Source organism: Mycobacterium aquaticum (assembly GCF_002086485.1).
Classification (GTDB): domain Bacteria; phylum Actinomycetota; class Actinomycetes; order Mycobacteriales; family Mycobacteriaceae; genus Mycobacterium; species Mycobacterium aquaticum.
Genome location: NZ_MVHF01000050.1, coordinates 1 through 57,671 on the forward strand (window position 1 = coordinate 1; position 57,671 = coordinate 57,671).

Here is a 57,671-nt window from a genome sequence, read left to right on the forward strand (position 1 = left end):
ACCGAAATTCTCACTCAATCTGGGGCATCGCAAGTCAGCGGCGTAATCGTGCCCCACATTCAATGAGAATGGACAACATGTTGGGTGACAACTTCATTGAGACCAATCCCCTAGTGTTGGGATCCCAAGAATTATTCTGTTCAGACCAAGCCTCGGCCCCCGGACTAGCCAGCCAACACGGTTGCAGAATCGGTTGTCGACTGCCGTAAGCTGCCACCGGCTACGACAATTCGGTACGTGCCGGTCGCCGCTCGCCGGTTTCCTCAACGCGAGCTCAATTACTCTCGACGATGGCGAGTGCGCCGACCGTCGTCTAACAGTGGTCGGCGCGATCCCACTCGCAGGCTGTGGCGACCAACGAGTTCAGCACTGACACAACGAGTTAAACCGGACCTGATCAACCGGCATTGTCGCGCGTGGCTTCGCGGACCATGATGCCCAGTCTCAACTTGGCATTGGGGTCTGCCATCCGGGCTACGTCCCAGTGCTCAACGATGTATTCAGTTCCGTCGATCCTGACGCGATCGCCGATCTGCATCGTTCGGTTTGCCAGCTGGTCTAGGTCGACCAGCGCGCCGACCACGGCCAGTGATCGTGAACCACGATTCCGACGTGAACTCGATCATTCGGCACTCTCCCATCGAAGGTTGCTCAGATTCTCACCGGCGCCGACAACCATAATGGCATCGCCCGTAGACAACAGCACGTTCATACCCTTCGCTCTACGAGGCCGGCGCAACCACCGATAGACCGCTAGTGTCTGGTAAGGCGGCTCTCCCCCGCTCCGGGCAACCGCGGGGCCGCGCCTAGACATCCCCGTTCTCAGCCCAGATCGAACCCGCTCAAGAGGTCAGCGGGACAATAGAATTCGACGCCGCGGGGCAACTCAATCGGCACGTCGTTCGGCGGGTTCCCTTCCCGTGCCGCGGCGGTGCAGGACGGGCCCGATGGGTTACCGTGCGGGACGCGCGATGGAATCGGTGTCTATTTGCGGTGCAAAGGCGGGAGCTGGACCGAGTACCAGCTCCTCGGCGGGCCATAACACATCCACCTGACCTACCCCGGAGTGACGACGATGCCGGTCATAACCAGCACCCGAGAGGCTGCGCTGACCGCGGCGGGCGTTCTCGCCGTGCTCGTGCTGAGCGGGCTTGTTGGGTGGTTCTGGTACTGGCTGGTACTGGTACATCATCGACAGCAGAAACCCCTACGGTGGCCACGACTCATACGGGATGCGCGACTACACCCCTGAAGTGGAAGAAACGGCTGCCAAGGCAATCGTCGCAGGGTTGAACACCAGAAACCCCGACAACGTCACGCAGCTGATTCGCAACCACAGCGGAGACTCAGAACGTGAGGCCGACAACGCCCGGATTACCCGTGATGAGTAGCTTGCCGCCCACCCGGCGGCGGTGGCTGCCCAGGATTGGTGCCGGGATGCGGGCGATGACGAGCTTCGGGTTGAGGCCCAATGCATGCACGTGATCGGGATGGCTGGGTTTGGGCGATCGCGGCGAGCAGGGTCGTACCGGCATCGCCAGGTTTGGTCCAGCGGGCCAGCGGGCGTAGCCGGGGGATGAACATGGCGATTCCGCCGACGATCTGGATTGTCGGCGGCGGTTGAAAATTGACCCCCTAGCGGCAGGGTGGTTTCTAGGGGTTGTCGCAACACTTCTCTAGGTTCTGGAGGTTGTGTTGACGTCATCTCGTCGGGTTAAAAAGGGGCCGGGTCGCCGACCGCAATCAGCCAAGCGCCAGAGGTTTATGGAGCTTCGAGCCAAAGGCTGGTCGATTTCTGCCGCGGGTCGCGAAGTCGGCGTTTCGCGGACCGCAGCAAACAACTGGGTACGCGGATACAAGACCTACCAGGGCGGCAAGGCCGTCGGGTTTGTGCCGGCGCTGGATCGCTTGGCTGTACGTCAAGTGAGTCCGCGGTATCTCTCTCAGGACGAACGCATCGAGATCGCCGATCTACGTCGGACCGGTCTGAGCATCCGCCAGATCGCCGATAAGGTCGGCAGAGCCCCGTCGACGGTGTCGCGGGAGCTGCGTCGCAACGGCCGCCGCGACGGCGCGTATCGACCGTTCGAGGCCCACCGCAGGGCCGTCATGCGCCGGGCACGTCGACACCCGCGTCGTGTCGAGTCGAATCCGGAACTACTTGAGGCGGTCGCCGAATTGCTCACACAGCGGTGGAGTCCACCGCAGATCGCTCGCCACCTGCGCCGCCAGTTCCCCGACGATCGGTCGATGTGGTTATGTCACGAGAGCATCTACCAAGCCGTCTATCAGCCCGGTTCGCTGATCATCAGACCATCGAAAGTTCCTACCTCGCAACGAGGTCCGCTTCGGACTGGACGTGATCACCGAAAGGCGCACCAACGCTCGAGTTGCAGGCGCCCGCGGTTCGCGCAGCCGATGCTCTCCATCCATCAACGCCCCTTCGAACCTACCGATCGCAGCCAGGCTGGGCATTGGGAAGGTGACCTCGTCGTGGGCAAAAACCAGGGATCGGTGATCGGTACCCTCGTTGAGCGGCAGACCCGGCTCGTCAGACTGCTGCACCTTCCCAGTCGGGACGCCGACAGCCTGCGCGCCGCCATCACCGCGTCGGTGGCCGAGCTACCGCCCTCTCTGGTGCGGTCGATCACCTGGGACCAGGGCATCGAGATGGCACGCCACGTCGACATCACCGCCGATCTCGGAGCGCCGGTCTACTTCTGCGACTCACACTCGCCGTGACAGCGCGGAAGCAACGAGAACAGCAACGGATTGCTGCGCCAGTACTTTCCCAAGGGAACCGGCCTCAGTCACCACTCGGTCGAGCACCTGCGCGCCGTTGAGAACGAGATCAACAACCGACCCCGCCGCGTCCTCGGAGACCGCACTCCCGCCGAGCTTTTCAACGCCCTGCTAGCCTCACCGGATCATCAAACGTTGCGACGATGACTAGAACCCACCTTGCCGCGCCGGGGTCAGAATTCACGTGCCGCTGACACGCAGGATTTGGGATGGTTTGCAGTCTTGTCAGCCGAACGGATGAAAATTAGCCCTACGTAGCTCAGCAATCTTGATTTGATACGAGCTACGGGTGCTAGTTTGACCGGGACCTTGCAGCTGGAACGTCTCCCAGTGCCGTGCGAATCGAGGGGATCGATTGATGAAAATTCTTGTAGCACTGGTCGGAACAAGTGCTGCGGCCGCGGCGTTCGCGTGCATCGGCTTCGTTCCGTCGGCCGCTGCAGAACCGGCGTGCCCCTACGACATGAGCACCCAGGCCGGAAAGGATGCGCTTCAACAGGCGATCGTCGCCTCTTCGCAGCGCGTCGGGGAGCATCAGCAGCAATACGGACCGAACGGCGACCTCGAACTGGCCACACAGGACATCAACGATCAGCGGAATATGAGCAACGTCATTCTCGCTTGTCAGGGCGTTCAGTCAACGCCTTTGGCGCCGGTGGAGTTACCGCAGCAGCCTCAGTTACCACCCGCGGTCGACACAGCTCCATCTGTCGACGGATCATGCCAACAATTGAGTGACGCCTGGTCGAATCTTGATTACATTGTGCCCGCGGCAGATCGATTCGCTGAGTTGAAGAAAGTGCCTGGTCTGGGACTTGTTTCGGCAGCGCAGCTGATCGGTTGCGGAATAAGTGACATACCCACCGCAATTATGAATCCCAGCAGAGAAAATCAGAGCGATGTATTCAGCGGATTTTGCAATGGAGTCAACAACATGATTCCATTCCCCATCGGCGATCCTTGCGGCAATACTCGCGCAGGTTAAATCTCACCAGGGGCTGGGGCGTCTTGGCGGCTCACGCTACACGAATCGGTTGAGTATTGATTGGCTGGTTTAACCCAGTTTGGGCCGACTTAGCGTGCGGGCCCGCGCCGATAGACGCCAGGGGCGGATTGGTGGGTGCTGCGACCTAGCAGCCTGGATTGGTTGCGCTGCTCGCTATGCTGATAGTGGCCGCGTGTATGGAGTCGGCCCGATACATTTGGTCGGAACCATCGGGCACGATAACGTTGCCAGAATAGAGCTTTACGTCAGCCCTCTCCGCCAGACCTGTCCAGTCCGGAACGGCACCGTGTACTGCCGCGGCTAGTGCATTTGATTCGAAAGTCAGGTATTTGCACGATCCTGATCCCCGGAAAAGCGACCAGTCGAGATTGACTTGTTCGACAGAACCGACTTGCTGAATATCGGATGGTAGGAGGCTTGCGGATGTCGCGATTGCGGTGGTGGCGTCAGTCGGTGGCTCGAAATACACGACAGCGTTGATGAGGCGGTCTCCCCAGACACCGACCGTTGGATCTGAAGCGCAGACAAGTGCGCCGTTGGGGAGGCGCCAGCCGCGATCAGCTGCGGCGACACCGCGTTTTCTGTCGCCCTGGCCGATGCAGTCAGAGACGGATACCGTCTGGAACATTTCGTTCCAATAAGACTCTTTGGAAAGAAGTCCGCGCGGCGCAGGTTCGCCCGTATTGTCGACGGGAGGCGCGGAAATCGCCGTCTCGCTGCGAGGCGAAACGGGGGTGCCGGTCTTTGCCAGCGGGCTTGTGACCGTATCTGTTGTCGCTGGAGCTTTATCATTACCGCATCCGGATAGCGCGACGAAGAGTGCTATTGAGGTAACTGCTTTGGTTGATGCCCGCATGTCCCGCAGCTTAACTGGCGCGCTGATAATCCATTTCGCAGGTCCAGTTGGCGATGGTGTACCGGGTGTGGCTATGCGCTGAGTGGATACGTGCGCTGGTTAGAACTGGTTTTGGCTCAGACGAGTTTACCGTTGGCGCGTCGCATTACTTAATCCATCAGTCGAGGTTGTTCATGCCACATACGAGTACACCCCCGCGCCACGGCCCCGGCGAGCCTGTCTGTGCGGGGACCGTACGAAAAAGTCGCTGTCGCAACGGGTTCACCCCTGCGAGTGCGGCATTCGAGAAGAACGTGACTTGTTTTCGGCCTACCTGGGACTGCACGTCCGTCCCCAGGCCGATGGGGTCGATCGGCTGGACTTGCGCACAGCTGTCCATGGTTGGGGGCATCGTCAGGACGTCGACGAGCCGCCGAAGTCCAGCCGTAGTGCATCAGCATGCGAGAGGCGCGCACATCCGCCTTCGTGGAGGTCCGTGGCGCGCACCAAAGGCGGTCACAATCTGGCTACCCCACTTATCAGACACACCCCTTGCCCGTATCAACTTCGCAGTGTCGCGGTGATGAATTCGGCGATCGCGGCATCTTGCCGTCCACCTTGAGCCGTGCACTGTCCCTGACCGCGACGTGTGCGCTGGCCGCTGTCTGGGCCTCACCTTTAGGTCTAGCTCGTCGAATGCTCGGTGTAACGATGACATCTCTTCATGGCTGGACGTGCCGCTGGGCCCCCTCGATATCCCCTTCGTAGCGGCGCGGGCCGTCCGGTAGTGTTCCTGGGCCGGCACCCCTCGCTAGGAGATGTCCCCTCGATGCAAATCGCCGCCATCACCGCCCTGGCCTCGGTCGCGCTGTGTGCGGTCAGTTGCGCGTCTTCCTATAAGGCAGTTACCGCTGAATCAACGACGACGGTGACTACCACCCTTACGACCACCGTGGCAGCCACTACCGTGACCGTTCAGCCCGGCCCACCCAAGACGGTGGATCAGGTAATCGCCGAAGATGGTCCAACGGACTGGCTCAACCGGCTTCATAACGCGGGGTTGGGCGATTGGCCTGTGGCGGTGGCCAACGACAACGCGTGGAAGATTTGCGACCAGCTGTGGGTGGGCGGGGATTACGACAAGATCATCGACAAGATGAGCATGACCACACCGCGCGATCAGATTCTGGCGCTCTACGGGGTGGCCGTCGGCTGGACCTGTAACCAGCCGCCAGGCGCTCCACCGGGATATCCCAAATGATTATCCGCAGTGCGGCGGCAAAATACACACAGCCATATAACTTCGAGCCATCTCGCGCTTGCCCGCCAGTTCGACCGGGGAAAATCGCCGAATCCGATCGTAGGTATGAGTTGTGTGTGTGCGGCGATCTCGACGGCATGTTGGTTGCCTGCTCGCGGTGTTCTGGCGCGGTCGTTGGGCGAGTCCGCCGAGTTCGGTCCCGGCGTCCGGTACGTCCGGGGCGGTTGTGGACGTCAAGCTCTGGTAGGAGGTGTCGGCGACCCGGGCGGTCGCGATCGAAGACGTGACTGACGTGCCATTGGCGCGGGTGTCGCCGCACTCGCGGTTCACCGAGGATCTGGGCGCATCAGGCAGCAGCTACCATTCGCCCATGTCGCTGCGGATCGGTGGGAGCTTCGCTGAGTACCGAATTGAGCGGTTGCTGGGCGCAGGAGGCATGGGTGAGGTTTACCTGGTTCAGCATCCGCGTCTGCCGCGCCGCGATGCTCTCAAGGTTCTGCGGCCTGAGGTTTCCGGCGATATCTCGTTTCACGAGCGATTTATCCGTGAAGCCGACGTGGCCGCCAGCCTGCGCCATCCTCACATTGTTGGGATACACGACCGTGGCGAACAGGATGGTCGGCTGTGGATCGCCATGGACTTCATCGACGGCATCGACATAGCGAAACTGGTCGAACAGCGCTATCCGGCCGGCATGCCCACCGAACTCGTCATCTCCATCGTTACCGCTGTCGCCAATGCATTGGACTATGCCCACAAAAGGGGTCTGCTGCACCGAGATGTGAAGCCCGCCAACATCATTGTCGCTGATTTCGACGGTGATGACCGATCGGTTTTCCTCGCCGACTTCGGTATCGCCCGGCCGATCGATGACACCAGCGGCATCACGGCGACCAACATGACGATCGGGACCGTGGCCTACGCCGCTCCGGAGCAGTTGATGGGCGAGGAGATGGACGGGCGAGCCGACCAGTACGCCTTGGCTGCGACCGCCTACCATCTCCTGGCTGGCGAGCAGTTGTTCGCCCACTCGAACCCGGCTGTAGTCATCAGTCGTCACCTCAACACGGTTGCGCCGGCGCTGGGGACTCGGCGACCGGACTGCGCCGGACTTGATCCGGTGCTCCGGATTGCGTTGTCCAAGAATCCGTCAGACCGATTCGCGTCCTGCGCGGCGTTTGCGCATGCCTTGGCCGAGGAGTCGATCGGGGCAGGAGCGGCGTCTGCGCATGCGTCGACGGAACTGGCACCTCGCGCGCACCGGTTTGAAACCGCCTCTCCTCCGGTACGACGGGCGCAAAACAGGTCACGGGTCACCTGGGCAGCCTTTGGGGGGTAGCCGCCGTGCTGCTCGTCGGCGGGGCTGTGCTGGCCTGGCGGTTCTCGGAGGGCAGCCGGCAAGCGGGCCCGGCCGTCACGCCGACCACCACGAACGCTGCCCCGCCGCCGTCGACGCCAGCAGCGATCCCGCCACCGGCAGTACCGCCTGCTCCGACCGCCGTGACGGCCCCGAGTCCGACCGTTGCCATACCGACGCCCAAACCAGGCCTGGTGAGCGACGCGGCTCACCCGTGCGATTGGTGCGACACATCAGACGTCCAGTTCTTTCAGTCGCCCTCAGGAAACATCAGCTGCGAAATCAACTACCGGCGCGGCGGGATCCCAGACTCGACCTACTGCATGTCGATCAGTCCGCCACAGAACGTTTCGATGAACTCGAATGGTGTGCTCACATCGGTCTGCACAGAAGGCGACAGCTGCCTGAGCAACCCACCGCAAGGCGAACCGACACTGCCCTATAGCCACACGACCGGATTAGGTCCATTCACCTGCTTGTCGGAATCACGTGGTGTCACCTGCACCGTCGGCTCAGGCAGAGGCTTCGCGATATCGAAGTCAGGTATCACTCCCGTCGGCTGACCGCGCAGCGCTGGCGAAACCCGCGCCGGAGCCACTGCCTACACACCACGATTCGACCGCTTAGCAGCTATACGGGCGTCAGACAGCGGTGCCGGGATCGGTGTGAGCACCGGCCTCTCAGCGGTCCACCACGGCCGCCGAAATCCAGATCAGCTCACCACCACGAATCGACCGCCTGCTGTCAATGGCCAGGTTGAAGTATCCGCTGGTGGCCAGACAAAGGTATCCACCCTGTGCGGTAGTTCTTAGGTTGGCTGCGGCGGTGGTGGCGTGTTCGCGGACGAGTCGTTCGACGGCGTCGGTGCTCAGGCGCCGCCCGGTTCGGGTCGGGAACGCGGGTTCGTTGCGTTGTCCTGCACGCTCGGTCATCCAGACCCGCATCACCGACCGGGTGAGGTGGTCAGCGGCACGGCCCGATGTTTACGGCCCTTGCCTAGGCATTGAACGTTGGCTCCGTCGCCGAAAGTGATGTCGCCGCAGTTCAATCCGGTCAGTTCCGAGACGCGTAGCCCGGTCTGCAGCGCAAGTACCAGCAGTGCCCGGTCTCGGCGGCCTTCCCATCGATTCCGATCGGGCGCCGCAATGAGTGCGTTGCGCTCGGTGGCGGTCAGGAACGACACGAGCTGCGTGTCGAAACGTTTGGCCGGGATGGCCAGAACCTGCTGGATGAGCGCCGCATGCTCGGGATGGCGCAGGGCAGCGTAGGTGAACAGCAACCGGATCGCAGTCAATCGTAGGTTGCGTGGCCCGTTGTGACGGGTTGATTCGAGGTCGTCGAGGAACGCGCTGATGGCCTCGACATTCAGATCCACCCAAGTCCAAGGCGCTGGGAGCAGTGCCGGTTCGTTGTTGCAGAAACTCCAGCAGGAGTTTGACCGAGTCGCGGTAGGAGCTGATCGTGCGTTGGCTGACCCGGCGTTGTTTGACCAGCCGTTCGGTGAAGAAACTCTGCAGCGTCGGTGCGATCGCGCTCATCGTGGCACCGCCGTTTTGGCCAGTTCCAGCCGGCGGGCAGCCAGCATCAGCAGCTCGGGCGTTGCCGACAGATACCAGTAGGTCGAGCGAGGGTCGCGGTGCCCGAGGTAGGTCGACAGCGTCGGCAGTTTCGCTTCGACGTCCGCGCCGGTGCGATACCAGTTGAGCAGGGTCCGAACCGCGAACGTGTGCCGCAGGTCGTGAATGCGGGGTGGTGGATCGGCATCGGCGCCGATTCTCGTTGCCGTGCATATCTTTCGGAATACGACGTGGACGGTCGGGTAAACCATGCGGGCACCGCGAACGGAAACGAAGAAGCTTGCTGACGTGGGGTGTGGGCCGTGTTGGTCGCGGGTTCGCTAGCGGCGCAGTGCGTCCACCGCCGTCGGGGCCAACGGCACCAGTCGGGACTTGCCGAACTTCGATTCCCGGATAGTCAGAACACCTTCGACCCAATCAATGTCGCCACGATCGAGCCGGATGGCCTCGCCGACGCGCATACCGGTGACAGCGAGTAGCCCGATGTTTCATGGGTGGTCGACGGCAGCCGCCAACGCAGTCCACGGGCTTCGCCGAGAACGGCCTCGATGTCGTTATCGCTGAAGATGAACGGGGTATGGCGCTGCCGACGGAACGCGAGCAAGCCGGCCGGTGGAACCTCAGTACGCGCATCGATGGCGGCCATGTGCTGGACAAAGCCGCGAGCGATGGTCATTCGCCTCGGTGCGACGGTGCTGGCCGGGTCGACGCCCGTGGACGACGTGACTGGAGCTACATGCACAGACACAACAAGACCTCCGGGGTGTGTCACTAGGTCCACGTGCGTCAACACACAGACCCAAAAGGAATCCACATACAGACCCGTTCCTGACACCTCCGGTGGCGCTTGAGAAGGACTAACTCAACCTATATCTCTATCAGCGGTAGCCCTCCGGCGGTGCGTCCAGGATGACGACTTTGGTCTCCAGATAGGGGCGGAATCCCTCGCGGCCACCTTCACGGCCGAGGCCGGACTGTTTAAAGCCGCCGAAGGCGATTCGGGCATCGAGCCTGAAGTCGTTGTGGCCAACGGTGCCGGAACGCAGCTGGCGTGCAACGTGCCGGGCCCGGTCCACGTCGGGAGTGAACACGCTCGCGTTGAGGCCGTAGATCGTGTCGTTGGCGATCCGTATTGCGTCGGCCTCATCGCGCGCGGGCAGGACGGTGAGAACTGGACCAAAAATCTCGTCTTGCGCGACGACGGAGGAGTTATCTACCTCCGCTAGGACGGTCGGTTCGATGAAGTAACCACGGTCCAGGGCGGCGGGCCGGCCACCACCGACGACTAAACGTGCGCCGGAATCCACACCTTGGTTGATGTATCCCAGGACTCGATCACGTTGACGGGCTGAGACCAATGGGCCCATCTGCGAGGCGGGGTCGAAAGCATTGCCTACCTTCTTAGCTGAGAACGCGGCAGACAATGCCTCAACGAAATGATCGTGCCGGGCGCGCGTGACGATCAGGCGAGTCAGGGAGGCGCAGCTTTGGCCGGTGAGGTGGCATTCGGCCTGCGCAATCGCCGACGCAGCCTGGCCAAGGTCAGCGTCATCGAGGATGACCGCCGGCGACTTACCGCCGAGCTCAAGGGTGACCCGGCCGATCCGCTGACCCATCAGCGACGCGATGCGTCGCCCGGCGACGGTTGAGCCCGTGAAGGCAATCTTATCCACCCGCGGATCGGTGACCAGAGACTCCGATGCCTCTCGGTCGGCTGTGACCACATTCAGTACTCCGGCGGGCAGGCCGATATCTTCGGCACACTCGGCCAGGATGTACACCATCGTCGGCGCTTCGGGCGCAGCCTTGAGGACAATAGTGCAACCTGACAGCAGCGCGGGGGCAATCTTGTGGATCGCCAGCCCCAGCGGGCTGTTCCACGGCACGATGGCGCCTACCACGCCCACCGGCTCCCGCACGATCATGCTGAAGCCGGCTCCCGGCGTTGTCGGCGCTTGCTCCTCCCACGCGAAGTCCGACGCCACATCGGCATAGAAGTCGAGCACGCCCGCGTAGAACTCGCCGGTGCCCTGGGCCACGGAATATAGCGCCCCGGATTCGCGGGGCCACGCATCGGCCAAAAGTGCCGCACGGGATCGCAATCCGTCGGCCAGTCGCCGCACATATTCAGCGCGTCGCGCGTGTGTCATTCGCGGCCACGGCCCCTCGTCGAACGCCGTACGTGCTGCGGTGACAGCCCGAGCCACATCGTCTTTACCTGCCGCTGCGACGGTGAGATAGATCGACTCATCGTTGGAATCGATGACCTCGATGACGTCGTCTCGGGACGGAGCGACCCACTGTCCGTCCACAAAAAGCTCTCGCGGATGCAGGAGCGGGCTATCGGCAGTGGTTCGAGAAGTCATGTTCCCTCCTAGCGGGCATTGCTGGTGCGCGGGTCTGCGCGAGCGGGTTGGCAAGATGCGCGCCGCAGGGCGCGACGACCAACTGGTGATCAGTCGTCGTGGAGGATGACGCCCCGGATGTTGTGTCCCGCCAGCAGATCCGCGTAGCCCTGGTTGATCTGGTCGAGGGTGTAGCGCCGGGTGATGAAGTCGTCCAGCCGCAACTTCCCGCGCTTCGCTAGGCCCAGCAGCCGCGGTATGTCCACGTGGGGATTGCAGTTCCCGTATAGCGTGCCGACCAGTTTCTTCTGGAAGAGGGTGAGCCATGTGCCGGGTAGCTCAATTGTGTTGTCGTCGTAGTAGTCGGACACCCCGGTGAGCACGACCGTCCCGCCCTTGCGGGTGATGTCGAAGGCAGCACGCACGACCTCACTGGTCACCTTGCCGACGGTCACGACGGCGACGTCGGCACCCACCCCGCACGTCAACGCGAGGATGTCGGTGTGGGCATCGGCGGCGTTGTCGTAGGTGCGGTCTGCCCCGAGTTTCTGAGCGAACTCGAGTTTCATTGCGACGGGATCGACTGCCGCGACCGTCTGAGCGCCGGAATTGACGGCGGCCTGCACCGCGCTCGAGCCGATCCCGCCGCAGCCGTAGATGGCGACCACATCGCCTTCGCGTACCTGACCGGCGTTGACGACTGAGCCCCAGCCGGTTGTCACGCCGCAAGTGACTAGCGATACCCATTCCAGCGGAATGTCCTTGTCCACCTTCACCAATGAGCGCTCATCGGCAACGAGGAACTGTGAGAACGTTCCGGTCGCCGCGATGCCGCCGATGGGGACTCCGTCCATGCTGTAGCGCAGGCCACCATTGGCCAGCACACCGGTGGCCAGATTGGCGCCCAGGTCGCACAAATTGCTATGGCCGGTAACGCACCAACGGCACCGACCGCAACTGGGGATCCAGGAAACCCCCACGTGATCACCGACTTCGAGCCGAGTAACCCCCGGCCCGACAGCCTCGACAACGCCAGAACCCTCATGGCCACCGACGATAGGAAGGCTCGTACCACCGCACTTGTTGTGCTCGTCGGAATGGCACAGACCCGACACCTTCATCCGGACCAGGGCCTCGCCCGCACGGGGTTCCGCGACATCAATTTCCCGAACCTGATATTCCTGATGAAGGCCAGTCAGTACAGCTGCCTTGGTTTTCATCTGACACCTCTCTTTGGGCCGGACGTGGGTCCAGCAATGCTCATTGGACGGGGTGGGACTGCTGGTGGTTACATGTGGCGGTGGGCGGCGAGTAAGCATTCATGCCGGTGGGTACTGAAGCTGGGTGATCTCCATCAGCGCCTGGATTCCCTCCACCCCTCCTTCACGGCCCATCCCGGACTGCCCGAAGCCGCCGAGAGGTTCAAGGAAGGTGGCGCCGAAGTTGTTGATGTTCGTCACCCCAGCGTGCAGGCGAGACGCGACCTGCTCGCCGCGCGCGATATCACCGGTGAATACGCCGCCCGCCAAGCCGTAGCCGGTGCCATTGGCGATCTGGATCGCTTGGTCGACATCGTTATAGGGCAGCAACACGATGACCGGACCAAACACCTCCTCCTGGGCGACCCTTGCATCCGGAAGCACACCAGCAACGAGCGTTGGCTCGTACCAGAAGCCCCGATCGAACTGCGGTGGTCGGCGTCCTCCCGTGATCACGGTGCCCTCCTCGCGAGCCAGTGCCACGTAGCGCTCCACCCTGTCTCGCTGCGCTGCTGAGGCCAGCGGCCCAATCATCGTCGCCGCGTTGCCGGGCGGCCCGATGACCAGTGACGAGAAATAGTCACCGAATGCGGTTGTCCAGTCCTCAAGCCGCGACGACGGTACGAGGATTCTGCTGTATGTGGTGCACACCTGGCCGGTCTGGGCCAAGCAACCCGGATAGAACATCGAGACGCCGGTGGGGTCGATGTCATCCAGCACAATTGCAGCGCTCTTGCCCCCGAGCTCCAAGGTCAACCGGGTCATGTTCTGTGCTGCCGCACGCATGATTTCTTTGCCAACCGCAGTGCTTCCAGTAAACGAGATGTGTGCAATGCCTGGATGAGCGACGAGCTGCCGACTGATGTCAACGTCGGCAGGGAAGATACTGATCAGGCCCGGCGGAAGTTCGAGTTCGGTCAGGACCTCGGCGAGCAGGAACGACACCATTGGGGTCAGCACGTCGGCCCGCAAAATGACCGGACAGCCCGCGGCCAGTGCGCTGCTAACCTTGACTGCCGCCAGAAGTAGTGGCCCATTGAAAGGCACGATTGCCAGGACCGGTCCCACCGGGGTGCGGCGGATAGCGACCTTCGCCCCACTTCCGGTGCGCACTTCAGGCTCGTCACTCATCTCGCGAGCCAGGCGGGCCGCGTCGCGGAAAACGGCGATGCTGATGGTGCTCAACATCGGAGCGAAGGTCGCCAGACCGCCCAGATCCTCGATGTAGTAGCGATCGAATTCAGCCTGGCGGCTTTCTATCCCATCGGCGATGGCGTCCAACGCATCGGCGCGTTCGGCAAACGAACGCCTCGCCCAGCCCCCAGATTCGTGCACGGCTACTGCTGCCGAAACTGCTGTGTCAGCGTCGGCGGCCCCGGCCAGGGGCACAGTCGCCAGAAGCTCTTCGGTGGCGGGGTTGATGACATCGACCGTCGCCCGATGGCCGGGTTTCCAGTCGCCGGCGATGTATAGCGTCGAATCGGTGGTCATAGCGGTCATTGCTACTTCCTTGCTATTGAGATTGAGTTATCCAGCTCACGCAGGCTCGTACGGTTACAGTTCGTTGGCATCGCTGCCGGGCGATACCGCTCGTTCAGCCGTCGGCTGCTCGATCGACAGAGCAGCTACCGGGCAGGCGAATACCGCGTCGATAGCACGGGCCTGCAATTCCTCTGGTACGTCCTTGCCGTCATAGTGATGCACGAGGTTGCCGTCATCGTCGAGCTGGAAGACTGCCTCCGCCGCCTGCTCACACAGTCCATGGCCCTCACATCGATCAAAGTCCACCGTAATTCGCACGCTATTTACCTCGGCTGCCCTTAGTCTCGTTGGTTGTATTGGTCTCGATGCGGACCGGCACACTCCTGAACGCGCGGATCGCGTTGTTCACGGCCCGGACCGGCTCTCCGGTGAGCACGAACCTGCTCACTCGTTGAGTGAGTGCCAGCAGAAGCGATTCGATCTCGATTCGCGCCAGGCCCTGTCCGCCGCACGAATGCGCGCCGTATCCAAATCCCAGTTGCCCTGCCGCATTGCGTGTTACGTCGAAGGAATCGGGCCGATCCCATTGGCGTTCATCGCGATTGGCGGACGCGTAGAGTATTAGCAGGTGATCACCCGCGTTGAGGCTCGCGCCGGAGATGTCGACATCTGTCGCGGCTCGCCGTCCAAGGGCGCGTATTGGGGTTTCAAACCGAACGATCTCATTGACTGCAGCCGGCACGAGCGATGGATCCTCGCGCAGGATCTGCCATTGTTCGGGGTTCTGTGCGAAAAGGTATATGGCGCTACCGATCGCGCTAATCGTCGTGTCCAGTGACGGCGCCACATAGGCGAGCATCAGCCGCACCGTTTGATGTTCCGTGATCTCGCCACGCTCGGCCGCCTGCAGGACGCGCTCGGCGAGAGTGCCGGGCAGCACGTCGCCCGCATTGACAATCTCGGCGGCGAAGTCGGTCATTTCGGTGACTTTGGGAAGGGACGCTACACATCGTTCGTTTGCCGGCCCCATGGCGTCAAAGTTGGCGCTGGCCCATTCGAGTAATCGGCCGCGACGATTCATTGGCAGACCAACGAAGTCGGGAACAATCGACAGCGGCAGCGCCTGGGCCAAATCAGTTACAGCGTCGAAGGAACCCAAACCCACTACATGCGAGGACAATTCGGCAGCCCGGGCTTCCACGGTCTCGCGAATGGGGCGCAGCGCTCGAGGCGTCAATCCCCCTGCGACAACCCGCCGCAGATGCGCGTGAACATCGCCATCGCTCGCGATGGTGCCGCCCTGCATCGCGGCGTTTACCGCGTCTGTCATTGCTACGGCGTTACCTGAGCGGAATACTGCGTCGTCGCCGAGCACGGCACGGGCTTCGGCGTACCGCGGCACTGCGTACATCTGATGCCGCTCCAGCCAGACGACCGGCCCCATGTCACGGAGCACCCGGTAGTGCTCGTACGGTTCGACGATGGCCTCGTCTGTGAACAGATCCAGGGCGTACGACGGGATATTGGTGGTCGTCACATGTACTCCATCTGCGGTGCTCGTTGTTGCTTAGCGCGGAGATGCCGTCTGTCAGCAACTCGGCGACCGCTGTCAGATTCGCGGCCAGCGCCGACTGGATCGTCTATAGCCAACATCAGGTGATGCTCATTATTTGAGCATCGATGTCACCTTTTGACATCATTTGTGACATGGTACACCACTAGCGTAGTATGGCAACGTCCAATCCACGGATACAGATACTTCGAATGCACACCAAGAGACGCGTGGCGGTGCCATAACCCGGCGGCGCTGCACGCACAAGCGCCGTGGGATCACTTCGCCAGACGTGCCTCACGGTGAACCTGCTCATTGGAGGTGTGCAGTTCCGCCGCTGAGCAGTCCAAGTTGCGAGCTGCGGCTCGCCTATCGCTGAGAGGTGCGATCGTGCAAGTGACGGCCGCTGTCGCCCGAGTGCCTGGCTCCGAGCTAGAGATTGTCGAGCTCGATCTGGATGAGCCGCGATCGGATGAACTTCTTGTCCGCCTGGTCGCCACCGGCATCTGCCACACCGATCTGATGGCCCGGGACTCGCCGGCACCCATGGAGCTGCCTGCAGTGTTAGGGCACGAGGGCAGCGGCATCGTCGAACAGGTCGGCTCAGCAGTACGTGGTCTCGCGGTCGGCGACAAGGTAGTGCTCACCTGGGACAGCTGTGGGGCATGTCGCCACTGTCTTGCGGGCAGCCCTGCTTACTGCGCCGAATCCACCCTGCTGAACCGCAGCGGGCGCCGGGCCGACTTCAGCACCAGCCTCAGCGAGTCCGGTCGACCAGTATGCGGCCACTTCTTCCAGCAGTCCTCGTTCGCCACTCACGCTCTTGCTCATCCGCGTAATGCAATAAAGCTGCCTGATGACACGTCGTTGGAGCGGTTGCGCTTACTCGGACCTCTAGGGTGCGGGGTGCAGACCGGCGCTGGTGCGATCCTGACCGCCTTCGACGCGCGGCCGGGCTCCTCTGTCGCGGTGTGGGGTGCCGGCAGCGTCGGACTCAGCGCAGTCATGGCCGCGGCCAGCAGAGGCTGCGATCCCATTGTCGCAATGGACATCAAAGCCGAGCGACTGACCAGTGCACGCACGTTCGGCGCCACACATACGCTGGACGCAGATGCCGATGACATCGTGGATCAGGTCGTCGCGATCAGCGGTGGCGTCGACTATGCAGTTGAGACGACCGGGATCGCGCGCGTCGTGTCAGCCGCAACTCGGTCGTTGGGCATCGGCGGGCACCTAGGGTTGCACAGCCGGGCACGGCTGGGACCTGGCGGAATGGATATCGCGCAGATGCCACCGGGCCGCACCGTATCTTTTCTGATCGAAGGCCAGTGTGTGCCGCAGTTGCTGATCCCGGAACTACTGGGGCTGCACCAACGCGGAAGCCTCCCGTTCGACCAAATGATGACGATGTACGCGTTCGAGGACATCAACCAAGCGATCGCCGATATGAGCTCGGGCAAGACTATAAAGCCAATCCTCGTATTCTAGAGAGCCTTGGTTGCTGGTCCGTGCCGAGCCACCGTGGCGATCAGCGTTGCCTCGGATTCCGACGACGCTGCTGCCCGCATCGCTCGCCCTCGACCACAGGAAGCCAATACTGAACGGACGCGACTCAGCCACTGAGATTCTGGCTAGTTTCGCATCCCGTTAGTTTCGTATCCCCGAGATGCGCAACCGGGAAAGTGTCATGTGGCTTGATCGCATGACATCCGCTGCCGTCAGCGCCAGCATCTACACTCCACTCGCCGGTTGGGAGGTAGGCCGCCCGAGCGCGTCGAAGACAGAGGAAGACGTGGTCGCGCCAACGCCCGCTCTTGCCGTCGTGCAAGGTCGCCAATGAAATGTATCTGTTGACATACTGCTTGTTGGCCCCGGAGGGGGCGGCCTGCAGACGCGTCATCCGGTGCAGCGACGATCCTTCTCGGCGTCGTAGCAGACAGCGACGTCCGTAGCCAGCGGTCGAGACGGATCTGTTGCCTCTAGAGCCGACAGAGCTCGGCAAGTTGCTGTCTGCCCTCCACGCTCGGCGGACGGCCTGCGAGGGTCACTGCATGCCCAGTGACCGTGTCCTCAGCAAACAGATCAAAGCGGCGCCCTGCCGTTCGTTAGACCGTGCAGTCCTTCCTCGATGATGCGGAAGAACGGCTCGACGAGGAGCCGCGGAATCACCTGATTTTCGCGATCGGTGGTCATCGTCTTCCGCCACTCTCATGTGGTGACGAAATAGCCTTCAACACTTCTCGGTGTCGCGCAGCTGGCGCGGCGACACGTCCGGGCCTAGTCCTCGGGCGCGATCGTCACGCTGAGCCCGTCGAGCCGTGCAGTGAGTGCCACCTGGCATGAGAGACGCGACCGCGGGGTGACCAGAGACGACGTCTCCAGCAGATCCGACTCATCGCCGGTCGCCGGCCCGACGGCGTCCTGCCAGTCCTCGTCGACAATGACGTGGCAGGTGGCGCAGCTGTTGACGCCTCCGCATAAGGCGAGGATGTCAGGAATTCCGGCATCTCGGATGCTCTCCATCAGCGAGTGCCCTTCAGTGAAGGCAACGCTGTGGACGTTGCCTTCCCGGTCGGTCACGTTGGCGGTTCCGTGACCGACTTCCGCTGTGTCGTCACGCATTCAGATCACTCTGGAGTCCGAGGGAGGAAGCTCGTACGGACATGTCAGGCCACCTTTCAACGCGCGATCTGGGCGAGCAGATCACTTATTGGTCTGGAAGGATCAGCGAGTAACGCAGGGGCGATGTCCGCGCCGGACCGCACAAGGGCTTTGCCTTGCGCAAAGTCCTTCATGGCGTTCACCGCGTCGATTGCCGTAACGCGACCGTCCCTGAGGTAGACCACCGAGAAACTCTTCGAGGCCGGTGTGCCTCGAACGACGACCTCGTCGTAGCCGGTGTTTAGACCGACGGTCTTGAGCTTCAGGTCGTATTGGTCGGACCAGAATGTCGGCACAGGCGGATCGCCTTGAGGTTGGCCGGCAATGTGACGTGCAACGATGACGCCCTGATCGGCTGCATTCTGCAACGACTCCAACCGCACGGTCGCACCCCCGGCGTATCGGTTGGGTGCCGCGACACTGTCGCCGATTGCGAAGATGCCCGGCAAGCTGGTACGGCAAAGGGCGTCGACGAGGAGGCCGTTGCCCGCCGCGGCGCCTGCGGCTATCAGCGGCGCCGTCGTCGGCATCGCTCCGATCCCGATCACCACCACATCGCATGGCAATTCTTCTCCCGTGGCGAGGTGAACGGCGTTGACATGACCATTCCTGGCTTCCAGGTCCGCGACTTGGCGGCCCACCTGGATCTCGACTCCGTGCTCCCGGTGTTGGGCCTCGTAGAACTGCGAGATCGGCTCAGCCGATACTCGGGCTAGCACGCGATCGGCGGCTTCGAGGACGGTCACCGGCTTCCCGAGCTTGCGCAGGACCGCGGCAACCTCCAAGCCCACATACCCACCGCCGACGATGACGGCGCGCGAGCCGTTGAGAACGTCGGTCCGTAAGCGCTGGGTGTCGGAGACGTCTCGCACGACGTGGACACCCGACAGCTTCCGGTCGCGGGCGGGATCCAACCACCGGGGCGAGCTGCCGGCCGCCCAGATCAGCTGCCCGTAGCCGATGCTCTCACCGGTGTCGGTGATGGCGACCTTGGCGGCAGGTTGAACGGCGTCGACTCTCGTACCCTGTATCAGCGTGATCCGATTCTCAGCCCAAAACGATTCGGGGCGTATGAGTATCCGATCGAGTCCTACCTCGCCGGCGAGGAAGGACTTCGACAGCGGGGGTCGTTGATACGGAAGTGTCGACTCGGCGTTGACGATCCCGACCGAGCCGTCAAACCCGTACTGCCGCAACGCCATCGCCGCAGCGGTACCACCATGGCCGCCGCCGACAATGAGGACGTCGAACTGCTCACTCATTTAATCGCTGATCCTTGTCTACCCGGTCCTGTCCCGTGTTCATGCCTGCCGAACCGTGAGCTTTATTGACTGTCCGAGCCTGCAGCGACAGGCTGGTTTGCCGTCGCCGAGGCTGACTGTTCCTTGGTGATGAGCTTGTTGAGAACTCGCCTCATCAGGACCGTCGCGCGATCGGTCTGCAGAACCACTGGATGCAGGCTCATCAGGTCCACATTGCCGATGACCTGTTGCTGGGCTTCGATCATCGGCACGTCTTGCGTCGTGAAGACACGCTCGAGCAGCTCGCTGATCTTCGCGTTCGTCTCTGCGGAGTCCACTTGGTAGTCACGCGTGTTGTGATAGAAGTAGTGCGTCGTGGTCTCGGTCTCCGGCGTGAAGAAGTGCGCCGACATGGCCGAGGCACCTGCGTCGGGGTTCTCGGGCACTCGGCATCCGAACGGATGGATGACTGCTGAGGGCGCATGCCAGTACACATGGCTGTAGAAGTCCACTTTCGTCACCTCAGGCGGTAAGGCCTCCACCCACTGTCCCGGCGGAGCAATACCAGGCTGCTCACGCTCGCAGGCCACCACGTCACCGACAAGCCGGGCTTGCGGCACGAAGTTATCTCGCTGTTCCGCATTGGTGAGAACACCTGCGTGCAAGTACAGCGCATGCGACAGGTCCATGAGGTTGTCGACGGTTAGCAGGTAGTTGGCGTTGACGTGGATGTATCCCTGGATATGGGCGCGTTTATCATCGGCCAGGAACGCGAACTCATCGGGGATGCGTTTCTCGTCAGCGGGCTCGTCGCCCATCCAGATCCAGATCGCGCCGAATCGCTCAGCGAGCTGATAGGTCGGAACTGAGGCCTTTGGCGGATTGGACCCGCTGTCGTGCGGATTCCGGCTGCACAGGCCATTGGTTCCGAACTCAAGGCCGTGGTATCCGCACTGCACGGCGTTTCCGACATGCCTTCCAAGGTGTAGCGGCGCAAACCGATGCGGGCATCGGTTTCCGATCGCCGCTGCCCTGCCGCTCCCATCCCGAAACATCAGCACATCCTCGTTGAGGATGGTGCGGGCCAGCAGCGTGTCAGGGCCGATCTCGTCCTGCCATGCTGCGACGTACCAGGTATTGCGGAGTGCTCGCATCATAACCTTCTCTCGCGGGGGGTGATCGCTGAGCGATTCGTTGACCTTGGGGGTGTGTGTTGGGTGTCGGGGTTGGTCATTGGCTTACGCCACGAACGGTGTTGAGCAGGGCTGTGGCATTGGCGGGGGCGCTGTCTGCGCGCCAGGCGACGTGACCGTCGGGGCGGACCAACACCAACCGACGCTCGTACAACTCTGCGATCTCGGGCTGGTCTATGTCGATGATCTGCAGCGGCATAGCGGCCTGCGCGGCGGCCCGCTCGAGTTCTTCGTCGGTGCCATCGGACTCGGCAAAGCGCAGGACAACGAATCCATGGCCAAATAGATCGAGTGTGGAGCGGCCATCGGCCAGCCAGGCGTGCGGAGCGCGATGTCCGGGCCTGGCGGTCTGCACGTAGTTCGAATATTCATCCGGCGGCATCGGTGTGCCGTCGGGGACAATGACGGGTGAGCCCTCGTAGCGGAAGCCGAGCTCCAGCCCCAGCGAGTACCACTCATTGTTGAGCGCCTCGACTAGACGCTTGCCAATGCGCCGCCGGGCTTCCTCGCCTACCGGACCCGGGTCGAGTACATCGGCACACTCACTACTGTCGACCTGCGCCTGATAGTTGGCCGTGGAGCTTGCCGAGTTGCGCACGGCGACAGGGCGACGCTCGAGGTCGTAGGCCGCCAGCAAGTTTTCGCCACCCCAACCTTCCAGCTGGGCGGTCAGTATCCAGCCCAGGTCCGAGACGTCGCCGATGCCGGTGTTGAGGCCGTGACCACCGGTCGGCGACGTGGTGTGGGCAGCGTCCCCAGCCAGCAGCACCCGTCCTACCCGGTAAGTAGCAGCTGAGCACTGGCTGCGTCGCCACGGCGCCACACGCAGGACTTCGAACGGAATGTTGTGCCCCAACGCACGATGGAGCTGTGCGGTCATGTCGAAGGTCTCCGGGTTTAGGCGCTCCTGTGACCCGACCACGGTCAATCGCCAGATCTGGTCTCCGTCGATGGAGGTGAACGTGCCCCAGGTGCCGTCTGGCCCGAGCAGGATGTACCGCTCGCCACCACGGAGCTCCGGTTCGATCGCCAGGTCGGGAACACGGATCATCGCGCTGAGGGAGAAGTCGAGCATCTTGCCCTCGAAGGGGATTCCGAGCTGCCGGCGTACGGTGCTGCCGGCTCCGTCGCAACCGACCACGTACTTGGCGCGGATCGTGGAGCGTTCACCGGTGCCCACATCGCTAACCTCAACAGTGACACCGTCGGCGTCCTGGATGAGCTCTTCGACGTTGACGCCGTACCGGATCTCGGTAAGGCCCCGGCTCGCTACCGCCCTGGCCAGCAACGGATCGAACTTATACTGCGGGCACCGCAGGCGCTTCTCCGGCGACGAGTCTGGAATCGTCCGCTCCAGCCCCGACGGGATCGCTGAACGCCCAATGTGGTGTCCGACAAGGGAAGTCGCGTACACCGAGTCCCCCGGGAACTCGTCCGGGAAGCCTTCGGCGATAACCCGGTCGACGATCCCCCAGCGCCGACACATCTCGATCGTCCGCTCGTGAAGGCCTGTCGCTTTGGGCAGCAAAACGACACCGGCATCGGTGCCTCGCTCCACCAGCACGCTGCGCTGACCCTGCCAGGCCAGCTCCAACGCCAGCGCCAGACCCACCGGTCCGGCACCGACGATCAGGACCGGTACGACGTCGGCCGTACTGTGCTCGTCAGAAGAGCCATCGCCGCCCGCTTGGGTCGTATTCGGAACACTGCCGCTCATCGGCCGCTCCACCTCTTCGTCGTTGTCGGACTTGTCGTCTGCGCCCCGGCCTTTTAGAGACCTGGCTATGCCATGGACGCACCGCAGCGACTACGGGTATCGCCGCCGGACTTGCCTCAGATTGTCGAATGCATCTATGCTCACTATTTGAACATTTGATTACATATTGTCTCTGACATGAGGATAGTACGCGCTGCGCGGCCCCTGTCAAGTCGTTGCGCACCCGAATCGTTTGCGGGCACACAGGCGATCGCCGACCCACTGCTCGACCCCTTGAGCACCGTCAACGGTGACCGTCCTGCGTCAGACACCCACCTCGCTACACCATCGGCGGACGTCGGCCCATAAAAAGCCCAGCCGGCGATGAACACCAATTTCGACGTCCCTTGTTCGCGAACGTTGGCGTCGGCAAGAACCATGGGTGATTGATTGCTCGTGAATGCCGACACCGGCCCGCAGGAGCGGTCTGACGCTTGAACAACAGGGAACAATCGACATTGGCCGGCCACTCAGCTGGCTGCGGCCTCTAGAACGCTAGTGAACCCGCGACGACATACGACGCCTGTGGGTGAACCAAGCCCGCTTCGGTCAGCCGATTCCATCGTGCGCGGCGGCCATGTCTGTGCCGGTCTCGGCAGTGCCGAAGATAGGCCAGCAGATTTCGGTGCGATCGAAGCCGCTGAAGCGGCCGCAGTCGGCGCCCAGATAGTGCTCGCGGATCGGACCCTGGCCGCTCATGAGGTTGTTGCTGACGTAACTACCTAGGTGGCCGTAGCTTCGGTCGATGCCGGTGTGTGTCGAGCCAACATGGGTGAGCACAGCGAATTCAGCAGCGGGCAGCACGACGGCTCGCACGGGAGCGGGGGGCGGTACGGGTTCGGTCGTACCGATATAAAGTGTTGCCTCACCACGGGATTCGGAGAACAGCTCTCGCGCATACAGCCCGCTCGCCGGGCCGTGCGGCTGAGCGCCCGACCGGCGCAGCGCATCCGTAAGCTGGTGGGCGGTGGTGGCAAACCAAGACCCGATGCTAGCAATATCGATCGTCGAGGTGATCGCCCACGCGAGAGTCCTTGGTTCCTGGCGCGTGTGCACCTCCGGATGACGTTCTGACGGCGAGAGCAATTCGATCAGCTCGCGTACAGCATCCTGGGTGCGTTCCAGCTGTTCCTGCATTTGCGCTAGGTGCGCGGCGATGAGCGCGTTGCGCGCACCTATGTCGGGGGCACTCAACAATGCCTTTATATCGGGAATCGACATCTGCAGTGATCGGAACCTTCGAATGATGTGTGCGTGGTCAACCTGCGCGGTGTCGTAGAAACGGTAGCCAGAGTGCGTGTCGATGTGGGCTGGCACGAGTAGACCAAGATCATGGTAGTGGCGCAACGCCTTTTTGCTGAGCCTGGTCATCACCGAGAAGTCCCCGATCGGCACCTCTGAACCCACAGCCGCTCCCTCGTCTTCGGATCTCGTGATGCGGTACTGGCATCGACCCCATCATGACCGCCGCGACGCGCGCACAGTCAAGCAAGTCCGACGAGTCGGTTTCGCTGCCGTCGTTGGCTGCACTGGGGGCCAGCTGCCACCTCGGCGATCCGGCTGCTGGTGTGCCAGATGGCGCCGTTAGTTGGCCGCGAGACAGTGGGCACATTTGTCCACGGGTCTTGACCTTCCCCCTAGGGCAAGGCCGACGCTACGCGCTATGACCAATACTTTGATAACGACGGCCCGGTGGCCGCGGTGCTGCGTCACCGCCGCGGCCACGATGCCAGCAGGGATCGACCAGTCCACAACGAATCACCGTGATGGATAGTACGGCTTCCCTGATCGGCAAGCGTGCTCTTGTCACCGGTGGCAGCAAGGGAATCGGAGCAGCGATAGTCGGCCGGTTGACGTCGGCGGGAGCCCGCGTCGCAACCACCGCCCGTACTCCGGCATCAACAGCTGCGGAATTGTTCATTCGCGCCGATATCAGTACCGAGAATGGTGTCGCCGAGACCGTCGCGGCGGTTCAGGAGCGGTTTGGCGGTGTTGACATCATCGTGCATAACGCCGGCGGGTACGACTTTCCGCATGATGCCAGTCATCACACGGACGTTCAATGGCTGCAGGTTCTCGACCTGAATTTGCTTGCGCCAGTGCGGATTGACCGTGCGTTGATTCCCGGTCTTGTCGAGCAGCGGTCCGGAGCGATCGTGCACATCACATCGATCGCCAGCGTCGTACCCACGACAGGCCCACTACCGTATGCCGCTGCGAAGAACGCTCTGCGCGCGTACAGCAAGGGGCTGTCGTCCCAGCTGGGGGCCGCCGGTATTCGGGTCAACTCGGTATTGCCCGGCTTCATCCGTACCGATGGCGCTCAGCGGCTGCTCGACACGATGGCCGCGAGTTCCGGCGACACCGTCGACGAGGCCGAGGGCAAACTAATACAGCAACTCGGCGGCATTGATCTCAATCGAGCGGGCCGCCCAGAGGAGGTCGCCGCGCTGGTGGAATTCCTCGTCTCGGAGCGTGCGAGCTATCTCACCGGCGCGGAGTTCCGGATCGATGGGGGCACTATTCGCACCCTATGACCGGCCGACCGTTGCACATCGCTCCTCAAATCAAATCCCTACGAACGAAAGAGAATATGATGCCTTCACGCGACATGACCCCATACGCTGCGATGCAACCCTACTTTGATGTTGTTGCGGCCGGATTGGCGGGTTTGGTCGACGGTAGCGACTTCTTCGAGATGCACGCCGAGGATGCGGTAATCGAATACATCATCACGGTGCCGGACTACCCGCGGCAGATCATTGGCCGCGAAGCCCTAGCCGAGCTGTACTCCGACTACGGAAAATCTATCGTGCAGTCCGGTAGCAGCGACGTTCATCGCTACTACGATCCGGCCGCGTCCGTCGTGGTTCTCGAATACACGATGCACGGCACGGTCGTGAGCACCGGGGCGCCCTATATCAACCGGTTCGTCTCTGTCATTGCGATAAAGGAACGCAAGATCGTGCACTGGAGGGACTACCTCGATCCGCTGGCAGTTTTCGCGGCATTTGGCAGCGGCGACGCCAACTGACAGCATCACGCACGAAAGAGAGTTCGTCAACAGAGCTCGAAGTCCTGTCGAATACGGCCATCGTCGCACTGGCCCGGCGATCTCAGGGCGGGGTGTCGTCAACCTTGAGGTGCGGACACGCTGCTGCCGCCATCTTTCCGGCGGCGCCCCGCTGTCACGCCGGAATGCCGCACTGAACGAACATTGGGGGGCGTAATCGAGCTCCGTTGCGATGCGGATCAGGCTCTTGTCGTTGGTGCGCAACATGTCTCGGGCCAAACAACATCCGCTGATCGGTGACGTACCGCACTGTCAGTTGCCGAGCACGGCGGAACGTTCAGGGGGATACCACGCGGACATGCCGTTGGGCTCGGCGAACTCGTGGATCGTCCATGGGTGCGCTGCGCCGTGAATGGCCACCACAGGGAGCTGCTTGGCCGCGCCGCAGTTCGGCGCGCAGCGCGAGCACCAAGAGGACGTCCAGGAGCTTGTCGAGGACCGTCTGCGGCACGACCCAGCCGGCACTCGGCCGAACACCTTGCGCGCCGTTGAGAGCGAGATCGACAATCGTCCCCGCCGCGTCGGCGGAGACCGCACTCCGGCCGAGCTCGTCGACGCCCCGCGAGCCTCACCAGACCATCAAACGTTGCGACGATGACTAGAACCCAGCTTGCTGCGCCCTGGGCAAATCTTGCTGCTGCCGCCAGCAGCTGCGAATTGCGCGTGGCCCCGGCACAACCCGCGGGTCTTCGGCTGGGCTCTCGAGTCGTCAAGATGGCTGGGGTCGATCTCCATATCTATAAGTGGCTCCGAGCGTCGTGCTCGACGAGTGGACTTCACTCATCAAGCAGCGCTGCGCGAAATCGATTCGTGCTACCACTTTTTCAGATCGCGTCGAGGGCTTTTAGTGTGCGGCGTGCCCACTCCTCGAAGCCTGTCCCGCGGCGGCCCAGCAGCCATTCGAGCGTGTTCGGATTACCAACGAATTCGTGCTGCGAGTACCAGCGCGCAATCGAGCGGAAAACGTCCGATTGGTGCTTGGATTCTGGGGTCGGTGTCTCATCCGCTCCGAAGAACGCCAGCATGTCGTCGGGAGACCAGTAGACCAACGAAATCTCGCGGCCCAGCAGGCGCGAGAGGATACGGGCGGTCTGGTCGGCAGTCAGCCGGTCGGGTCCGCACAGATCGTAATTGGCGTAATAGTGGCGCTCACCCTCGGATAACACTGTGGCGGCTGCTTCGGCAATGTCTTCCACATCGATCAGATTCTCGCGCCAGCCTGGCGGAGTTTGCCGCCACTCCGGCAACTTGCCGGTCTTGAGCACCGGATAAATATGCACCTCGGTCATCATGAAGTTGGTCGGCTTCAGTACCGTCCAGTTGAGGCCGGATTCGGCCAACTTCTCCTCGATGTCACCCTTGTAGCGATGCTGGATGATGTCGACATTCGTGTACAGCGCGGAGCTCAGGACGACGTGCCGTGTGCCGCACCGTCGTGCGGCCTCGATCATCGCGAGGCCGCTGTCTCTTTCGCGTAGAATGCCCCCTGGACCGATGTGGTACACGGCATCGCACCCGTCGAGAGCTTGACAATACGTCTCGACATCCGCGAGGTCGCCAGCGACGACCTCCTCCGCGCCGAGCGCCTCCAGTTCCGCTTCCCTGCCGGGCGATTTGCGCGCCGCCCGTACGCGGTGGCCGGCGGCGGACAGCTTTGGGATGAGTAGTTTGCCCTGATGACCCGCCGCTGCGGTAACAAGAATCTTCATTCGCTTCTGCCTTCTGCTGAGTTGATGGATGTGGTGGCCGATCGCTTGGGTATTGAGCCGCAGTGAGACTCGCGGTACTCCACGTGCTAGCGCGAGGTCTTGTTGGGACGGTCAGGTGGCGAACGTGAGTGGCACATGTACGCCGCCAACTTCTGGCTTGATTGAATTCTCAGGCGCTTAGTGCACGACGCAAGAACTCGTCGCGCGCGGCTACCGCGGCCTGACTCAGCGCCGCCTGCGGCGCGATCAGATAGAAGGCATGGAATCCGCCATCCCACAGATGGCAATCCACTGGCACTCCAGCCTGCGACAGGCGCATTGCATAGATCAGGGCCTCATCGCGGAAGCCATCCACCGATCCGACGTCGATGAAGGTCCGCGGGAGCGCGGCCAGATCTGTAGCCCTCGCCGGCGCAGCGTAGGGGGAAACGTGCGCGGCACCTCGGCGCTCTCCCAGCAGCGACGTCCACCCGAACTCGCTCTCACTGCTGTCCCATAGCCCTTCACTGGCGAGCATGCGCGAGCTCGGCGTCTCGAGACGGTCATCGAGCATTGGTGACAATAGGATCTGGTGGGTGAGAGCGGGAAACCCCCGGTCTCGCGCGATTAACGCTGTCGCAGCGGCCAATCCACCACCTGCACTTGCGCCAGCAATCATGACCCTTGCGGGGTCAGCACCGACCGAGGCCGCATTCTCGGCCAGCCAGCACAACCCGGCGTAGCAGTCCTCGACGGCGGCCGGGTAGGGGTGTTCAGGGGCTAGCCGGTATTCGATCGAGGTGACCACCGCGCCCAAGTCACGGACGTAGGGGACGAATGCATCCAAAGCCATGTGCCGCGTGCCGGCAACCATGCCGCCACCGTGGATGTGATAAATCACCGGCGCCGGCGCGACTCCGCCGGTCGGCCGCAGGACCGTCATGCTCAGGCCAGGTGCGCCCTCTGGCCCAGGCACTGTCAGCTCGTCGACGAGAACCGTGCCACCAGCGGTGAGGTCGGGCTTGGGGGTTTCAGGGGCAAGCCCGGCGAGTATTGCTCGCACCTGTGCCAAGGTATCGGGGCCTGTCCGCGGGACCAGCTCCTGGAGCATAGGCAGCGCCAATGCCAGCTCGTCGTCGAGCGGCGGTCGGGTGGGGCGGGTCTCGGTCATCGCTGTGTCTCCTTTTAGATGAGAGTTCTTGGCGGTGCGGAACAATTGGTTCTCACGCCTGCTATCGGTGACTCGATACCGAGCTGCACCAGGCAACTAGGGCCTTGCGGCTAATCTGTCGGGGCGTCTTCGAGGACCTTGCGACCGCCGCCGCGTCGGCCGCTCCTCTTGTCCGCGAAAAGCCTGCACTATCGCGGGAATACATCATGGCGGTGACCCGGAGCCCCTTTGCGGACTATCGCCGTGAGCAAGCGCGATGCTTGCGTTCGATCCGCAGTGTGATCGGAGTGTGCCGCGACGCCCTGAAGGCATGCGCGGTGCTGGGCCGGCGGATCCCCCTTCACCGAGGGGACCCACCGGATCCAGCTTCAGCAGAACCCGAACGCATTTGCCCCAGTACTCACAGCCATCGGAGGAGTTGCTGCGGCCTGTAGGCAAGCCACAAGCTCAAGAAGAGGGAAGGCTAGATCTGGATCGGGTCGCCATAGATCGCGAACTCCGATCGCTCATCATCGGTGCCGATCCGTAGGTACGCGAATGACCTGATAGTGACCGGTCCACCACAAGCGTCGGCTTTGATGTGGAGATTGGTCACATCGAGCATTCCGGAGCCACCCGGACTCAGTGGCATGCTAGCCATAGGAAGGTCTGTGATCACGCCCGGCTGCAGATTGGTCTGGAGGTAACCGCTGAGTCCGCCGCCAAGTCCAACGTTGACGCCGGGACCTCCGGGCGATAATCCAACCGCCGCTGCCGGTGCGATCGCCCCGCCACCACCGATCTGCAGGCCGCTAGAAACGTCTATCTGGCAACCCAATTGATACCCTGCGGTAAACGAACTATCTGAGAGCGGGGTCTTTCCTCCACTGGCGACCGCCGTAGCTTCGAAAGTGACAAAAGCCTCACGCGAATTGGGGGCAGCCGCGAGGTTCGGTACGGGATTCACGACTTCATTCGCCAATGTGAGGTTCAGGCTCCAGCCGCCTCGCGTAGACTTGGTGTCGTTCTGCGCAGCCATGGGCTTGGGCTCAGCAGTGGCTATGCCGGACGTGAATGCCAATAAAGCGAGCGCCGCACACGCTGCCGGCGCTCGGCCGATCACTCTAAATCCGACTGATTTCATCGCACGTCTCCCATCGCGCCGAGTGGATTCGATGGGCTCGGTGCCAAACCCATCGGCGAGTTGCCCTGCACGCCGGCTGACGGCACCGGAGTCGGCGGGCTGGCGGGTGCAGGCGGACCAGAGGCGACGGCCCCGCTGTCGAGTTCCGCTAGCGTTCCGCCGCGCACCCCGGGAGTGGGACCGAGACCAGGAGCGATCCGCAGGCCGTGGCCTGGGCGAGCATTAGGCATCTGCGCTTGAGGGCCGCCCAAGTCCGACAGGGCGCTCACCCCTACCCCGCGGGCATCCGTCCGGGCGAGAGCCGGGCCATTGGGAAAGCCTGGCGGCCCGTATTCCATAGCGCCATATGGTGCGCTCATGCTGCCAGGCACCAGTGGTTGAACGGGGGGCAAGGGCGGCGGGTCAGCCCTGGCTATCGTCGGCGGGGCCAGGCAGGCACCAGCTGCCGCCACGGCTGCGGCGAGGCACCCTGCGATCACTGCTCTCGCAGGCAGCGCTCGCTGCCGCTTGAAAGCGGTGCAACCGGCCGGCCCGGTCGCGCCGGACTGCACCTCAGCGTAGACGCCGAAGGACGGGTCGAGCGCACGGGAGCCATCCAGTTCCGAAATGTGGCTTGGCATCATAGCCTCTTCTCAATTGTTGTGGTGGAGTTGTCATTTGGAAGCCTGCGTGTGGGGACGCACCGGAGTCCGCGCCATCGGGAGCGAACATCACAGTCAGCCCCGGAGCCGAGCAGCTAGTGGCGGTGGTGGTGCGCCAAATGTGAAGTGTGGTGCTCGCCCGACCCATCGCAAACGAGCTTCCATCAGTGAGTTGGGGGTGTGTGTTGGGTGTCGGGGTTGGTCATTGGCTTACGCCACGAACGGTGTTGAGCAGGGCTGTGGCATTGGCGGGGGCGCTGTCTGCGCGCCAGGCGACGTGACCGTCGGGGCGGACCAACACCAACCGACGCTCGTACAACTCTGCGATCTCGGGCTGGTCTATGTCGATGATCTGCAGCGGCATAGCGGCCTGCGCGGCGGCCCGCTCGAGTTCTTCGTCGGTGCCATCGGACTCGGCAAAGCGCAGGACAACGAATCCATGGCCAAATAGATCGAGTGTGGAGCGGCCATCGGCCAGCCAGGCGTGCGGAGCGCGATGTCCGGGCCTGGCGGTCTGCACGTAGTTCGAATATTCATCCGGCGGCATCGGTGTGCCGTCGGGGACAATGACGGGTGAGCCCTCGTAGCGGAAGCCGAGCTCCAGCCCCAGCGAGTACCACTCATTGTTGAGCGCCTCGACTAGACGCTTGCCAATGCGCCGCCGGGCTTCCTCGCCTACCGGACCCGGGTCGAGTACATCGGCACACTCACTACTGTCGACCTGCGCCTGATAGTTGGCCGTGGAGCTTGCCGAGTTGCGCACGGCGACAGGGCGACGCTCGAGGTCGTAGGCCGCCAGCAAGTTTTCGCCACCCCAACCTTCCAGCTGGGCGGTCAGTATCCAGCCCAGGTCCGAGACGTCGCCGATGCCGGTGTTGAGGCCGTGACCACCGGTCGGCGACGTGGTGTGGGCAGCGTCCCCAGCCAGCAGCACCCGTCCTACCCGGTAAGTAGCAGCTGAGCACTGGCTGCGTCGCCACGGCGCCACACGCAGGACTTCGAACGGAATGTTGTGCCCCAACGCACGATGGAGCTGTGCGGTCATGTCGAAGGTCTCCGGGTTTAGGCGCTCCTGTGACCCGACCACGGTCAATCGCCAGATCTGGTCTCCGTCGATGGAGGTGAACGTGCCCCAGGTGCCGTCTGGCCCGAGCAGGATGTACCGCTCGCCACCACGGAGCTCCGGTTCGATCGCCAGGTCGGGAACACGGATCATCGCGCTGAGGGAGAAGTCGAGCATCTTGCCCTCGAAGGGGATTCCGAGCTGCCGGCGTACGGTGCTGCCGGCTCCGTCGCAACCGACCACGTACTTGGCGCGGATCGTGGAGCGTTCACCGGTGCCCACATCGCTAACCTCAACAGTGACACCGTCGGCGTCCTGGATGAGCTCTTCGACGTTGACGCCGTACCGGATCTCGGTAAGGCCCCGGCTCGCTACCGCCCTGGCCAGCAACGGATCGAACTTATACTGCGGGCACCGCAGGCGCTTCTCCGGCGACGAGTCTGGAATCGTCCGCTCCAGCCCCGACGGGATCGCTGAACGCCCAATGTGGTGTCCGACATGGGAAGTCGCGTACACCGAGTCCCCCGGGAACTCGTCCGGGAAGCCTTCGGCGATAACCCGGTCGACGATCCCCCAGCGCCGACACATCTCGATCGTCCGCTCGTGAAGGCCTGTCGCTTTGGGCAGCAAAACGACACCGGCATCGGTGCCTCGCTCCACCAGCACGCTGCGCTGACCCTGCCAGGCCAGCTCCAACGCCAGCGCCAGACCCACCGGTCCGGCACCGACGATCAGGACCGGTACGACGTCGGCCGTACTGTGCTCGTCAGAAGAGCCATCGCCGCCCGCTTGGGTCGTATTCGGAACACTGCCGCTCATCGGCCGCTCCACCTCTTCGTCGTTGTCGGACTTGTCGTCTGCGCCCCGGCCTTTTAGAGACCTGGCTATGCCATGGACGCACCGCAGCGACTACGGGTATCGCCGCCGGACTTGCCTCAGATTGTCGAATGCATCTATGCTCACTATTTGAACATTTGATTACATATTGTCTCTGACATGAGGATAGTACGCGCTGCGCGGCCCCTGTCAAGTCGTTGCGCACCCGAATCGTTTGCGGGCACACAGGCGATCGCCGACCCACTGCTCGACCCCTTGAGCACCGTCAACGGTGACCGTCCTGCGTCAGACACCCACCTCGCTACACCATCGGCGGACGTCGGCCCATAAAAAGCCCAGCCGGCAGGCAAGCGTGGGGCTCGTCACCACTGCGGATGTCGGCCGGATCGACAGACTTGGCGCGCCCATCGGTCCGTCGATAGCGCCGATGGGCTGGGCCTGCCGCTCGCGCGCCGCGTCGACGGTCGTGTGCTCGATTGCGCAGTCTGGTCGGTAATGCCAGCGAACGGCGCTCTCGACGGGACCGATGGCGCGTGCCAGTCGCATCAGTCGTGATGCAGCGACTCGATGCGGTGGCGCCGGTGCCCCGCACGTCCACAGAGCGGCCCCAAGGGCCCAGCTGCGGGCCTAGTCCGGTCGGTGACCGAGGGTCTTCGACAGCTCGATGCTGGCCGTCAGTATCTCTGGCGCGACGGCAATTTGAGCTTCATGATTCCACCGCGACGCGGGTCCGGAAATAGTCAATGCGCCGACGATGCCGTCGGCGTTGAAGAATGGCGCCGACAGCCCACCCACCCCGGGCGAGCGGTCACCAACAATGGCGAAGTAACCGTCCTGGCGGATCCGTTCGAGCACGTCATACATGACTGCCGGGTCTTCGTTGTGCTGCGCTTCCACTATCGAGGCCATCTCGGCCGGCTCGATAAACGCGAGGATCACCTTGCCCGAGGGGCCGACCTCCAGTGGCAGGGTCTCCCCGATCTCGACCACCCTGGACACGGTGTGACGGCCTGGAACTGTCTCGATGCAGATTCTGGTACGGCCTTGCCGAACGTGAAGACTGATCGTCTCTCCGGTTGCCTGCCCCAGTTGCTCCATGAAAGGCCGGGCCATGCCCCGTAGATCGATGCGTCGTACAACGCGCGCCGAGAGGGCAATCAGGCCGCTGCCGATGGCGTACCGTCCGCTGGCCGGCTCCCGGGTCACAAAGGAGCTGCTTTCCAACTCGCGCAGCAACCGATATACCGCGCTGCGCTCCAGGCCCAGTACACGGGCAATATCAGCAGGACGCTGGGGTTCCTGCGCATCAGCAATGAACGAAAGAACATCGAGACCACGTGCGAGAGTTTGCGCTCCGACGCTTGTTTTCCGTTCGCTCTGCGTAGAATCCGTCATGATATCTCAAATAGTACACGTTTGGTCGGTTTCAAACTCTCCGGCCTGAGTATGGGGGTCTCGGCGGGCGTCCAGTAGGCCGAGACATCGGCCTGTCGGCCACGTACGCGATACGTCCGGGCCCGCTCATTCGGGCAGCGCCCCCAAACTCGCGAAGATGCACCACATACAGCGTGGTGCGCTCCCGTCGTGCGCACATAACGCGGACGCGAGACGGCGACAGGTACGCAAGTCGTCCCACCACCGCCTCAACCCGTGGCCCACCGGCCGCCGATGCACCGGTGCGTCACCTCTGCCACCCGCACATGTAGCAAAGTCAAGGCTGGTCCGCTGCGCAGACACCGCCGAGTCATACTCCGGCTCATGCACCGTCCGGCAGTGGTGGGCCTTCGGCATAATCAGTCACCTCCTAGGTCGCGGTGCTCAATGTCTCGATCGCGTCACCCGATGCGACAATCTCGGCAAAGAGTGGCAGTGTCTTGCCGATCGCGAGGGTGTGAAGCTCAGGTGAGGAGGATGCGCACATATCCTCGATGACCCGCACGCTCATGCCCAGGTCCGATGCATGGCGCGAGGCCGACTCGACAGCGAGATTGGTGGCCACGCCACCAATGAAGAGGTCGGTGATGCCGTTGGCCGCCAAGATCGCGGGCAGCGGTGTCCCGACGAGTGGGTCCACGCACCCCTTGGTCACTAGCACGGCTTCGGCGCTCTGTAGCTCCACCACAATCTGAGCACTTGGAGCCTCCTGCGACAACAGACGCTCGGCTGGATAGCGATCAAAGCGTGTTGTCCGATTGGTGCGAGTGAAATAGCTGGGGTGGAAGGCTAGCCGAGTGTGCACGACTGGGACCCCGGACTGAAGTGCTGCCTTTTGGACTGCCGCAGCGACGCTGATTACCTGACGTCGGGTCGCTTGCTCGGCCAGAGGCGGAGCCAGGCAGTCGTCGCCCTCACAGCAGAAGCCGACTTGCAAATCGGCTACCAGGAGCGCAAATCGCTTGGTCCGCACCATATTTGATCGCAATCTCTCAGGTGCGGTCATCCGGATTTCCCTTCCCCTTCTCTCCACGAGTTTTGAATCGATGCGCTACGCGTGGCGACGAGATTTCCGCGGCGGGAGGCGTGGACGTAGTCGGGGCATGGCGCTGTTCCAGGGCGTCGAACCAGGGCTTACGAACAGCCTCCTGGCGCTCGAGCCAGGTCGCGATCGGAGGTTTTTTGCCGCTGCCCTGTCGCAGGTGGGCGAGCGTCTCACGTGCCGCGCGAATGCTCGCCAGCAATGCCAGGTTGGCGAACAGTGCGATCGAGTATCCAAGTTCTGTGAGGCGCTCCACCGGCACGTGTGGCGTCACACCGCCTTCCACTTGGTTGTGCACGTGCAGACCGGGGACCTCAGTGACAATGGTTTCGACTTCCTCCACACTCTCGGGTGCCTCAACGAAGAGGACGTCGGCGCCGGCCTCGCGGTAGGCGTTGGCCCGGCGACAGGCCTCGGCGAGGCCGTGGACGGCGCGGGCATCTGTGCGGGCGATGATCAGCATGTCGGGATCCGACCGTGACTCCACGGCCATCGCGATCTTGTCGACCATCTCCCCCTCGGAGATGACCGCTTTGCCAGCGAAATGTCCACAGCGCTTGGGGAACGTCTGATCTTCCAGCTGGATCGCGTCCGCGCCTGCTCGCTCCAGGACCCGGACCGTGTGCCAGGTATTGAGCACGTTGCCGAACCCGGTATCGGCGTCGACGATCAACGGTAGCGACACAGACTCCCGCACTGCCGCGAGGTGAGCGGCGACCTCGGTGAGCGAGGTCAGTCCGATGTCGGGCGAACCAAGGAACCAATTGGCGATCGCGGCGCCCGAGAGGTAGGCCGCCTCGAAACCGACGTCCTCGATGATGCGCGCTGTGAGGGCGTTCCCCGCGCCCGGCACGACCAGTGTCTCCGGTCGAGCGAGCAATCCGCGAAGGAGCCGCTTTGTCTCCGTCATGCGTGCAACGGGCCGGAGCCAGTGGCAATCTCGACGATGGGATCAGCCCGGTCATCCCATTCCAGCCGCAACGCCAGCGACATGGTTGCCGACATGATGTAGGTACAGGTGACGTAGGTCAGCTCCAGAATCTCGACATCGGAGAACACGCTGCGCAACTGGGCGAACCGCTCATCGGACACCCGCCCACCGCCGAGCACAAGATCATCGACATAACCCAGCAGCACTCGCTCCTGGTCAGTGAAGTGTTCGGTGCTCGACCAGTTCACCAGGCTGTCGATCTTGGCTTCCTCCACGCCCAGACGCCGCAGCACCTTGCGATGTTGCGAGTACACGAGCTGCGAGCCACGGGCCCAGCCAGTGCGAGTCAGCGCCAACTCTCGATGCAACGTCGAGAGTGCCCGTTCGGAGCTGTACTGCCATTTGTGGCGCTCCTCGATCAAGTGAAAAACGCCCGGCTCATTGGCCATCGTCGTCCACCACGTGCCCGGGGTGCCCTCTTTCGTGCCCGGATCGAGTGCCGGATCCTTGTCCCCAAACAATTGATCGAACCGGCGGTGAATCTCGTCGCTGGTGATCTCACTGCGCTTGGGTTGGTTTAGTCGCGGCATCGTTCGTGCAGCCCTTCCAATTCGTTGGGTGGTTGACGGGTGGCGCTGTGGGCCTCACCTGGGTGTGCGTGGATCAGCCCACGGCTCGGCATCGTTCGGCCATGAATCCCACAGTGGCAGCCACGCATTGAATTCCAGATGCAGACCATCCGGGTCGTCGAAGTAGACGGAGTCCATCAGGCAGCCGTCCTTGGGTGCGGTGTAACCGTTGGTCGTCGTGACCTCGTGCCACGGATCCCCGTATCGCGTAGTGTGCCGATACTCGATACCCGCCTCGCCGAGCAGCCTGCAGAATGCGGGTATCCGCTCCTGCTCCACCCGAAGATTGATGTGGCCGACGACGCCCGGCTTGAAGTTGCGCGCGCGGGGATTTACCCCTTCCGGGAGCGGCTGCTCCGGAATGTTTCCGGCATCGACGTGGTAGCCGTCCTTCCAGTAGAAGAACGCCAAGTGGGCGTTGGGGTTTTCACCGCCCACACCGAAGAAGAAGTGCTGGCCCATCGGGACCTCGTTGCCCTCTGCGTCCGTACCCGTGTATTCGAGGGTGTGCAGGATCGGCATGCCGAGAACGCCGTTATAGAACGCAACCGTGCGCGCCATGTCGCTACATCCCAGCGCGATGTGGTCCAGGCCCAGGAAATCAACCTTGCGATCGGCTGTAGTCATCGTCTCCGTCCTTCGTGCTTGTGCCAGCAGGGGGCTGACCTCACGCTTTTCGGTCATGTGTCATTATTTGAGCTGACTGAGCATATATCGGTGTATGGCTTTATAGTATGCGAAGAGTGCGCAGTGTCAATGTTCCCGTGGTCGCTCACCAGTGGGTGCACGTCGCCTACCGGCGACCGAAGCTGTCCGACCGGCCACAGACGATGACGTACCGATCCACGGGTCTGGCGACGGATCGACTCGCCGATGGTCGGCGCGTACAGACCACTGGGCCGCTGACGGTCCGGCGGCTACCCGGCGATCGATCGAAGAAACGACCACCAACGCGCCGGTCGGAGAGGAAGGCCACACCAGACACATCGCCACATCAGGCTCGGCAGGGCCCGTCACACCGCAGCCAGCTCGCAGGCGCGCCGTTCGTCCGCATCCTGCATCAGTGCCACAACGACATGAGGACACATATAAATGATTGATCACGTATACATCTCGGTCAGTGATGTCGAGAAATCCAGGAAGCTGTACGGAGCTGTACTCAAGCTTCTGGGTTGGCGAGAATTCGGTGAGTACACGGCACCACAAGGTATCGGTGTCCCCGACCTGTATGGCTTTTCCGACAAACACCACATGCGCGGTGAGAAAATCGGCACAAGTGTCTGGCTCCGCCAGAGTTCGGTCGGTGCGAGCATCTATCTCGGTCTCGTCGCAGGCATCCCAAGAGATGTCGACACTGCTTACGCAGCCGCTATCAAGGCTGGCGCTCGGGACGCCGGCGGCCCGGCTCTACGGGATTATTTCGGTCCTGGTTATTACGCAGCCAATATCATCGATTTTGATGGCAACGAAATTGAGATCGTCAACAAGAGCGGGAACCCGAGTCCGTAAGTGACGGTCCACTCACGGAGCCGCCAGCGCGTCGGGCACAGCCACCACGCGCGGGGCGCCAGCGGTATCAACTCAGTACCCCGGGTCATCCAGTCGTCGCAGTAGACGGTTTTGTCGCCGACCGTTGTTTGGTGACACCATGGCCGGTGTAGACGACTGTCTCCCCGGACATCATGCCAAGGTCGATTCGAGATAGAAACCAAGATGGTCGGGAAGTCCGAAGTTCGATCCCGCCCGGAGCGCGAAATCATCGCCGAGACTGTGATATTCGTGATCCGGGTGCACGGACCGCCGTAACATGTCGTCGGCAAAGTACCCGAGATGTTGTCGACATCCCAAATGCCGCCGTCAAGGCTGAACGTGCTCTCCGGTCATCACCCGCCCATAGGTGAAGTAGTGCCCCTGCCCTTGCCGCCCGCGCAGCCCCGCGCGGGCCGGCAAGGCGTGTGGGTGTCACCGGCCGACTGGACGGACCGAAGCTAGGCGGGATGGGGCGCGACGGGCGCCTCGTTACCCTTGGTGATTCGTCGGGATTGAATTCGCCATTCGCCGCTTACACGCACTAATTCGTCATGAAATCGCCCATAGGCCGCCACCGTCAACACCTCCGCTCCGTCTTGAGCGACTTGACGCAGGTACATCCAGTCCGATACCGCGCTCGCGGTATCGCCGGCAATGGTGATCACCGCATTGTCGGATAAATGCTTCGATTTCCCCTTAGTCCCTGAATACCCCTGGAAGAACGCTCGGAGCTGCTCACGGCCCGGGAAGTACACACCCTGCCGCGCGCTGTATAACCAAGCATCGTCGGTGAATAGGGCCAGTAATGCATCGATGTCCTGCGCTCCACCCGTCCCGTCCAGATAGTGACAGTATTGACCACATAAACGTCGTATTGCTTCTTCGTCCGTGGTGGTCACGATCATCTCCTCACCGGTCGGTCGGGCCAGGCATCGGTTGAGTAATGCGTGCAGTCGTTCCCAATGCCGGTCCGCCCCGCGCGCGTGGTAGACGGAGCGCCCGGCAAAGACGAACCCGTGCCTGGTTCCGGGGTAGATCTCGACTTCGGCTCGCGCACCGGCGCGGTCCAGCTCCCGCCTGAAATCGGCGACCATATCCAAGCTCATATATCTGTCCTGCTCGGCGAAGCCGAAGTACAACTCGGCATCCGTCGCCTTGCCCAGCAGATGCCAGCTGTCCGCCTCATCGGTCGTGAACCCGGTGCCGTGAAACGACGCCGCAGCTGCAACCTTGGCCGGGAACCAATGCGCGGCATTGACGGCGTACTGGCCACTCATGCAATACCCGACGGTTCCGTACGGACCCCGCACCGCAGCCTGCGCATCGAGAAAACCCATAACCGCTGCGGTGTCAGCGGCAACGTGTGGCCTACTCAACGTCGCTGCGAGACCGGCGCAATCATCGGCATGGACATCAACGACTCCGGCGCGGTAGTACAGGTTGGGCAGGGCGACGTAGTAGCCACTCGACGCGAGCCTGCGAGCCATGTCCCGCAATTCATCTCGGATGCCGTACGCATCCATGAACATGATCACCGCAGGATGCGGGCCGCCCCGCTCCGGTTGGCACACAAACGTCGCCATCACGCCGTCACTCGTTGCCAGCTCTATTAGCTCTTCATGCATTGCACTCTCCAGCGATCACAATCGAACTCGGCCAGCATGCCCTCATCGGGAAGGCCTGACAGGTCCACCGCGGCAGACTCGAACGAGCAGCTCAACGCCCACAAGGCTGCGCCCGACCACGTGATTGGTGGCGCGCAACAACGGACTGCACTGCGCCGCGCGTGTCCTGGATACAACCATCGGCAACACCAGGACGTATATTGTCTGATGTTTGACATATCGTCAAGCTACTCTGAACAGGCTAGCCAGGCACTGTCTGACAGCGCTGGTCGTGTCGGCGGGTCGCAAGTCGGGTAAAGTACTACCGCTACGCGTTGGCCCCGAGCCGGTCATCAGATGGCTCGGGGGCACGGGTCTGCCCACTTCGAAACCGCCGGATAGCCGCAGGCATCGCCCCTAGTCGAAGAGGATTCACGGATGGCAGCAGGTACGCCAAGTGCCCCCCGAGGCGGCAGCACCCAGGCGTTTACGCCGGCGCCGGTGCTGCGGCCGCGCCAACAGGTCGAGAATCAGCTTCGTTCGGCGATACTCAGCGGCACCTTCGGCAGAGGCGATCGACTTCCCAGCGAGACGCAACTCGCCGAACAACTGCGGGTAAGCCGGGCAACGGTTCGAGAGGCGCTGCGGAGCCTGACCCAGGCCGGGCTGATCAGAAAGGAGGCCGGCGCCAAGGGCGGCTCCTTCGTCGAGGATTTTGATCATCACACGCTCGGCAATCTCCTGGTCGAACGACTGAACAACACGCTTGAACTGGGCAGCATCACCTATGCCGAGGTCGACGCCTTTCGCAACATCCTGGAAGTGCCCGTGGTTCGGCTGGCCGCAGAGCATCGAGACGAGCTTCACCTGGCAGCTCTGCGCGACGTCATCGACCACGAGAAAGCGGCCGCGGTAACCGATCCCGCAATCTCCGAATACAACAGAAACTTTCACACCATCCTCGCCGACGCCTCAGGAAACAGGCTGCTGGCCGCCTTCGTAGCGGCACTACATCGGCTGGCACAGCCCTTGGAATTCATCGAGACCTCTCCGGAACTGGGGCGACGCGCAGTCATCCACCACATCGACATCGTGTCCGCGGTCGCCGCTCACGACGCCGACGCGGCCGCCGAGGCCATGCACAAGCACCTCAACTATCTGCGTGACCACGCCCGCAGCGGCCAGCAGGTCGAGCCACCCTCGAAGACGAGCTGATGCATACGCGACACACCGAGCGCGGACGCGGCCGGCTGCGTGCCGATAGAAGCTGACGAAACCTGTAGTGCCGATTCCGCACCATCTCCTGCTATTGTCTGACTATTGACCGGTCAATAGGTGATCCCTGTATCGCTCTTTGAGCAAATGGGTTCAACTTCCCGACCGTCGTATTCGCTTCGGCACGCCCAACGAGAGGACTCACCGTGGCCTTGAACCCTGCCCGGACCCGCTACGTGTACGTCGTTCGTTCCGTATTCACCTCGCCGGAGCACGAAGCAGCGTGGAACGACTGGTATGACAACGTGCATCTTCCCGACCTGTTGAGCGTGCCGGGTTTCGTGAGCGCGGTGCGTTATCGCCAGCTCGGCACCGAAGGCCATTATCTGGCTATTTACGAGATCGAGAACCCACAGGTCTTTTCTCAGCCCCGGTACGCCGAGATCACCGGCTGGGCCGAGTGGGAGCCGATGATCGCGGAGTGGTCGCGCTCGATACATATGATCGACGGTGAACTCCCGGTGATTAACTACGTCACTTCGTGAGACGTCGGGGCAACGTGCCTCGCATCAGACACGGGAGACCCGCAACAGAGCGCCAGGTAGTCCAGCGGTGTAACAACTCTCAGCTCGCGCCACTCGTCGGCGCCGCGGCGAGGGGCGTCGACGAGTGCGATCGGCTGCCCCCGGGGGCGCGGAGTTTGCGCTTCTCAGCTTCCCCGGGTGGGGTCATTGGCAATTGGTTGAGGATTTCACCGCAGCGGGGCACCGTGAAATCGGGCAGCTGGCCCGTGCAGGAGTCTCGCAACTCCTGCGGCCTGAGGGCCTGAGTGGCCAAGGCGGACTTTGGCACAGCGGCGACCATGACCTCCTCGCCAGCGACTTCGTACGGAATCGCGCAGGCCGCAGCGAATTCCACTCCAGGATGGGAGCGACCGCGTCCTCGACTTCCCTGGACGTGATGAACTCACCGGACTGGCGGACCGTATTGTCGATACGGTCCGCTGAACCTCAGAAGGCCGGAAGCATCCAGACGCCCCCGGTCGCCGCTGTGATACCAGCCACACCATGAACGGCGGGATCCGGGTCGTTGAGGCAAATGTCGAAGCACGCTATCGGGCTCGTCTGTGCGGATACAGATTTCGCCAATCTCGCCAGTGGGCACCGGGCTGTCGTCGACGTCGAGGATCTGTAAGGTCGAACTCGAGCGGGATTCTGTCCGCACGATCCGATCCGACGTGGGCCATGAAGCGATCCCCAGGCAGGAACGGTCAATTCCGGTGAGCCGCAGCCGTCGAGGCGTCTTAAGTCGAGTCGCTCCTCGAATCAACTTGCGCCGGATCCAAGTGAACGTTAGTCAGGCGGCCGTGCATAACAAATCGCCTGTGGCAAAAGGGCTTCCCGAGAGCAATTGTCAAAAGTACGTATTGACGTCGGTGTGAATCCGTGGCCTCTTGATGTCGTGGCGATCAGCTGTTGACGCAGGGGAATGGGCCAGGGTCAGGTAAGGCTGTTTGCCGCCGCATGTTTCCAGCGCCTGGGTGGTTGTCCGTGGTGGCGGTGGAATGCGGTGGTGAACGCGTAGACCGACCCGTAACCGATGTGAGAGGCGATCTGTTCGGGGGTTTCGTCGGAGGTGAGCAGCAGATCGCGGGCCAGGGTCATACGCCAGTCGGTGAGGTAGCGCATGGGTGTTTGTCCGAGCATTTGCTGGAACGCGCGGGCGAAGTTGGCTCGGGACATGTGTGAGGTTCTGGCGAGTTCGACTACAGTCCAGGGCTTTTCCGGCTCGCCATGAATGGCCTGTAGGGCTGGCTCCAGGCGGGGATCCGCTGCCGCGGCACGGAACCACGCTGGTGGATTGGGGCTGCGTCCCAGTCCGGAACGAAGCCCGAGCACCACGAGCACGTCGAGCAACCTGTCGAGGATGGTCTGCCGTCCGGGCTGCTCGTGCGCCATCTCTCGTGATAGCAGCGAAACCACGGCGTGGATGGGATCGTCGATGCTCGCCGGCAGCGAAAGTACTGGGGGAAGAGCGTCGACTAAGCTTCGCCCGATATCACCGGCGAAACGGTAGGCGCCGCAAAGAAACACCGCAACGCTGTTGCCGGCCACGTATTCGTCGGTATCTGGCAGCGACTGGAATTCTTCGTGTGTGACGCATGGCGCACCGGGTTGGTGAGCGATGAAATGGTCGGGGCCGCCGCGCACCAGGGCCAGATCACCGGGGCGTAGTTCGGTCGGGCCGTCGACGCCGTCGACGCCGTCGACCCAGAGCCATGCGGTGCCTTGAATCACTGCGTGGACAGCCAACTGGATCGCACCCGGTAATCGCAGCCCCCACGGGGGCCGCGCTGTAGAGCGTGCGAAGACACCGCCGGACGCGCGGGCACGCATCAGATGCTCTTGAAGAAGATCCATATTTTGAGCGTCTTACATAATCCATGGGGTCTCAATGTCATTAAGACACCCACCATGGCGCGTTCGTATTAACTCATTAACAACATGGAAAGACCCGTCCTGGTTCTCGGCACCACCGGCAAGACCGGGTCGCGGGTGGCCGCCACATCGTCACACCAAGGGGTGGCAATGCGAACCGCGTGACGGCGTGGAACGCAGGTCCGGTTCGACTGGCAGGAAGGTAGGAGCCGACCACCGTTCGGGTCAACGCGTGTAGTGCGGCGAACAGCGTGGTGGCACCGTTTGCGGTTGTAATCATGCCGGTGTAGATCTTGCTGGCATCGCCGTTAGCAGCATTGACGCATCCCGCCACCGCCGCGGCAGATAAGCCCAGCGGCCACGCACCGGCACCGCCCACAAGTGATCAGCGGTGGAAGTGAGCGACCAGCGAGGTGGAGCAGCGCTCGGGCCGGGCCTCGGTGGCGCCGGCGGGCGGTGACGCGCATCTAGCTCGATGCCCCTCGTGGCCGGGCCGGGCGGCGTCGTGGAGTAGGAAGGCTTCAACTGGTCGTCCCGGGTGGGCGCCGCGCATCAAATGCAGTGCTGGATATACCGCGTTGGCGTAGCTTGTACTTCTCGACCTTCCCGGTCGTGGTCAGCGGTAGTTCCTCGACGAGATCGATATACCGCGGGCGCATGTATCGGGGCACAGCGGTGTTGCACCATCCGAATAGTTCCGCGGCACTTAGGTCGTGGCCCGGCCGGGTGATGATCGCGATGGCAATCTCCTCATCCCCGAGGTCCGAGGGCACACCGTAGGCGGCCGCCAGCGACACGGCAGGGTGATTGACGAACAGCTGCTCGATCTCGTAAGCGCTGATGTTCTCGCCCTTGTGCCTGATGACATCACCGATCCGATCGGAGAACCACAGACGATCCTCGTCGTCGAGCCAGCCGCGGTCACCGGTGTGGAACCACAGGTTGCGGGTTGACTCGGCGGTCTTGGCTGGGTCGTTGAGGTAGCCACTGAACATCGCGTACGGCTCGTCGGCCCGAACACAGATCTCGCCGATCTCACCGACAGCGACGGGTAGATCGTTGCCGTCGACAATACGAACGTGGTAGCCATCAAAGATGCGACCCACGGCGTTGCTGGTGTCGTTCTCGTCGGTATTCCACGCCACGATCGAGGCTTCCGTTGAGCCATAGCAGTGCATCAGCTGCAGGCCGAAACGCTCCTCGAACGGTCGTTTGATGCCTGCGGGAATCGGCACGCCGAACCCGACTCGCAGTGTGTTGTCCGCGTCACCGGCGGTCTCCGGGCTTTTTGCGAGCAACACCAGCATGGCCCCTACGAAGGGCAGGATGGTCGCCCCGGAGGTGTTGATGTCGGCCCAGAACGATTCCCTGTTGAACCGGGTGGCTAGATGCACCGTTGCTCCGGATACTAGGGCCGGCATGACGCCATACGCTTGGGCCATGTTGTGGTGCAGCGGTGTCGCGACGTAGATGATGTCGTCGGCTGTTATGCCTGCGCTGACAATCGCCTGGTAGGCGCTCATGTAGTGGTGGCCGTGGCTGATCATCGCCCCTTTTGCCGGGCCCGTCGACCCGGAGGTGTACATCACCACCGCCTGATCCCACATGGCCACCGCGGGCAGTTCGACCTCAGACACGGCTACTGGGCGCTCGTCTACAACGCCCGGTGCCCATTCGTGAAGCTCGAACGGAAAGCCCGCGGGAATCGGCTCGGGCAGACCATCAAGCACGACAATGTGCTCAAGGTGGCTCAGTGCGTGAGCCACCGCCACGAGTTGGTCGAGATCTGAGGCCTGCAGCACCAAGACGCGGCATTGAGAATGATTGAGAATGTGGGCCAGGCGCTCAGCGCTGTTGTTGGGGCTGACCGGGACCTCGACCGCACCGATCGTGGCGACCCCGAACCAGCTGACCACGAACTCCCGGCGATTTGGCAGCATGATGGCTACCCGGTCGCCGCGCTTAACGCCGAGATGAGCTAGCGCGGCGCCCAGGGCGACCGCGTCGTGGTACGCCGCCGCATACGTCATCTCCCCGAATTCGTCGAGCAGCAGTGCGTGTGAGCCTCGCAGTCGGGCATGCAGTGCAAGCAGAGCTGGCACAGACCGTAGCTCAGGTGCGTGAGGGACCATCGTTGCCTGCTACTCGGCGCCGTTGTCGCGCAGCTTAGGTTTAACGCCGGGCGACGCAGGCGACGGCGTCAGGCAGTGACACATGCCAGGCCCATGATCTCGCGGTATTCGGCGGGAGTCGCGACGTCGCGGCCGAGCAAAGTGACGACGTCGCGCGCCGTCTCGAACGCTTGAAGGTTCGATTCGATCTTCTCCTGCCGGTGCGGCCACCGCCAGACCGTGTCCTCCATACCGACACGGATGTGCAGACCCATCATGGCAGCCATGGTGACCAAGTAGGACGAGGCCCTTCCGGCTGAGCACACCAGCATCTTGGCCTCGGGGTCAACGTCGCGGATCGCGCGCGTCACCCGCTGCAAGCCGTCGATCATCTGCAGCGGGTTGTTCATCGGGGAACATCCGGGCAGTGCGGGCAGGATGCACCAGATCTGGCCGGCCTTGAGGAGGCCACTGGCAAACAGGTATCGCTTGGCATTGTCGACATCGGCATCGGCGTACACCGCGATGATCGGGGCGGCGCCCGCCTCGAGGACGAGGCGGGTCTTCTCCAGGATCATCGGGGCAGGCTTGGCGAACAGCGCGTCGCCGTTGTAGACCGCCGCGGTGTTGATCGGAACAGCGTCGAGGATCTTACGGTCCAACGCGATCTTCATCTGCTCCCATTCGCCGGCGAGGGCACACACGTAGCAGCCATCGATGCTGAGGCCCGGGAACTCCTCACGCAGCGGTAGCACAACGTCTTCGAAGCGCTCGACGGAGAGCGTGTTGTAGCCACGGTCGTCGCGGACGTGGAGGTGGATGGCGCTGGCGCCGGCGTGGACGCACTGGCGTGCGGCCTCGAGGATTTCGGCTGTGGTCTGCGGCTGGTTCGGGTTTGCGTGCCGAGTAAAGAACGCACCGGTAATAGCCGACTGGACAACGATCTTCTGCGGAATGTCCCAGGCCGGTTGGATCTCGCCGTCGTGGAAGAGTGAGTGCTCCGGGTCGGTGATCTCAGGCAGCCCGTACGGCCGCCAGATCATCCGATACTGGTCGCGCTCCAAGCCTCTAGCGACCCGATCCCAGTGAACAGTGTCCGACATTGCGACTGACTCCTTCTCAAACATGCACCCGATCAGCCCACCCTGTCGGAGGGCTCGCAACTTGTGAGGCCACCGAACGCGGCCCGCCTCGCCGACCATAGGCCCGCACCAGACTATCGTCAAGTGTCAGACAATTAATTCACCGAGATAGATGGCATGAGAATGAGGGTTGCGCGGAAACTGTAGAAAATGTTAGTCATATCTGGGCACGTGCCGCGACTTCCCCACCCACTTGGCCGCGGCACGTTGCTTGCTACCTCGACGGCCAACCGCCACCGAGCCTTGAATACGTCGCCGCACGTCCATCAAGGTTTGGGGCGCCTCACATGTAAAGGCAGACGATGGCGCATGTACCCGCAGACGAAGCGTCAGCGGATCAGGCTGCGATTCGCGACGCGGTCGACACCTTCGCGCAGCGATACCTGACATCGCAGTACCTCGAGCAGTGCGATCGCGAGGCGGCGTACCCACGCGAGGCAATGGACGCCCTTGCCGCGGGCGGCTGGAGCGCACTCCCGGTGCCGGAGGAGCTGGGCGGCGCGGGCGCCAGCATCACCGCATTGATCACCTTCCACGAGGCGCTGGCCCGCCACAGCCTCGTCGTCGCACAGGCCTATTTCTCGATGTGGGTCCTTGGCGCCGATGCGGTGGCCCGGTTGGGCACACCGATGCAACAGGCGACCTGGCTTCCACAGATCAGCAACGGCAAGGGTTTAATCGCGTTCGCGCTGACCGAACCCGAGTCCGGGTCAGACGCCGCGGCGCTGCGCACGACGGCCACCCGAACCGACCACGGGTTCCGCGTATCTGGGCAGAAGGTGTTCATTACCGGCGCGGCTATAGCCAATGTCATCGTGACAGCCGTGCGAACCGGCGACACCAAGAGCAAGCATGCGGGCATCTCCATGCTGATGATCGACCCTCGCAGCGAAGGCGTGACCATCAGGAAGTTGTCCAAGCTCGGGATTAAGGCCCTGGACCTGTGTGAGGTCTACTTCGACAACGTAGAAGTAGCCGCCGACGACGTCTTGGGAACGGTCGACCGGGGATGGGCTGAGCTGCAACCAGGGCTCGCGCGCGAGCGAATCTTCTTGGCCGCCATCGCTACTGGGGGTCTGCGCGATGTTTTCGAACGCACCCTCAGCTACGCGAAATCACGACAGTCGTTCGGCAAGCCTATCGGCGACCACCAGCTGATCGCCGCCAAGCTCGTGGATATGCACATCGCGCTGGAAGCGTCCAACGGGCTCATCGCCAGGGCAGCACGCCTCATCGAGAGCAACCATCCGGATGCGGTCATGGCGGCCTCGGCCACCAAACTGTTCGCCACCGACGCCTACGTCAGTGCCACCCGCCAAGGGATCCAAATCCACGGCGGCTACGGCTACACCGATGATTACCCGCTAGCCCGCCACTATCGCGACGCCAAGTACCTCGAGATCGGCGGCGGTACCACCGAAATTCAGAAAATCGTCGTCGCCCGCGGTCTGGGACTGCGGCCGTGAGCCCCATGCCCGAAGCGTTCGATCTGAGCGGACAGGTCGCGCTGGTCACCGGTGCCGGCCGTGGCCTAGGGGCCGAAGCTGCTCAATCCCTGGCCCAAGCCGGCGCGCTCGTGGTGGTGACCGGCCGCTCGCTCGACGCCATCAACCACACCTGCTCATTGATCACTGATCGGGGCGGCCGTGCGCTGGCAAAGATCCTCGACGTCAACGACGAGCAGTCCGTCGCACAGGTCATGGCCGAGACCAATACCGAAGCTGGACGGCTAGACATATTGGTCAACAATGCCGGCGTCGAGCACGAGGCCAAGGCACTGGACACGACGGCCGCCGATTGGTCCCGTGTCATCGACACGAACTTGGGCGGCACCTTCCTCTGCACCCAAAAGTTCGCATTAGCCGGCGATTCCACCTCTCCTCGCACAGTGATCAACCTTTCCTCGATCACCGCCACCGCGGCGGTCAAGGGACAGGCCGCCTACTGCGCCAGCAAGGCGGGCGTCGAGGGACTCACCCGAGCCCTCGCGCTCGAATTCGCCCCCCTGAACATCCGGGTGAACGCGTTGGCGCCAGGCTACTTCCTCACCAGCATGTCGTCGCTGGTCGCCGACGATCCCGAACTCGCCAAGCGCGTGGTCCGCAAAATTCCGCTTCGCCGCTTCGGCGCGCCCGCAGAGATCGGCGGGCCCATCGTCTTCCTCGCCAGTAGCGCATCGAGCTACATGACGGGAGCGACGCTTCATTTCGACGGAGGTTATACAGCTCAATGAACGGTGTGAGGAATCCATGAAGAGGTTCACTGAACGGACAGCAATGGTCACCGGCGCAGGCGGTGACATCGGGGGTGCTACGGCGCTTCGGCTGGCGGAAGAAGGCGCGTCACTGATCTTGGTCGACCGCAAGGTGGAGCTGCTCGACGAGATCGCGCAGGCATGCCGCGCCGCTGGAGCACAAGTGTGGACTTCAGCTCTCGACCAGAGCCGGCACCACGAGGTGGCCGACATCGTCAACGGTCTCGCCGAACAAGCCGGCGGCCTCGATGCGCTGTTCGCCAACGCCGGGTACGGCAAGTTCGGCAAGCTGCTCGATTCCGACATGGGCAGTTGGGACCGTCACGTCTCGGTGAACCTGAATGGCACATTCGCCGTCACGCAGGCCGCCGCTCAAGTGATGGCTGCCGCCGGACGCGGCGGATCGATCGTCATCAACGCATCCAGCGGCGCATCGCAGTGGTGCGACCTACTGGGCGCCTACTGCGTCACCAAGGCCGGGCTCAAGATGCTCGCCACCGGACTGGCAGCCGAGCTCGGCGTCTACCGGATCCGCGTGAACGCGGTCATGCCGGGCGTAGTCGAGTCCGGCATGACCGCACCGATGCTCAGCGAGGAATCACTACGCCGGGCACTGCTATCCGAGACGCCCACCGGAAAGCTCGGGCGCCCCGAGAACGTCGCAGCAACGGTCGCGTTCCTGCTCAGTGACGAGGCCGAATACATCAACGGCCACGCAGTCATGATCGACGGCGGTCAGACCATCCACGGCCATCCGCGATGGTTCCAAACCGACTACACCAAAGAGGGCCAGGACGAGTGGGAGCAGGTGAAATGAGCGACGTAGCAACGATTCCCACCAGCACTGGGGATAAGGCCGACCGCCGCCAGGCGCTGATGAGCCCGCAGCGAGCAACCTCGCAGGTGAGCGACGGTATGGTCGTCGGCATCGGCGGGTTCATAAACTCAGGTCATCCAATGACGCTGGTGCGGCAGCTGATTCGCGATGGCAGACGAGAACTGACCGTGGTCGGCGCCGCCTCCGCCGGTCTAGAGATCGACCTGCTCATCGCCGCGGGCTGCGTCCGAAAAGTCATCTCGCCCTATATCGGCGCGGAAGGCCTCGTCGGCATCGGGCCGGCGTACCGACATGCCGCACAGGCCGGAACGATCGAGATCGTCGAGACAGACGAAGCGCTCTACTACGCTGGGCTACGCGCCGCCGCCCAGTGCTTGCCGTTCAACCCGTGGAGCGCGGGCCTCGGAACCTCCATCCCCACGGTCAACCCCTCAATCACCGAGTTCAACGACCCGATCACCGGTCGGCGGATGCTCGCCGTTCCAGCAATCGACATCGACGTCTGCTTCCTGCATGCTGCAGCCAGCGACCCGTACGGCAATGTGCAGCACCACGGAACCAGCTACGGAGATACCGCACTGGCCGCAGCCGCCGACGTGGTAATCGCCTCAGTAGAGTCCGTCGTACCCGTGGAGTCTGTACGCGCCAACCCTGCCGCCACAACCATTCCCGGTGCCGACGGCGTCGTGCGCGCCCCGTTCGGGGCGCACCCGTTCTCCTCCGACGGCTACTACGTGCCCGACCGCACCCACATCGACGAATACCTCAAGGCCGCGAGCGAGCTCTTGCGGTCCGGCACTCGCACACCCGTCGACGCCTATCTCGACCACTACGTCCTCAGCACCACCGACGACGTCGAATACCTCGAGCGGGTCGGCCTGCGCCGACTGTTATCGCTACACGAGTTCTAGGAGCCCATCACATGACGGATCTTCACGAAATCTGTCCCCCAGACGACACTTTGGACCACGACCCGACGCCGCTAGAGATCATGGCGACTGTCATCGCCCACGATCTGCGCGACGGCGAGTGGGTGGAAGTCGGTGCCAACCTGCCCGTTCCGCGGGCAGGCGCGCTCCTCGCCCACCTCACCCGCGGCCCAAACATGACCGTGATGCTGGCCATGACCAAGGCATATCTGCGCAACGAACCCGTGATCCAGGACTTCGAGTACATCACCGACGTGTCCGCGATGCGGTGGGCCGAAGCGTACTACCGACACGACCGACTCCTCGCCGAGCAGCGACGGCGGCGGGCCCGGGGCGTGTTCTACTGCGGTGGCCTGCAGATCGATGCCTACGGCAACGCCAATCTCATTGGCGTTGGCGATAATTACAACTCGCTCGCGCTACGCGGACCGGGAACCATCGGCACCTGCAACGCGACCTTCCAGAGTTCGCGGTGGCACTTGGTGACCACGGCCCATAGCCCCCGGGTCCTAGTCGAACAGTGTGACTTCGTCTCCGCGCTCGGCTACGGCCGGGGCGAGCCGGAGGCGCGGGCCGACTTAGGCTCGGCCAATGGCGGGCCGACATCGATCATCACCCCGATGTGTGTGTTCGGGTTCGACCCGACCACCAGGCGCGCCGTCCTGCACTCCACCCACCCCGGCGTCACGGTCGACGAGGTGCGCGCCAAGACCGGCTTCGCCTTTGACGCGCCGGAGACTGTCCCCGTCACCGCCGGTCCGACCGAGGACGAACTGAGAATCCTGCGTACCCGTATCGACCCGCAGGGCGCGCTCCGCTGACGGATTCATCTGTCCGCCACTACCTACCGCGCCCCAAATCTGATGAAAGGACACTACGCATGGCTGCGTTTTCCACCCGCGTGAGCGAGGTCGGCCCTGGAACCGTGAACCTGCGGGGATACTCACTCGCGGCAGTCATGCGCGAGTTGAGCTACGCCGAAGGCGCCTTCCTCACGCTGGTCGGCCGGCTCCCCTCGGCCGAGGAGACCCGACTGATCGACTGCATCTTAGCCAGCCTTCTGGACCACGGCTTCGTCGCGAGCACCATCACCGCGGCTCGCTACATCGCATCGGGCAATCCGCAGTTCATCCCCGCCGTCGCCGGCGGCGTCCTGGCGGCAGGCAGGAACACACTCGACCCCGAACATTCCTTCCACATGCTCGAGCGGGCCGAGGCGATCCGAGCCGGCGAGAACCTCGACATCGAGGCCGCAGCCGAGCGTGTCGTGCAGGAAGCGCGTGCCGAGGGCCGACGCCTGCCAGGCCTTGGACACCCCACCCACAAGGCCAGCGACTTCCGTTCCGACATCCTGTTTGCGCTGGCAGCCGAGCTGGGGCTGGCGGGCGAATCGATCGCCCAGTTCCATGCTATCCAGATGGCGTTCGCGGCGAGCAGCGGCAAATTCCTGCCCATCAACATCGACGGCGCACTCGCGGCGGTGTGTAAGGACCTCGGGCTCTCGCATCTGCAGACAACCGCGCTTGCGGTGCTGTCCGTGCTGCCCGGCCTCATGGCGCACGTCGTCGAGGAGATCGAGGAGGGGCGGCCGCTGCGCCACATCACAGATGGCGAGTATGTCGGCAACAGCCTGACAGAACTCGACCACGGTCGCGTGTCATGAAGATCGGCATCCACCTGCCGCAGTGGGGTCAGGACGCCACGCGCGACGGCGTGCTGGCAGTCGCACAAGCCGCCGAGGCCTGCGGCTTCGATTCGGTCTGGGTCGCCGACCACGTCGTCATACCTGTGACTTCCGAGACGAAGTATCCCTACATGGACGGCGGCACGCCGTTCGAGCCTAACGATGGCTTCCTCGAAGCCTTCACCACCCTGGCCATTGTTGCCGGTGCGACGCAGCGCATCCGTGTGGGAACCAGCGTCCTGGTGATGCCGATGCGTGACCCGGTCCTCACCGCAAAAGTCACCGCGACATTGGATGTCCTGTCGGGCGGACGATTGGTCCTGGGTATCGGAACCGGTTGGTGGCGAGAGGAATTCGAGGCCCTGTCGGCCACGTTCGAAGGCAGAGGGAGCCGGATGGACGAGCAGATTCAACTCATGCGTGCCCTCTGGACCGGTCGGTCAGTGGAGTTTCACGGCACCCACTACGACGTGAGGCCCGTCTTCTGCCGCCCCGCACCGACCCGCGCCGGCGGGCCACCGATCTTGGTCGGCGGCATGTCGACTGCGGCCATGCGTCGTGCCGCCCACTTGGGCGACGGCTGGCACGCTGTTGGCGCGTCGCCTGAGCGTATCGTTGCTGAGCGGGAGAAACTCGCCAAGTTCGCCGAACAGGCCGGCCGCTCAATCGACCAGATTCCGATCAGTGTCTCAACCGGCGTCAGTCAGGACATCAAACGCACCGTTGCCCGACTTCAGGGGTTGGCAGAGGCCGGAGTCGAACTCGCAGTTATGGCAGTCAGCTCCAACACGACGTCGGCCATCATCGCCGAGGTGGAGCAGATCAGCCAACAGCTCAACCTCGTCGCAGACTCCGCCTAACCCCCAATTGGTCCGAGCCACATGCCACAACCGGTCACCCGCCAACCGAACGCCAACCCTTCAGCGTATGGCGGCCGACGCCTACAGGCTGTCCAGCCGTCTGAATCTTTTTGCCCGGCAACGTGTCACGCGCCCATCCCGTCGTCGCAGAAAGTCGGATAGTCAACTATGCCCCAGACAGTTCGTGGAGTCGTCGCCCTCAGCTCTGACGAGCCGGTCAGGGTGTCCGAGATCATCATTCCCGATCCCGGGCCGGGGAGGTGGTCGTAGCCATTGCAGCTAGCGGCGTCTGCCATACCGACATGGTCTACAGCGAGGGCGGCGTCACCGACGAGTTCCCCTTCCTCCTCGGTCACGAAGCCGCGGGCACCGTTGAAATTGTCGGCGAGGGTGTTGATTCAGTGGCGGTCGGCGATTTCGTCGTCCTGAACTGGCGTGCGGTGTGTGGCCGTTGCCGAGCCTGCAAGCGGGGACGCCCACAGTACTGCTTCGATACATTGAACGCCGCCCAGCCAATGACCCTGCCCGACGGCACAAAACTCACCGCCGCGCTCGGCGTCGGTGCCTTCAGCGAGAAGACCCTGGTTCACGCGGGCCAATGCACCAAGGTCGATCCGAATGCCGATCCAACGGAGGTCGCATTGATCGGTTGTGGTGTCATGGCCGGATTCGGTGCGGCAGTCAATACCGGCGGTGTCGGCCACGGCGATTCGGTGGCCGTGATCGGTTGCGGCGGAGTGGGGAGCGCCGCGATCGCGGGTGCCCGACTGGCCGGTGCCACAAAGATCATCGCCATCGATCGCGACCCCCGCAAGCTGGCATGGGCAACCGAACTCGGTGCTACGCACACCATTGACGCCACACAAGCCGATCTGGTTACCGCCGTCCGAGACCTCACCGACGGCTTCGGAGCCGACGTGGTTGTTGACGCCGTCGGCCGGCCCGAAACCTGGAAGCAAGCCTTCTATGCCCGGGACCTGGCGGGGACGTTGGTCCTGGTCGGCGAGCCCACCCGGGACATGCAGCTCGTCATGCCATTCGTGGACTTCTTTTCGCATGGCGGCGCACTCAAGTCATCGTGGTACGGCGATTGCCTTCCCGCGCGTGACTTCCCGGTACTGGTCGACCTGTACCGGCAGGGCCGATTCCCACTGGAGAGATTCGTCACCGAACGGATCGGGATCGAACAAGTCGAGGAGGCGCTGCGCGCCATACGCAACGGTGACGTCCTACGCTCGGTGATCGTGCTGTGAACCTGGGCCCGTACCCGATCGTGGAATCATCTGCACACCAGCTGATTTCGAAAAGCGCCGCGGGGCACCGCGCCGCGCCTGACGACAACAGCGTAGGGGTCGCAACAAGGTAGGAGGAGATCATGTTCGTTCATCAGTTCCGATTCAGCTTCAAGGACGAGTCCACCGAAGAGCAGCGTGCAGAGGTACTTGCCATCCTGCGGCGGATCGCGTCGGTCGACTCGGTGAGCTTCGGGGCAGTCGGCCAGAACTTGGGCGACCCGGTCGAAGGCTTGACACACGCCTACTTCGCCAGCTTCGAGGATCTCAACGCTTTCGAACGCTACCTTTATGAGCCCGTACATCTGGAGGGCGACCCGCAGATCGTCCCCCACTTCAAGAAGCTGGCGATCGGTCCCGAGATGTCAGATGACATGGACCCGGATCTGAACGCCAAGGTGGCGGCACTGCACGAGCGCAAGATGGCCAAGTACCCGGAATGGGGGGCTCTCATGGCCGTCGTCCCCGAGATGCGATTCGTCTAGGACCCGGTCGCCAGCGGCACGACTCAACGTGAGCCATCCGCTGCCTCACACAAACTGGCCCGGCCGCTATGGCGACGTGGCAACACTCATCCGCCCACCGACATGCCGACGGTGGCCCGACCGCAGAGTCGCCCCGCACCCAGCGTGGGTGTGCGATCAACGAAAGGACGCTCATGTCCCACCTCCTCCACATTGACTCCTCCGTCCGGGGCGACAAATCGGTAAGCCGCCAACTGACCGCACGCGCGGCCGCCCGATGGCAGGCGGCACACGCGCAGGGAACAGTCACCTATCGCGATCTGGCCGTCGACCCGATCCCGCATCTCGACGCCAGCACGGGGCTGGCGCGCATGACACCCGCCGAGCAACGCACCCCGGCCCAGCACACCTCGTTCGCGCTGAGCCAGCAGCTCATCGACGAAATCAAGCTGGCTAACACCGTGCTGCTGGGTATGCCGCTGTACAACTACGGGCCTCCAAGCACCGTCAAAGCGTGGGTGGATCACATTGTGGCCCGTGGTGTGGCCATCGGCGCCGATGGCGCCGGACTCCTCGGTGACACCGAGTTCATCGTCATTCAAACTCGCGGTGGGGGTTACGGTCCCGGCACTCCCCGCCACGGATGGGACCACGCTGAGACCTGGTTACCCCACGGTGTTGCGCCGATCGGCCTACAGCCGCAATTCATTTCAGCAGAGCTGACCAGTGCCGACACCTATCCGCACATGGCCGACTTGAAGCCACAGGCCAAGGAAAGTCTGGATCGCGCCATCTCTCAGATCGATGCGCTATGGGAGTCAGCCGGGAACGTCGCCTAAATCCCGGCAAACGACGGTAGGTGGTCAGGCGTGTCTGTCGCATCCATCTTGCCGACACGGTGAGATGCGCACGCCGCGCGGCTCGCTATCAAGTACCGAGGCGGTCCATCAGTGCCGCAACCAATGGCGGCGCCTGCGTAGGTGCTCCTCGCGGGAAAAGCCTGGCCGCTGCGGGTATGCAGTTAGTCCGCTGGCAGTCGGACCGCTCTGTCCTGAGGGGTTTGGAAGTCTGATATCCATCGCCCGAGCACCAAGGGTTTGGGTCCTGAGTCGTTAATCCGCTGACAGAACCTTCCGACGCCGGAAGGTGTGGTCGGAAGTTTGGTCGAGATGTAGCGGCGAGGATTGTCGCTCCACATGTGGATTCAGCACCCGATGTCAGCGTTGAGTTGGCACAGGATTGCGTGGCTCGGCGTAGCCTCTTGGTCCTCAGTTCAGCGAACCGGCGCTCGAAGAGGTTGAGCCTGCACGAGCTGGTCGGGGCGATGTGCAGCAAGCGTGGTGCCGGCTCCGGCCGAAAAGGTAGTTCCGGGGTGAGTCTAGCTAGCTAGTCAACGTCGCAATAACGACGGACCACCGGAGGCTAACGGTGCCGTGAATAGTTCGGCAGGGCACATGAACACCAGGCACCCCGTGATCAAGACCACGGTCGGCAGCCCAAACGTTTCGTCTGGCTCGACCTCGGCCCCAAATTAGACGGGAGGGCGCGACCCTCACGATGTTAGCCGTCGACCAATCCCCGCCTCTTCCGTCACAGGCGGCTTTAGCGCACCTGCCGCGTGATCCACCCAATGGTTCACCCGTATGCAAAATGAGCGCATTGCGTAAACAACTGAGCGGCACGATCATTGATCCGCATCCAGCGCCGCGGCGAAGATAATGTCGTGACTAACACTAATGACCGCCCAGTATTGGTACTCGGTGCCACAGGTAAAACCGGCTCTAGCGTGGCCGCCGCACTCAAACAGCGGGGCGTCAGCGTTCGCACTGCCGGGCGGCATGACACCGATGTCCAGTTCGATTGGGACGACCCGACAACCCATGCACCAGCACTCGAAGGTGCCGGCGCTCTCTACCTACTCTCACCCCTCATGCGCACCGACTACGCTCCGATCGTCTCAGAGTTTCTTGACAAGGCGGAACGCGCCGGAGTAAGCCACGTGACCTATCTCAGCGCCTACGGAATGGAACACGCCCCGGCCGAGGTCGTCATCCGCGCCGTCGAACTCGACTTGGAGTCGCGCTCGGGACTGACGCACTCGTTCATCCGGCCCTCGTGGTTCATGCAGAACTTCAGCACAAGCTTCCTAACTCCCGTGAACGACGTAATCGCTGTGCCAAATGGCGACGGCGCCGAGGCCTTTGTCTCCACCGACGACATCGCGTCCGTAGCAGCCGCCACGCTGGCTGACCCCGCCGCACACGCAGGCAAGTCCTATGCGCCGACAGGTCCAGAGGCATTAACCATCGGGCAGGCAGCAGAGATTATCTCCGCCGCAACCGGACGCACCATCACCTACTTCCCCATCGAACAGGATGCGTGGATCGATGCCATGCTTGGCGCCGGCGTGCCAGAGGACTACGCGGCGATCCTGCGGCTGTTGACTACCACAGTGGCCAGCGGAAATGGATCCCAGCCCAACGGTGATATCCAGGCTGTAACTGGTCGACCAGCCACCACCTTCGCCGAGTTCGCTGCCAACGCTGCCTCCGTCTGGACGTAATCCCGCTACCGACACGAAGGAGTCGCTATGAGCACGATCACCACCGCAGATGGCACAGAAATTTTCTTCAAGGACTGGGGTGACGGCCAGCCGATCGTTTTCAGTCACGGCTGGCCGCTTTCCGCCGATGACTGGGACACCCAAATGTTGTTTTTCCTACGGCACGGCTACCGCGTGATTTCACACGATCGGCGCGGACATGGGCGATCCAGCCAGGGAAGCGACGGACATGATATGAACCACTACGCCGATGACCTCGCTGCACTGACTGACCACCTGAACCTGCAAGACGCGATCCACGTCGGGCATTCGACAGGAGGCGGTGAAGTGGTGCGTTACATCGCACGCCACGGCGAGGACCGTGTGGCAAAAGCAGCGATCCTGAGCGCAGTGCCCCCACTGATGATGCAGACAGATGCCAACCCCGGTGGTCTCCCGAAATCAGTCTTCGATGATCTCCAGACGCAACTGGCGGCTAACCGCTCAAAGTTCTATCTAGATCTCGCATCCGGGCCGTTCTACAACTTTAACCGTCCGGGCGCGAAGCCCTCGCAGGGCATCATCCAAAACTGGTGGCGCCAAGCCATGATGGGCGGCGTAAAGGCCCATTACGACGGGATCGCGGCGTTCTCCCAGACGGACTTCACCGAGGACCTAAGGAAGATCACCGTGCCGGTGCTGGTCATGCACGGCGACGACGACCAGATCGTGCCTTTCGCGGATTCCGGACCGCTGTCAGCAAGACTGCTCCAAAACGGCACCCTGATGACATATGAAGGTTTCCCGCA

Annotated in this window: 50 protein-coding genes and 4 pseudogenes (1 of these 54 running past the window's edge); 22 read left to right on the forward strand and 32 right to left on the reverse strand. The window is 62.8% G+C overall.

The features are described 5' to 3' along the window. Positions 1–397: 397 nt before the first annotated feature. Together BST13_RS31945 and BST13_RS40240 are read right to left on the reverse strand one after the other, a co-directional pair. Complete coding sequence (locus tag BST13_RS31945; protein WP_083169285.1) at positions 398–583, reverse strand: hypothetical protein; 186 nt, start codon at positions 581–583, stop codon at positions 398–400. A 763-nt stretch (positions 584–1,346) separates the two neighbouring features. Continuing rightward, positions 1,347–1,481, reverse strand: coding sequence for a hypothetical protein (locus BST13_RS40240; RefSeq protein WP_281254776.1), 135 nt, complete (start codon positions 1,479–1,481; stop codon positions 1,347–1,349). A gap of 214 nt (positions 1,482–1,695) precedes the next feature. Between BST13_RS40240 and BST13_RS31950 the strand changes: the two are divergent. Together BST13_RS31950 and BST13_RS38830 are read left to right on the forward strand one after the other, a co-directional pair. Beyond that, a pseudogene (locus BST13_RS31950) lies at positions 1,696–2,949 on the forward strand (IS30 family transposase). Between the two features lie 211 nt (positions 2,950–3,160). Beyond that, positions 3,161–3,787, forward strand: coding sequence for a hypothetical protein (locus tag BST13_RS38830; RefSeq protein WP_142282883.1), 627 nt, complete (start codon positions 3,161–3,163; stop codon positions 3,785–3,787). 145 nt (positions 3,788–3,932) lie between these two features. On the opposite strand, the gene BST13_RS38835 is transcribed toward BST13_RS38830, so the two are convergent. After that, the gene (locus BST13_RS38835) at positions 3,933–4,664 is read right to left on the reverse strand and encodes a hypothetical protein (protein WP_142282884.1); all 732 of its coding nucleotides are present in this window, start codon (positions 4,662–4,664) and stop codon (positions 3,933–3,935) included. Positions 4,665–5,472: 808 nt separating this feature from the next. Here BST13_RS38835 and BST13_RS38840 point away from each other — a divergent pair. Beyond that, positions 5,473–5,904 carry a hypothetical protein gene (locus BST13_RS38840; protein ID WP_142282885.1) on the forward strand — a complete coding sequence of 144 codons (432 nt, stop codon included), beginning with the start codon at positions 5,473–5,475 and terminating at the stop codon, positions 5,902–5,904. A gap of 370 nt (positions 5,905–6,274) precedes the next feature. Continuing rightward, positions 6,275–7,243, forward strand: coding sequence for a serine/threonine-protein kinase (locus tag BST13_RS31960; RefSeq protein WP_083169372.1), 969 nt, complete (start codon positions 6,275–6,277; stop codon positions 7,241–7,243). A 698-nt stretch (positions 7,244–7,941) separates the two neighbouring features. Here the strand turns inward: BST13_RS31960 and BST13_RS39955 are convergent. The 9 genes and pseudogenes from BST13_RS39955 to BST13_RS31995 form a co-directional block, all read right to left on the reverse strand. Continuing rightward, on the reverse strand, positions 7,942–8,193 hold the full coding sequence (locus tag BST13_RS39955; RefSeq protein ID WP_245839891.1) for a hypothetical protein: 252 nt from the start codon (positions 8,191–8,193) through the stop codon (positions 7,942–7,944). Between the two features lie 11 nt (positions 8,194–8,204). Continuing rightward, complete coding sequence (locus BST13_RS39960) at positions 8,205–8,636, reverse strand: tyrosine-type recombinase/integrase (RefSeq protein ID WP_245839892.1); 432 nt, start codon at positions 8,634–8,636, stop codon at positions 8,205–8,207. A 159-nt stretch (positions 8,637–8,795) separates the two neighbouring features. After that, positions 8,796–9,299 (reverse strand): annotated as a pseudogene (locus BST13_RS31970) (tyrosine-type recombinase/integrase). Next, the gene (locus BST13_RS39965; RefSeq protein ID WP_245839893.1) at positions 9,236–9,514 is read right to left on the reverse strand and encodes a hypothetical protein; all 279 of its coding nucleotides are present in this window, start codon (positions 9,512–9,514) and stop codon (positions 9,236–9,238) included. Before BST13_RS39965 ends, BST13_RS31970 begins: the two are co-directional and overlap by 64 nt. A 202-nt stretch (positions 9,515–9,716) precedes the next feature. After that, the gene (locus BST13_RS31975) at positions 9,717–11,204 is read right to left on the reverse strand and encodes an aldehyde dehydrogenase (RefSeq protein ID WP_083169288.1); all 1,488 of its coding nucleotides are present in this window, start codon (positions 11,202–11,204) and stop codon (positions 9,717–9,719) included. 89 nt (positions 11,205–11,293) lie between these two features. Further along, positions 11,294–12,502, reverse strand: coding sequence for an NDMA-dependent alcohol dehydrogenase (locus BST13_RS31980; RefSeq protein WP_342744326.1), 1,209 nt, complete (start codon positions 12,500–12,502; stop codon positions 11,294–11,296). Continuing rightward, a complete protein-coding gene (locus BST13_RS31985; RefSeq protein ID WP_083169292.1) occupies positions 12,503–13,942 on the reverse strand; it encodes an aldehyde dehydrogenase family protein in 1,440 nt (479 codons plus the stop codon). Between the two features lie 54 nt (positions 13,943–13,996). Then, on the reverse strand, positions 13,997–14,242 hold the full coding sequence (locus BST13_RS31990) for a ferredoxin (protein WP_083169294.1): 246 nt from the start codon (positions 14,240–14,242) through the stop codon (positions 13,997–13,999). 1 nt (position 14,243) lies between these two features. Continuing rightward, entirely contained in the window at positions 14,244–15,461 is a 1,218-nt protein-coding gene (locus tag BST13_RS31995) for a cytochrome P450 (RefSeq protein WP_245839894.1), read from the reverse strand. A 411-nt stretch (positions 15,462–15,872) separates the two neighbouring features. Between BST13_RS31995 and BST13_RS32000 the strand changes: the two genes are divergently transcribed. Next, positions 15,873–16,964: an NAD(P)-dependent alcohol dehydrogenase gene (locus BST13_RS32000; protein WP_211296237.1), complete on the forward strand. Its 1,092-nt coding sequence runs from the start codon at positions 15,873–15,875 to the stop codon at positions 16,962–16,964. A 789-nt stretch (positions 16,965–17,753) separates the two neighbouring features. Here BST13_RS32000 and BST13_RS32005 read toward each other — a convergent pair. From BST13_RS32005 to BST13_RS32025, 6 genes and pseudogenes are all read right to left on the reverse strand, one after another. After that, positions 17,754–18,098, reverse strand: coding sequence for a 2Fe-2S iron-sulfur cluster-binding protein (locus BST13_RS32005; RefSeq protein WP_083169296.1), 345 nt, complete (start codon positions 18,096–18,098; stop codon positions 17,754–17,756). A 56-nt stretch (positions 18,099–18,154) separates the two neighbouring features. Next, entirely contained in the window at positions 18,155–19,399 is a 1,245-nt protein-coding gene (locus BST13_RS32010; protein WP_083169298.1) for an NAD(P)/FAD-dependent oxidoreductase, read from the reverse strand. A 62-nt stretch (positions 19,400–19,461) separates the two neighbouring features. Further along, entirely contained in the window at positions 19,462–20,196 is a 735-nt protein-coding gene (locus BST13_RS32015; RefSeq protein ID WP_245839895.1) for a hypothetical protein, read from the reverse strand. An 81-nt stretch (positions 20,197–20,277) separates the two neighbouring features. Further along, a pseudogene (locus BST13_RS40485) lies at positions 20,278–20,535 on the reverse strand (Rieske 2Fe-2S domain-containing protein); the annotation flags it as partial. Positions 20,536–20,608: 73 nt separating this feature from the next. Then, the gene (locus BST13_RS32020; RefSeq protein WP_083169302.1) at positions 20,609–22,288 is read right to left on the reverse strand and encodes an FAD-dependent monooxygenase; all 1,680 of its coding nucleotides are present in this window, start codon (positions 22,286–22,288) and stop codon (positions 20,609–20,611) included. Positions 22,289–22,876: 588 nt separating this feature from the next. After that, positions 22,877–23,734: a MerR family transcriptional regulator gene (locus BST13_RS32025; protein ID WP_083169304.1), complete on the reverse strand. Its 858-nt coding sequence runs from the start codon at positions 23,732–23,734 to the stop codon at positions 22,877–22,879. Between the two features lie 359 nt (positions 23,735–24,093). On the opposite strand from BST13_RS32025, the gene BST13_RS32030 reads away from it, so the two are divergent. Beyond that, positions 24,094–24,864, forward strand: coding sequence for an SDR family oxidoreductase (locus BST13_RS32030; RefSeq protein ID WP_083169306.1), 771 nt, complete (start codon positions 24,094–24,096; stop codon positions 24,862–24,864). A gap of 59 nt (positions 24,865–24,923) precedes the next feature. Next, positions 24,924–25,361 carry a nuclear transport factor 2 family protein gene (locus BST13_RS32035; protein ID WP_083169378.1) on the forward strand — a complete coding sequence of 146 codons (438 nt, stop codon included), beginning with the start codon at positions 24,924–24,926 and terminating at the stop codon, positions 25,359–25,361. Between the two features lie 863 nt (positions 25,362–26,224). Here BST13_RS32035 and BST13_RS32050 read toward each other — a convergent pair. The 9 genes from BST13_RS32050 to BST13_RS32090 all read right to left on the reverse strand — a co-directional run bounded on the left by BST13_RS32050 (position 26,225) and on the right by BST13_RS32090 (position 36,586). Further along, positions 26,225–27,109 carry an SDR family oxidoreductase gene (locus BST13_RS32050; RefSeq protein ID WP_083169312.1) on the reverse strand — a complete coding sequence of 295 codons (885 nt, stop codon included), beginning with the start codon at positions 27,107–27,109 and terminating at the stop codon, positions 26,225–26,227. 169 nt (positions 27,110–27,278) lie between these two features. After that, a complete protein-coding gene (locus tag BST13_RS32055) occupies positions 27,279–28,259 on the reverse strand; it encodes an alpha/beta hydrolase (RefSeq protein ID WP_083169314.1) in 981 nt (326 codons plus the stop codon). A 463-nt stretch (positions 28,260–28,722) separates the two neighbouring features. After that, the gene (locus tag BST13_RS32060) at positions 28,723–29,382 is read right to left on the reverse strand and encodes an MspA family porin (RefSeq protein WP_095533796.1); all 660 of its coding nucleotides are present in this window, start codon (positions 29,380–29,382) and stop codon (positions 28,723–28,725) included. A gap of 843 nt (positions 29,383–30,225) precedes the next feature. Continuing rightward, complete coding sequence (locus tag BST13_RS32065) at positions 30,226–31,905, reverse strand: FAD-dependent monooxygenase (RefSeq protein ID WP_083169316.1); 1,680 nt, start codon at positions 31,903–31,905, stop codon at positions 30,226–30,228. Between the two features lie 645 nt (positions 31,906–32,550). Beyond that, a complete protein-coding gene (locus BST13_RS32070; RefSeq protein ID WP_083169318.1) occupies positions 32,551–33,318 on the reverse strand; it encodes an IclR family transcriptional regulator in 768 nt (255 codons plus the stop codon). 409 nt (positions 33,319–33,727) lie between these two features. Continuing rightward, on the reverse strand, positions 33,728–34,363 hold the full coding sequence (locus tag BST13_RS32075) for a cysteine hydrolase family protein (RefSeq protein WP_211296238.1): 636 nt from the start codon (positions 34,361–34,363) through the stop codon (positions 33,728–33,730). Beyond that, positions 34,350–35,309 (reverse strand): isocitrate lyase/PEP mutase family protein, encoded by a 960-nt coding sequence (locus tag BST13_RS32080; protein WP_083169322.1) that lies wholly within the window; start codon positions 35,307–35,309, stop codon positions 34,350–34,352. The genes BST13_RS32075 and BST13_RS32080 overlap by 14 nt, the downstream gene beginning before the upstream one ends. Then, positions 35,306–35,920: a carboxymuconolactone decarboxylase family protein gene (locus BST13_RS32085; RefSeq protein WP_083169324.1), complete on the reverse strand. Its 615-nt coding sequence runs from the start codon at positions 35,918–35,920 to the stop codon at positions 35,306–35,308. Before BST13_RS32085 ends, BST13_RS32080 begins: the two co-directional genes overlap by 4 nt. A 54-nt stretch (positions 35,921–35,974) precedes the next feature. After that, positions 35,975–36,586, reverse strand: a complete 612-nt coding sequence (locus BST13_RS32090; protein ID WP_158087229.1) for a VOC family protein — start codon at positions 36,584–36,586, stop codon at positions 35,975–35,977. Between the two features lie 465 nt (positions 36,587–37,051). On the opposite strand from BST13_RS32090, the gene BST13_RS32095 reads away from it, so the two are divergent. Beyond that, complete coding sequence (locus BST13_RS32095) at positions 37,052–37,468, forward strand: VOC family protein (protein WP_083169328.1); 417 nt, start codon at positions 37,052–37,054, stop codon at positions 37,466–37,468. Positions 37,469–37,947: 479 nt separating this feature from the next. Here BST13_RS32095 and BST13_RS32100 read toward each other — a convergent pair whose 3' ends face one another. Further along, entirely contained in the window at positions 37,948–39,114 is a 1,167-nt protein-coding gene (locus tag BST13_RS32100; protein ID WP_083169330.1) for a dienelactone hydrolase family protein, read from the reverse strand. Between the two features lie 417 nt (positions 39,115–39,531). Here BST13_RS32100 and BST13_RS32105 point away from each other — a divergent pair, with 417 nt between their 5' ends. Both BST13_RS32105 and BST13_RS32110 read left to right on the forward strand, forming a co-directional pair. Next, the gene (locus BST13_RS32105; RefSeq protein ID WP_083169332.1) at positions 39,532–40,308 is read left to right on the forward strand and encodes a FadR/GntR family transcriptional regulator; all 777 of its coding nucleotides are present in this window, start codon (positions 39,532–39,534) and stop codon (positions 40,306–40,308) included. A 206-nt stretch (positions 40,309–40,514) separates the two neighbouring features. Continuing rightward, entirely contained in the window at positions 40,515–40,853 is a 339-nt protein-coding gene (locus tag BST13_RS32110; protein WP_083169334.1) for a DUF4286 family protein, read from the forward strand. 79 nt (positions 40,854–40,932) lie between these two features. On the opposite strand, the gene BST13_RS40490 is transcribed toward BST13_RS32110, so the two are convergent. From BST13_RS40490 to BST13_RS32130, 4 genes are all read right to left on the reverse strand, one after another. Further along, positions 40,933–41,226, reverse strand: coding sequence for an AMP-binding enzyme (locus BST13_RS40490; RefSeq protein ID WP_083169336.1), 294 nt, complete (start codon positions 41,224–41,226; stop codon positions 40,933–40,935). A 581-nt stretch (positions 41,227–41,807) separates the two neighbouring features. Further along, positions 41,808–42,728, reverse strand: a complete 921-nt coding sequence (locus BST13_RS32120) for an AraC family transcriptional regulator (RefSeq protein WP_083169338.1) — start codon at positions 42,726–42,728, stop codon at positions 41,808–41,810. Positions 42,729–43,267: 539 nt separating this feature from the next. Next, entirely contained in the window at positions 43,268–44,848 is a 1,581-nt protein-coding gene (locus BST13_RS32125) for an AMP-binding protein (RefSeq protein ID WP_158087231.1), read from the reverse strand. A gap of 98 nt (positions 44,849–44,946) precedes the next feature. Beyond that, positions 44,947–45,960 (reverse strand): beta-keto acid cleavage family enzyme, encoded by a 1,014-nt coding sequence (locus tag BST13_RS32130; protein WP_083169382.1) that lies wholly within the window; start codon positions 45,958–45,960, stop codon positions 44,947–44,949. Positions 45,961–46,301: 341 nt separating this feature from the next. Between BST13_RS32130 and BST13_RS32135 the strand changes: the two genes are divergently transcribed. The 12 genes and pseudogenes from BST13_RS32135 to BST13_RS32190 form a co-directional block, all read left to right on the forward strand. Then, entirely contained in the window at positions 46,302–47,465 is a 1,164-nt protein-coding gene (locus BST13_RS32135) for an acyl-CoA dehydrogenase family protein (RefSeq protein WP_083169342.1), read from the forward strand. Between the two features lie 5 nt (positions 47,466–47,470). After that, entirely contained in the window at positions 47,471–48,232 is a 762-nt protein-coding gene (locus tag BST13_RS32140; protein WP_083169344.1) for an SDR family NAD(P)-dependent oxidoreductase, read from the forward strand. A 16-nt stretch (positions 48,233–48,248) separates the two neighbouring features. Next, complete coding sequence (locus BST13_RS32145) at positions 48,249–49,070, forward strand: SDR family NAD(P)-dependent oxidoreductase (protein WP_083169346.1); 822 nt, start codon at positions 48,249–48,251, stop codon at positions 49,068–49,070. Continuing rightward, positions 49,067–50,002, forward strand: a complete 936-nt coding sequence (locus tag BST13_RS32150; protein WP_158087232.1) for a CoA transferase subunit A — start codon at positions 49,067–49,069, stop codon at positions 50,000–50,002. Before BST13_RS32145 ends, BST13_RS32150 begins: the two co-directional genes overlap by 4 nt. An 11-nt stretch (positions 50,003–50,013) precedes the next feature. Then, the gene (locus BST13_RS32155; protein WP_083169350.1) at positions 50,014–50,841 is read left to right on the forward strand and encodes a CoA-transferase; all 828 of its coding nucleotides are present in this window, start codon (positions 50,014–50,016) and stop codon (positions 50,839–50,841) included. 137 nt (positions 50,842–50,978) lie between these two features. Next, positions 50,979–51,683 carry a citrate/2-methylcitrate synthase gene (locus BST13_RS32160; RefSeq protein WP_158087233.1) on the forward strand — a complete coding sequence of 235 codons (705 nt, stop codon included), beginning with the start codon at positions 50,979–50,981 and terminating at the stop codon, positions 51,681–51,683. After that, positions 51,680–52,564, forward strand: coding sequence for an LLM class F420-dependent oxidoreductase (locus BST13_RS32165; protein WP_083169354.1), 885 nt, complete (start codon positions 51,680–51,682; stop codon positions 52,562–52,564). The genes BST13_RS32160 and BST13_RS32165 overlap by 4 nt, the downstream gene beginning before the upstream one ends. Positions 52,565–52,732: 168 nt before the next feature. Further along, positions 52,733–53,817 (forward strand): annotated as a pseudogene (locus tag BST13_RS32170) (S-(hydroxymethyl)mycothiol dehydrogenase). A 122-nt stretch (positions 53,818–53,939) separates the two neighbouring features. After that, positions 53,940–54,341 (forward strand): Dabb family protein, encoded by a 402-nt coding sequence (locus BST13_RS32175; RefSeq protein ID WP_083169356.1) that lies wholly within the window; start codon positions 53,940–53,942, stop codon positions 54,339–54,341. A 173-nt stretch (positions 54,342–54,514) separates the two neighbouring features. After that, the gene (locus BST13_RS32180; RefSeq protein WP_083169358.1) at positions 54,515–55,159 is read left to right on the forward strand and encodes an FMN-dependent NADH-azoreductase; all 645 of its coding nucleotides are present in this window, start codon (positions 54,515–54,517) and stop codon (positions 55,157–55,159) included. A gap of 884 nt (positions 55,160–56,043) precedes the next feature. Continuing rightward, positions 56,044–56,883: an NmrA family NAD(P)-binding protein gene (locus BST13_RS32185; RefSeq protein WP_083169360.1), complete on the forward strand. Its 840-nt coding sequence runs from the start codon at positions 56,044–56,046 to the stop codon at positions 56,881–56,883. 27 nt (positions 56,884–56,910) lie between these two features. Then, positions 56,911–57,671, forward strand: partial view of an alpha/beta fold hydrolase gene (locus BST13_RS32190; RefSeq protein WP_083169362.1) — the 5' portion only. The gene runs 64 nt beyond the window's last position; only the first 761 of its 825 coding nucleotides appear in the window; its start codon is at positions 56,911–56,913; its stop codon lies off the right edge, out of view.

Bases quoted from the DNA above. Each gene is read 5' to 3' on its own strand.
- BST13_RS32095 (WP_083169328.1), top strand. From the start codon at position 37,052: ATGATTGATCACGTATACATCTCGGTCAGTGATGTCGAGAAATCCAGG.
- BST13_RS32065 (WP_083169316.1), bottom strand. From the start codon at position 31,905: ATGAGCGGCAGTGTTCCGAATACGACCCAAGCGGGCGGCGATGGCTCT.
- BST13_RS32165 (WP_083169354.1), top strand. From the start codon at position 51,680: ATGAAGATCGGCATCCACCTGCCGCAGTGGGGTCAGGACGCCACGCGC.
- BST13_RS32145 (WP_083169346.1), top strand. From the start codon at position 48,249: ATGAAGAGGTTCACTGAACGGACAGCAATGGTCACCGGCGCAGGCGGT.
- BST13_RS32070 (WP_083169318.1), bottom strand. From the start codon at position 33,318: ATGACGGATTCTACGCAGAGCGAACGGAAAACAAGCGTCGGAGCGCAA.
- BST13_RS38830 (WP_142282883.1), top strand. From the start codon at position 3,161: ATGAAAATTCTTGTAGCACTGGTCGGAACAAGTGCTGCGGCCGCGGCG.
- BST13_RS32030 (WP_083169306.1), top strand. From the start codon at position 24,094: ATGGATAGTACGGCTTCCCTGATCGGCAAGCGTGCTCTTGTCACCGGT.
- BST13_RS38835 (WP_142282884.1), bottom strand. From the start codon at position 4,664: ATGCGGGCATCAACCAAAGCAGTTACCTCAATAGCACTCTTCGTCGCG.
- BST13_RS32020 (WP_083169302.1), bottom strand. From the start codon at position 22,288: ATGAGCGGCAGTGTTCCGAATACGACCCAAGCGGGCGGCGATGGCTCT.
- BST13_RS32150 (WP_158087232.1), top strand. From the start codon at position 49,067: ATGAGCGACGTAGCAACGATTCCCACCAGCACTGGGGATAAGGCCGAC.
- BST13_RS32155 (WP_083169350.1), top strand. From the start codon at position 50,014: ATGACGGATCTTCACGAAATCTGTCCCCCAGACGACACTTTGGACCAC.
- BST13_RS32075 (WP_211296238.1), bottom strand. From the start codon at position 34,363: ATGACCGCACCTGAGAGATTGCGATCAAATATGGTGCGGACCAAGCGA.
- BST13_RS31960 (WP_083169372.1), top strand. From the start codon at position 6,275: ATGTCGCTGCGGATCGGTGGGAGCTTCGCTGAGTACCGAATTGAGCGG.
- BST13_RS32035 (WP_083169378.1), top strand. From the start codon at position 24,924: ATGCCTTCACGCGACATGACCCCATACGCTGCGATGCAACCCTACTTT.
- BST13_RS32135 (WP_083169342.1), top strand. From the start codon at position 46,302: ATGGCGCATGTACCCGCAGACGAAGCGTCAGCGGATCAGGCTGCGATT.
- BST13_RS31985 (WP_083169292.1), bottom strand. From the start codon at position 13,942: ATGACCGCTATGACCACCGATTCGACGCTATACATCGCCGGCGACTGG.
- BST13_RS32055 (WP_083169314.1), bottom strand. From the start codon at position 28,259: ATGACCGAGACCCGCCCCACCCGACCGCCGCTCGACGACGAGCTGGCA.
- BST13_RS31980 (WP_342744326.1), bottom strand. From the start codon at position 12,502: ATGCTTACTCGCCGCCCACCGCCACATGTAACCACCAGCAGTCCCACC.
- BST13_RS32010 (WP_083169298.1), bottom strand. From the start codon at position 19,399: ATGAGTGAGCAGTTCGACGTCCTCATTGTCGGCGGCGGCCATGGTGGT.
- BST13_RS39965 (WP_245839893.1), bottom strand. From the start codon at position 9,514: ATGACCATCGCTCGCGGCTTTGTCCAGCACATGGCCGCCATCGATGCG.
- BST13_RS32160 (WP_158087233.1), top strand. From the start codon at position 50,979: ATGCGCGAGTTGAGCTACGCCGAAGGCGCCTTCCTCACGCTGGTCGGC.
- BST13_RS32050 (WP_083169312.1), bottom strand. From the start codon at position 27,109: ATGAAGATTCTTGTTACCGCAGCGGCGGGTCATCAGGGCAAACTACTC.
- BST13_RS32005 (WP_083169296.1), bottom strand. From the start codon at position 18,098: ATGCGTGACGACACAGCGGAAGTCGGTCACGGAACCGCCAACGTGACC.
- BST13_RS32120 (WP_083169338.1), bottom strand. From the start codon at position 42,728: ATGGATCTTCTTCAAGAGCATCTGATGCGTGCCCGCGCGTCCGGCGGT.
- BST13_RS32015 (WP_245839895.1), bottom strand. From the start codon at position 20,196: ATGGGCGACGAGCCCGCTGACGAGAAACGCATCCCCGATGAGTTCGCG.
- BST13_RS38840 (WP_142282885.1), top strand. From the start codon at position 5,473: ATGCAAATCGCCGCCATCACCGCCCTGGCCTCGGTCGCGCTGTGTGCG.
- BST13_RS31975 (WP_083169288.1), bottom strand. From the start codon at position 11,204: ATGACTTCTCGAACCACTGCCGATAGCCCGCTCCTGCATCCGCGAGAG.
- BST13_RS39955 (WP_245839891.1), bottom strand. From the start codon at position 8,193: ATGACCGAGCGTGCAGGACAACGCAACGAACCCGCGTTCCCGACCCGA.
- BST13_RS32100 (WP_083169330.1), bottom strand. From the start codon at position 39,114: ATGCATGAAGAGCTAATAGAGCTGGCAACGAGTGACGGCGTGATGGCG.
- BST13_RS32085 (WP_083169324.1), bottom strand. From the start codon at position 35,920: ATGCCGCGACTAAACCAACCCAAGCGCAGTGAGATCACCAGCGACGAG.
- BST13_RS32105 (WP_083169332.1), top strand. From the start codon at position 39,532: ATGGCAGCAGGTACGCCAAGTGCCCCCCGAGGCGGCAGCACCCAGGCG.
- BST13_RS32130 (WP_083169382.1), bottom strand. From the start codon at position 45,960: ATGTCGGACACTGTTCACTGGGATCGGGTCGCTAGAGGCTTGGAGCGC.
- BST13_RS32180 (WP_083169358.1), top strand. From the start codon at position 54,515: ATGTCCCACCTCCTCCACATTGACTCCTCCGTCCGGGGCGACAAATCG.
- BST13_RS32090 (WP_158087229.1), bottom strand. From the start codon at position 36,586: ATGACTACAGCCGATCGCAAGGTTGATTTCCTGGGCCTGGACCACATC.
- BST13_RS32175 (WP_083169356.1), top strand. From the start codon at position 53,940: ATGTTCGTTCATCAGTTCCGATTCAGCTTCAAGGACGAGTCCACCGAA.
- BST13_RS32140 (WP_083169344.1), top strand. From the start codon at position 47,471: ATGCCCGAAGCGTTCGATCTGAGCGGACAGGTCGCGCTGGTCACCGGT.
- BST13_RS32080 (WP_083169322.1), bottom strand. From the start codon at position 35,309: ATGACGGAGACAAAGCGGCTCCTTCGCGGATTGCTCGCTCGACCGGAG.
- BST13_RS32060 (WP_095533796.1), bottom strand. From the start codon at position 29,382: ATGAAATCAGTCGGATTTAGAGTGATCGGCCGAGCGCCGGCAGCGTGT.